This is a genomic window from Aliiroseovarius crassostreae (genome assembly GCF_001307765.1).
Classification (GTDB): domain Bacteria; phylum Pseudomonadota; class Alphaproteobacteria; order Rhodobacterales; family Rhodobacteraceae; genus Aliiroseovarius; species Aliiroseovarius crassostreae.
Window position 1 is genome coordinate 112,167 of sequence record NZ_LKBA01000001.1, and the last position, 56,464, is coordinate 168,630.

Consider the following 56,464-nt stretch of genomic DNA (forward strand, 5'->3'; position numbering starts at 1 on the left):
CCTCGGATTTAGATCGTATGCTCGGTAGCTTTAGTTCTCGTTGTATACGATCCAAAAGAGCGTCCATTTCGAACTTGTTAAATGGCTCCAGTTCTCCCAGCAAAATGTCGAGATGCGGTGAGTGGAATCCAGCGATGACCATGTTTTCGGCCCAACCGACAATAGAACTGTCGGGACCAATGTTAAGAAAACGGCGCGCATAAACTTCTGAAGTGTATCTTTGATTGGCAAGAGAAAGCATGACTTCTAATATCATCTGGAGTTGAGTTGGAAAGATCTGAAGTTTTAACGACGTTTCATTTACCTCCCCAAATAATCCCGCATCGCCTCTGGTGGTTTCGCAAACATCTCCTCCGTCGCGACGGGGGCATGGGCCTGCCCGTTGGTCACAAGCACCACCTGATCGCAGAGCACGCGGGCGTCTTCGGGGTCGTGGCTGACCATCAGAAGGGTGGCGCCGGTCTCGTCCAGAAGCTCTTCCACCAGCGCGAGCATTTCGGATTTCAGCGCTGGACCAAGCGCGCCAAACGGTTCATCCAGCAAAAGCAGGGGCTGGTTGCGCAACAGCACGCGGGCAAGGGCCACACGCGCGATTTGCCCGCCGGAAAGCTGGGCGGGTTTGCGCCCGTCCAGGCCGCTCAGCCCGACCCGGTCCAGCGCCTGTTCAACCCGGTGCCGGTCTTCTGAGGAGAGCTTCAGGTCCGGGCGCAGCCCCAGGCCGACATTCTCGGCCACGCTCAGATGTGGAAACAGGTTATTGTCCTGAAACACCATGCTGATCGGGCGCTCCGAGGGGCGTGTGGGCAGGTTTGTGCCCTGCCAGGTGATCTGTCCGCTGGCGAGGGGCTGAAACCCTGCAAGGGCTGCGAGAAAGGTGGATTTCCCTGCACCTGACGGCCCCAATACGGCGGCGCGCGCCCCTTGGGGCAGGGTCAGGCTTCCGTGCAGCCCGAACCCGTCCATCGAGATTTGCATGTTGTCAACGATCAGCATCAACCCGGCCTCCTTGGTCGAATATCCAAAACAGCAGGAGGGACAGCCCCAACAGCAGCACCGCTGCCGCCGCCGCATCCGCCATGCGATAGGCCCCCATCAGCCGGTAAAGCTGCAGGGGCAGGGTTGCGTTATCCGGAGCGGCGAACATGGCGATCACGCCAAGATCCCCCATGGACAGCGCAGCGGCAAGCCCCAGCGCAAACCCGATTGGACGGCGCAGACGCGGCAACCAGAGCAGCCGCAGCCGGGCCCTGCCGGTCAGGCCCAGCCCATCCGCAAGCGCCCCGTAATCGCGTTCGACGCTGGCCAGCGCCGGGGTCAGAACGCGCAGGGCAAAAGGCAGGCTCATCGCGGCGTTCACCAGGGCGGTGACCGGCAGGGCGAGGTCGGAGGGGCGCAGGAACGGGAAGATCATGATGAACAGCCCGGTGCCGATCACCAGCGGTGACGCGGCAATGGTCAGATAGCCGACCCCCTCAACCAGACGGGATCCGCGGCGCACGGCAAGGGCGGCAATGGGCAGGGCGATGAGAAGGGTGAGCGCGGCAGACCCCAGCGCGACCATGAGCGAGCGGGCTGCGGCCAGCCATACGCTTTGCGGCAGGGACCACAGGCCGGGCAGCCCATTTGCAAGGATCATGGACAGGGGCAGGATCAAAAACAGCGTCGCCAGCGTGATGGCCGCGATATCAAGCAGCTTCTGCGCCGCTCCGTCATCCCAGCGCAGGACCGCCCGATCGAGCCCGGCGCCGCTGTCATGGGGGATGGAAACGCGAAACGCCACAAAGGCAGCGACCGCACCCAGTGCAAACTGCACCAGCGCCAGTTTCGCCGCACGGCCCAGATCAAAGTCAAAGCGAAACGCTTCGTAGATCGCAAGCTCCACCGTGGTCGCTTTGGGGCCGCCGCCCAGCGCCAGCACCACGGCAAATGAGGTCAGGCAGATGAGGAAAATCACGAGGAAAGCGCCCGGCAGCACCTCGCGCAGCATCGGGCGTTCAAGGGTGCGAAAAATGTCCCGCGGCCCCATGCCAAGAGAGGCGGCAAGGCGGAACCGCTCGGCGGGGATCGCGAGCCAGCCCTGCAGGATCAGGCGGGTTGCCAGCGGCAGGTTGAAAAACACATGCGCAAGGATCACGCCATGGTAGCCATAAATGGAAACAGGCTCTAATCCAGCCCAAATCAGGGTTTGTGACAGGATGCCCTTGCGACCGAACACCGAGATCAGCCCCAATACGGCCACCATCACCGGCAGGATGAACGGAGCACCCAAAAGGGTGACAAGAGTTGCGCGGCCGGGAAAACTGCGCCGTGCCAGGGCGCGGGCAACGGGGATGGCGAGGGTGACGGAAATGAGCGCAGAAAGTGCCGCCTGCCAGAGGGTGAAGCGGATGGCGGACCAGTCACGGGAGGCCAGCGCGCTGCTGTCTTCGGCATACAGCGCCACGACGCCCAGCGTGCCAAGCGTCAGGCAAACCACCCCCCCCAGAGCAATCAGCCCGAGGGTGGTGGTGCGATTTATGTGGCTTACTGCGCGGATACCGCCAGCCATTCTTCAAGGGCTGCGTCGCGCACCATTTCAGCTTTGTCCGCCGGGATCAGCAGCGATTTGGCCGGTTTGGCGAGCGTGTCAAACCCGTCGGGCAGGCCAGCTGCCGGGGTCACAGCCGGATACATCCAGTTGGTGGTTGGGATGATTGACTGGAACGCATCCGAGGCCACGAAGGCCAGGAATTTGTCGGCCAGCTCCGGCTGGTCCGTGCCGGCGATTTTGCCCGCCACTTCGACCTGCAGATAGTTGCCTTCGTCAAAAGCGGCGGCGGCTTTGCTGTCGTCTTCTTCCGCGATCAGGTGATAGGCGGGGGAGGTGGTGTAGCTCAGCACCATGTCGGCCTCCCCCTCCAGGAACATGCCGTAAGCTTCGGACCAGCCTTTGGTCACAGTCACGATCTGGTCGTTCAGGCCGGCCCACGCGTCAGGGGCCTTGTCGCCATAGACGTCTTTCACCCACATCAGAAGGCCCAGGCCGGGGGTTGAACTGCGCGGATCCTGAATGACGATTTTCAGCTCGGACGCGGCCAGTTCGTCAAAGGATTTCGGCGGGTTGGTCACTTTGGTCTTGTCATAGACAAAGGCGAAGTAACCCCAGTCATAGGGGATGAAGGTGGTGTCGGTCCATTCCACCGGCACGGACCAGTCCGCCGTGACGCCATGATCGGCGAAAAGCCCGGTGGCTTTTGCGGCGGCGGTCAGGTTGGTATCCAGCCCCAGCACCACGTCGGCCTCGGTGCGTGCGCCTTCGAGTTTGAGGCGCGACAAGAGTTCGGCCCCGTCCCCCACGGCGACAAATTGCAGGTCACAGCCACACTCGGCCTCAAACGCTTTTTCCACCGCCGGGCCGGGGCCCCAGTCGGATGTGAAGCTGTCATAGGTATAGACGGTGAGGGTTTCAGCATGTGCAGCGCCAGCAATCAGCAATGCACCTGCGACAAGGGGAGTTCTTTTCATAATCATCCTCCAATGGCGCCGGACGGGTCTGGGTGGGTTCGGATGGATGACCGACCTTCCCTCCGCCGGTCTTAACCGGTTCAGGTTCTACGGGTCCGCGTATGCGCATCTCAGCCATGGATCATCCAGGGCACCCCGAGGTGGCCCCTGAATGCCCGCAAATGGGGGGGATTGGCAAGGGGGCTGTGCATCCGCCATGGCCGGACCCCCAGGCAGCCGGGGCAGGCCCATTGAAAAATCTCGGTAAATTTCGTATGTCCTGTTTCAATCTAGGAGTAGGTCCAGTGATCATCTGACACGGCACAGCCGGAATTTCATCCAATCCACCCGGTGGGCACCGGGGGGATTGTTGCGGATAGACTGAACACTCCGAGGATTTCATGACACGTTTAAACCAGAAGACATGCGTCGTAACCGGCGCAGGGCGCGGCATTGGGGCCGCCATTGCAACCGCCTTTGCCCGTGAAGGCGCGCGGGTGATTGTCACCGATATGAACCTGAAAGCTGCACAGGAGGTGGCCGCGCAGATCGGCGCCACCGCCCGTCAACTGGATGTGCGGGACGAAGGTGATTGGACAAGTTTTGCGAGGGAGTTCCCCGCAATCGACGTCTTGGTCAACAACGCAGGCATCACCGGGTTTGAGCAAGGTCCCTGCGCCCATGACCCCGAACATGCCACGCTTGCGGATTGGTGCGCGGTACATCGCACCAATCTGGACGGCACATTCCTGGGCTGTCGTTATGCCATCGGGGCCATGCGCAAGAAGGGGGACGGGGCGATCATCAACATCTCGTCCCGGTCCGGTCTGGTTGGCATCCCGGCCGCTGCCGCCTATGCGTCCTCCAAGGCGGCGGTGCGCAATCACAGCAAGACCGTGGCGCTTTACTGTGCTGAACAGGGGCTGGCCATTCGCTGCAATTCCATCCACCCGGCGGCGGTTCTGACCCCGATGTGGGAGCCGATGCTGGGCAATGGAGCGGACCGGGAGGCGCGGATGGCCGCCTTTGTCGCGGACACGCCGTTGCGGCGGTTCGGCACGCCGGAGGAGGTGGCGGCGATCTGCGTTCTGCTCGCGTCAGACGAAGCGACCTACATGACCGGGAGCGAAATCAATCTGGATGGGGGGATGCTGGCGGGCAGCATCGCTGTTCCGGGGCGATCGGGGGCGTGAGCTCCTCTTGCGGCCGTGTCGCCCCCCTTGTCCTCCCCGTGCCCCTCTTGACCTGTCCCGCATATTGCGCGATGTGAGCGATAACATCACGCAATATGGAGAGGGGCATGCCCGCCACCCAACGCTCCCCGCTTGGCGGGCTCGGATACGCTTTTGCCGGTTTTGCCGTCTTTGCCACCCATGACGCGGTGATCAAGGCGCTTGGGATGAGCTATTCCGTGTTCCAGATCATCTTTTTCGCCATGCTGTTTGCCTTTGTGCCGATGGCCATGGTGATGCTGGCGGATCGGCAGGTGGATAATTTTCGTCCCAACCATCCTTGGCTGATCCTGTTGCGGGCGCTGTCTTCGGTGATTGCCATGGCGTCGGCGTTTTATGCGTTTACCGTCCTGCCCCTGGCTGAGGTCTATGCGCTGCTGTTTGCCACGCCGCTGTTGATCACCGCCCTGTCCGCCCTGCTGCTGGGAGAGCCGGTGCGCCTGCAACGCTGGGCGGCGGTTCTGGTGGGGCTTGTGGGGGTGATTGTGGTGCTCCGGCCCGGCGTGACCGAGATATCCACCGGTCACATTGCAGCTTTGACCGCAGCCTGCATGTCGGCGCTGGGGTCGATCATCATGCGCCGGATCGGCGGGCAGGAGCGCACGGCGGTGATGATCCTTTACCCGATGCTGTCCTCAATCCTGTTCATGGGGGCGGCCTTGCCATTTGTCTATGTCCCGATGGGGCTGTCCGATCTCGGGCTGTCGGCGTCGGTGGGGCTGATGTCGGTTGTTGCGCAATTCTGTCTGATTGCGGCCTATCGTGCGGCCCCTGCCGCGGTGGTGGCGCCGACGCAATACAGCCAGATCCTCTGGGCGACGGTGTTCGGTGCGGTCTTTTTTGCCGAGTTCCCGGATATCTGGGTCGGGGTTGGGGCAAGTATCGTGATCGGGTCGGGGGTGTTCATTGTCTGGCGTGAAAGCCGTCCAAAAGTGTCAGCCCGCAATCCGATCCTGCGCAATCCGAATATGCGCTATGATGCCGGGGTCAGCCCGAAGCCCAAACACCGCCGGCCAGAGGCGGAGGGGGAATAGGGGCGCTGCCCCTCGCCGCTGGGCGGCTCACCCCGGGATATTTGCTGCAAGAGGAAGAGGGCGCGCCGCTTTTTGCAACAGGCATCGGGGCCGGATGATCAAGCAATCTTTCCTTTCCCGCCTTGCCCCGCTATCAGGGGAGCAAGCAAAGGAGCGCGCCCATGTCGATGAACAGCTTTGGTCATGTTTTCCGTGTCACCACCTGGGGTGAAAGCCATGGGCCTGCGCTTGGGGCCACGGTGGATGGCTGCCCGCCGGGTGTGCCGCTTGAGGCCGGGATGCTGCAGGTCTGGCTGGACAAACGTCGTCCGGGACAGAACAAACATACGACGCAGCGCAATGAACCTGACCAGGTGCGCATTCTGTCCGGTGTTTATGACGGTAAGACCACCGGCACGCCGATCCAGTTGATGATCGAAAACACCGACCAGCGGTCGAAGGATTATGGCGAGATTGAAAAGACATTCCGCCCCGGCCACGCGGATATCACCTATCATCAGAAATACGGCATTCGTGATCCGCGCGGCGGCGGGCGGTCCTCGGCGCGCGAAACCGCGGCCCGTGTGGCGGCTGGCGGGGTGGCGCGCGAAGTGCTGAAGGCGTTGGTGCCGGGCATTGAGATCAAGGGATACATGACCCAGATGGGGGAGCTGCATCTGGACCGCGACAAGTTCGACTGGGATGCCATCGACGGCAATCCTTTCTGGCTGCCCGATGCGGGCGCGGTGGCGGATTGGGAGAAGTATCTGCTGCAGATTCGCAAGGACAATGACAGCGTCGGCGCCGCGGTTGAAGTGGTCGTGCGGGGCGCTCCTGCCGGGCTGGGCGCACCGGTTTACGGCAAGCTGGACACGGACCTGGCCGCCGCGATGATGTCGATCAATGCGGTGAAAGGTGTTGAGGTCGGTGAAGGCATGGCCGCCGCCGCTCTGCGGGGCACCACCAATGCGGATGAGATCTTCATGGGGCCGGATGGGCCTGAATACAGCTCAAACCACGCGGGGGGCATTCTGGGGGGCATTTCGACCGGGCAGGACATTGTTGTGCGCTTTGCGGTGAAACCCACCAGTTCAATCCTCACTCCGCGCAAGTCGATCACCAAGACGGGGGAGCCGATCGAGGTGATCACCAAGGGCCGCCATGACCCCTGTGTGGGCATCCGTGCCGTGCCGGTTGGCGAAGCCATGGCCGCCTGTGTGGTGCTTGATCACCTGCTGCTCGATCGCGCGCAGACCGGGGGGCTGCGTGGCCCGATCGGCTGAAACCCTGCACGAGGCCCTTCGCGGCATCCTGTCCGACACCCTGACGGCAAATGGCCCAACCGATAGCGGGCATGACCTGGCCCATGCGGACCGGGTCTGGGCCAATGCGCAACAGATCGCTGCAGGAGAGCAACTGGCGCAACACAACCAGCTGATGGCAGCCTGCTATCTGCATGATCTGGTGACCCTTCCCAAAAATGACCCGGAACGCCACCGCGCCTCGCTCCTGTCTGTCGAAGCGGCCGCCCCCCTGCTCATGGGATTGGATTTCTCGCTGCAGGAGGTTGCGGAAATCTGCCACGCCATTGCCGCACACTCCTTTTCCACCGGGATCCCCTGCGAAACAGCGCTGGCCCGCGTGGTGCAGGATGCGGATCGAATAGAAAGCCTGGGCGCCATTGGTCTGGCGCGCTGTTTCGCCGTTTCCGGCGCGCTGGGGCGTCCACTGTTTCACCCGAGCGACCCGTTCGCAACAGATCGCACGCTCAGCGACACCGCGTTTGCCCTGGATCATTTCGCCCAGAAACTTCTGAAACTGCCTGATCAGATGCAAACCGAAACCGGGCGCATCCTTGCCCGTCAACGCGCAGATATATTGCGGCGCTTCTTGCAGGACTTGGCTCAAGAACTCGGACAGCCCGCGCCGACCTGGTAACCGGCGTCCCCTCTTCTTCTTGGCAACAATACTCCGGGGGGAGCACGCAGTGCGAGGGGCAGCGCCCCTTACGCTGTGGCCGCTGCCAGCGCCGTGGCCAGCACAATCGGCAGGACGTAGGGGGTGATCAGGGTCAGCAGCCCCGCAAGATATCCAAAGACCAGTTCCATGGCGCCAGTTTACGCGGCGGGGCGGTTCAGGTCATGTCACGATGAGGCGGCGCTGGATCACGTCCGCGTGGGAGAATGTTGCGAAACTGAGGGGGCCGGGGGCCGTTGCTTTGACAGCTGCACCATCAGGATACCGATTGTGATGATGCTCACGCCAAGAATATCAAGCCAACCCAGCGCCTCGCCCAACAAGACCGCCGCGACCGCAACGCCAAAGAACGGGTTGAGAAAGTGGAACGTGGCGGCCTTGATCGCGCCGATCCGCCCCACCAGGGAAAACCAGACAAAAGTGGCGAGAAGGCCGGGCACCAGCACCGTGTAGCTGAAGGCCGCAAACAGGCGCAGGCTGGGCGTGAAGCTGGGGGTTTCAAGGAAGGCCGCAAAGACAAAAAGCACAGCCGCCCCCACAAACATCTGCAGCCCGACAATCATCATCAGATTGCCCCCCGCACTGGCCTGACGCACCGAAAGCGTGGCCACGGTCAGCCCGGCGGCCGCGATGAAACAGAACCCGACACCCAGCAGATCCACCCCTCCTGACAGGCGTGCCCCCATGATCAGGGCCACCCCTACCACACCGGCCAACAGACCCAATGCCGCCATCGGCCGCAGCCGGTCCCCAAGCAATGTCCAGCCCGCAAAGGCCACCATCAGCGGCATGGTGGAGGCGATGATCGCGGCCAGAGAGGCCTCAACCCATTGCATCGCCACAAAGTTCAGCCCCAGATACAGCGCGTTCTGGCACACCCCAAACACCAGCACCGCTTTCCATTGCGACCGGGACAGGCGCCAGTTCTGCCCCATCGCCTTGGCAATCCCCACACCAATCAGGCCGGATATGAAGAACCTGAGCGCAAGGGAATAGAGCGGGGGGGCGTCCGCCACGATGATCCGGGCAGAGGTGAAGGCCGACGACCACATGAGGGCAAACCCCAGCCCCATGAGAATTGCGCGAATGTCCATCTGCCGCTCCTGACTGCCGCGTTGCATGATGGCACATCCTAGGCGGCGACGGGGGGCGGTGGCAATGCGGGGTGAGGTTGAATTCCCTGCCCTGTCAGGTCAGCTACGCTTAATCGAATGGCTGCGAAAGAGCCGCCCATCCGTGACCGCCAGACCTAGGCCAATCATCGCAAACCCGGCAAAAGCCGAGCCGGGCAGACGCTCGCCCAGAAACGTCGCGCCAAGCCCGATGGCAAAAGGCGGGATCAGAAGCGTGACCAGCATCAGGTTGGCGGCACCCGCCCGCACCAGAATGGCGAAGTAGAGCACATAGGCCAGCGCGGTCGACAGGGCGGCCACTCCTATAAGTGCGCCCCATGTGGCGGGGTGCAAAGACAGGCTGGGCACTCCATCCACAAACAGCACCAGAGGCAGCATCAGCACAACGGACCCGATCAACATGCCCGCGGCATTCATCAGGGGCGGTTGGCCTGCAAGGGTGACCTTGCCCCAGACGCTGGCAAAGGCATAAGAAAGCGCCGCCGCGATAATGGCGAGCTGGGCAAGGTTGCTGGGGTCCAGCCCGCTCAACACCCCCGGTCCCATGATCACCGCAACCCCCGCAAGACCAAGTGCTGCGCCCAGCAGTTTATTGGGGGTCAGCGGCTCATCCTTCAGCAAGATCCCGGCCACCACCGCGCCGAACATCGCCGTGGTCCCGTTGAGGATCGAAGCCAGCCCGCTGTCAATCTGTTGCTGTCCCCAGAAAATCAGCGAAAAGGGAATGGCGTTGTTCAAGGCCCCCATGACCAGATAGGCGCCCCAGATGCGCGGCGCACGCGGCAGGGGAATGTGGCGAAGGCGCAGGACACCCAAAAGGATTGGCACCGCCCAGACCACACGATGCAGGGTGATCGTCAGGGGGGGCAGCTCTCGCAGTGCGATCTCGGCAAAGAAAAACGACCCGCCCCAGACGGCAGCGAGGGTCACCAGCATCACGGCGGCAGGCAGATCAAAACGGTTTGGCATGGCAGGTCCTTTGCAACGGTCACCACCTTCGCAATTCCGCCGCACGGATACGATCCGTTTCTTGCCCTTTCGAAGAGGACGCAAAAAGAAAGGGCCGCCAGATGGCGACCCTTTCCGAATGTCTGGTCCATGAGACCGGTGAAGGCTTAGCCGTTCACGCTGTCTTTCAGAGCCTTGGCGATGGTCATTTTCACCACCTTGTCGGCTTCTTTTTGGATCTGCTCACCGGTGGCGGGGTTGCGCACGGTGCGGGCCGGACGCTCGCGGCAATAGATTTTGCCAACGCCCGGAAGGGTCACAGCGCCGCCGCCCGACACTTCTTTGGTGATGATGCCCACCATGGCGTCCAGAGCGGCGCCTGCGGTTTTCTTGTCAGCGCCCATTTCTTCAGCGAGAGCTGCAACCAGTTGGGTCTTGGTCATCGGTTTCGACATGTATTTACACTCCTCAATTGCCCATTACTTGGGCTTCATTGGGCGCATTTAACTGTATGTGACAGGGCGATACAACGATTTGTTGCAGGAAAAAAAAGGGAAATTCGCGGTTTTTTGGGTTTTTCCAGCTGGTCAAAGCTGAAGTTTTTTGTCTGGGGTCGGGTTTGGCCCTGCGGGTGTCGGATAAGTATGCTGTGCAACCATTGCGGGTTTACGCGAGGGAAGCTGAGCGGGCGGGAGGGCCAATTTGCCAAACCCGCTCCGGCGTCAGGCTGGGTCGGAGGGGTTACAGGAAGGCGGTCTCCTCAAAACTGCGCAGCTTCCGGCTGTGGATCCGTTCCAGCGGCATATCGCGCAGGATTTCCATCGCCCGGATGCCGATCAAAAGGTGTCGTCCGACCTGATCCTTGTAGAAATCCGAGGCCATGCCGGGCAATTTCAACTCGCCATGCAGCGGTTTGTCCGACACACATAAAAGCGTCCCGTAAGGCACCCGGAACCGGAACCCGTTGGCGGCGATCGTGGCGCTTTCCATATCAAGGGCGATGGCGCGCGACTGGCTCAGGCGTTGCACCGGGCCGGTCTGGTCGCGCAATTCCCAGTTGCGATTGTCCAGCGAGGCCACGGTGCCGGTGCGCATGATGCGTTTCAGCTCATACCCTTCCAACTCGGTGATGCCCGCCACCGCCTGTTCCAGCGCAATCTGGATTTCCGCCAGCGGCGGGATCGGCACCCAGATTGGCAGGTCCGCATCCAGCACCTTGTCTTCGCGCAGATAGGCATGGGCCAGCACGAAATCCCCCAACCGCTGCGAGTTGCGCAGCCCTGCGCAATGGCCAACCATCAGCCAGGCATGGGGGCGCAGCACCGCAATATGGTCGGTGGCGGTTTTGGCATTGGAGGGGCCCACGCCGATATTGACCAGCGTGATCCCGGATCCGTCCGGCCGGGTCAGGTGATAGCTGGGCATCTGTGGCAGTTTCGCCGGCACCGGCAGGTCCTCGTCCGGTCCGGTGATCCGGTGATAGCCCGGCCCGACAAACCCGCTATAGCCGCTGTCAGGATCGGCCAGCATCTTGCGCGCATAGGCTTCGAACTCTTCCACGTAGAACTGGTAGTTGGTGAACAGCACATGGTTCTGGAAATCTTCCGGCAGCGTGGCGGTGTAATGGCTGAGCCGGGCCAGGGAATAGTCCACCCGCTGTGCGGTGAAAGGGGCCAGCGGGCCGGGTTGCCCCTCGTCCCGATTTGCGACCCCGTTCACGATGTCATCATTGGTGGTGTTCAGGTCCGGCACGTCAAACACGTCGCGCAGCGGGTATTCCATCGCGCCTTCCTGCGGGACCGAGATGTCGGGGTTGCGGGCCACAGCGAAATGGACCGGGATCGGGGTGTTGGAATAGCCGATTTCCACGGGCTGGCCGTGATTGGTCATGACCAGCCGGATCTGCTGCTCCAGATAATGGGCAAACAGGTCTGGCCGGGTGATTGAGGAGGCATAGGTCCCCGGTGCTGAGACATGGCCGAAACTCAGCCGTGTGTCGCGCTGGGCATGGCTGGTCGTGGTCAGCCGGATCTCGGGATAAAAGGCGCGAAACCGGCTGGCAGGTTTGGTCCCTGTGGCGTTATCCTCAAACGCCTGACACAGAAAGGCGCAGGAGGCATCGTAAAGCTCGGTCAGCCGCTCCACCGCCTTGCTGGCATCGGTGAAGACTTCGTGCTCACCGGTTTCGGGGGTGATGACCGGGATGGTCAGGTCGCTCATCGGCATCTTTTATTCCTCAAACAATCCGGTCAGTTCAAACCGGTTCACATCCACCAGCCCCAGGTCGGATATCCGAAGCTCGGGGATCACCACCAGCGCCAGGAAGGAATGCTGGATTGACGCGTTATTGAGCGTGCAGCCGCACGCCTCCATCGCCTTCACGATGCCCTGCGCCTTGACCGCGACCTCGGGCGCGGGGGCATCCGACATCAGTCCCGCCACCGGAAGTTCAACCAGCGCCAGTTCCTGCCCGTCCTTGTAAACGCACATGCCGCCGCCCACCTGGGCCAACCGATTGGCCGCAAGCGCCATATCGTGGCGCGAGGTGCCGACGACAATCATGTGGTGGCTGTCATGGGCCACGGTTGAGGCCATCGCCATCTGTCCCCGGTATCCGAACCCGTTCACAAACCCGTTTTGCACAGCCCCCGTGCCCTTGTGCCGTTCCACCAGCGCGACCTGCGCCACATCCTGCGCCTCGTCCGGTTCGACACGGCCGTTGATCACCGCAAGATCGCGGGTCAGCGCCTTGGTCGGCGCCTGGTTTTCCACAATCCCGATCACCTTGGCGGTGACCGAGTTCTTGCCCTCGGGGGCGTCCACCACAAAATCCGCTTCGGTGATGTCGCGGCCCAAATGCATTGTCGCTTTCGCATGATCCGGCCAGTCGAGATGCGGACAGTCCACCTTGATCTCTCCTGCCTCCGCCACCACCTGTCCGCGGGCGATCACCCGGTTGATCGGCAGCTGGGTCAGGTCATCGGTGAAAATCACATCCGCGCGCCGTCCGGGTGTAATAGAGCCTAATTCACGCTCCAGCCCGAAATGCGTTGCGGTGTTGATCGTCGCCATCTGCAGCGCCACCAGCGGATCACAGCCATAGCTGATTGCATAGCGCAGCGCGCGGTTCATATGGCCTTCCTCAACCAATGTGCCGGAATGGCAATCATCGGTGCAGAGGATGAAATTGCGTGGATCAAGGCCCTGTTCGGTCACGGCGGTAATCTGCTTTTCCACGTCAAACCACGCGGAGCCCAGCCGCATCATCACCCGCATCCCCTGACGCACACGGGCAATCGCATCCGCCTCACACGTGCCTTCGTGATCGTCGGCGGGACCACCTGCCGCATAGGCGTGGAAATTGGGGCCCAGATCGGGGCTGGCATAATGCCCGCCAATGGTTTTGCCTGCGGCCTGTGTTGCGGCCATTTCCGCCAGCATCTTGGGGTCGCTATTGATCACGCCGGGAAAGTTCATCATCTCCCCCAGCCCGATGATACCGGGCCAGCTCATCGCCTCACGCACATCCTCGGGGGTGATTTCAAACCCGGTGGTCTCAAGCCCGGGGGCTGAGGGCGCACAGCTGGGCATTTGCGTGTAGATATTGACCGGCTGCAACAGGGCCTCGTCATGCATCAAACGCACACCTTCCAGCCCCAGCACATTGGCGATCTCATGCGGGTCGACAAACATGGTGGTGGTGCCGTGGGGAATGACAGCGCGGACAAATTCAGCCGGGGTCAGCATACCGCTTTCGATATGCATATGCCCGTCACACAGACCCGGTATCAGGTATTGGCCATCGGCCTCGATCACCTCGGTGCTGTCGCCAATACAATGTCCTGCATCGGGGCCAATATAGGCAAACCGCCCTGCCTTGATCGCAATGTCCCAGTTGAGCACTTCGCGCGTGTGCACATTCACCACCTGCCCACCGGTGATCACCAGATCTGCAGGCGCCCGGCCTGCGGCCACCGCGATCAGGTCGGGGGCGCAGTCGGCCCAGGGTTTCAATTCAGGATGGCTGGAATTTTTCGTTGTTCTTTTCTCCATGAACCAATTGTCGACAAAAGCGATGTTGGCGCAACCCCAAATTTGGTGAAGCTTTTGTGACAAACGGGGCGGGGGGCTTTAGCGATTGGATCTGATCTGACGCGGTGTGGTGCCGAACTCCGCCTTGAAGGCGCGTGTCATTGCCGATGCATCCTCATACCCGGCACGAATGGCCACTTCTGCAATTGGCAAATTCGTCTCTAACACGGCCTTTCGAGCCGAAATCAGCCGGATCCTGCGATAAATGGATGAGGGGCTTTCCCCCAGCTCCATGCGCATCCTCTGTTCCAACTCCCGTAAGGAGCAGCCAGCGGTTCTGGCAATCACCGGCAGCGAGACAGGCGTTTCGATCGCTGCGCGCATGGCGGACAGTGCCCGGCCAACCACACGTGATTTCGCAAGAGGGGGCGCAACCGACGGGGCGGCCCCCGGTGCCATGAACAGCATCGCGACCTCAAGGCGAAGGGCCTGTCCGTGGCTGTCGCCGATGCGATCCAGCATAAGGTCAAATGCGGCCAATGCGCCTGTGCAGGTCAACCGCCCCCGGTCGCTGACATGACGGGCGCGGATGGCGTCCACGTCGGGAAAGCTTTCCTCGAACGCGGCCAGTTCTTCCCAGTGAATGGTCGCCTGGTAGCCGTTCAGCAGGCCTGCCTGTGCCAACAGCCACGCCCCGGTGTCGAACCCCGCCATCACCGGATAGCGCCGCGCCGCCGCGGCCAATGCGCGTGAGACCTTGGGCGTGGCATGATGGCGAAAATCGTAAGAGGGCAGCGCCACCAACAGGGTGCCGCGCATATCCGCCAGCGCCCCCTGAACGCTGACCTCCATCTCAGAAGAGGAGCGCACCGCCTGCCCATCCATGGACAGAAATCGCCAGGAATAGAGCCTTTTTTCGGCAAGAGTGTTTGCCGCACGCAGCGGCTCAACCGTGTTGGCAAGGCAAAGCGCCGAAAAGCGGTCAAACAAGAGCAGGTCCACAAATTCTACCATTTCGGCATATTTCCATCCAATTCTGCATGATTAACGGGTGAAATATTCCTAACGTCAATCCGAAAAGGCGCAGGATCAGTGGCGGCCGCGCGCCGCTCTCAACAAGGGAACACCCATGCATTTCGGATTGTCGGAAGAACAGGAGATGATCGTCTCCACCGTTCGCAGCTTTGTGGAAAACGAGATTTATCCGCATGAGGCGGAGGTTGAGCGCACCGGGCAGGTGCCCCATGAGCTGGGCGAGGAGATCAAACGGAAATGCATTGATCTGGGGTTTTACGCCTGCAATTTCCCGGAAGAGGTTGGCGGGGCGGGTCTATCCCACCTTGATTTCACCCTGGTGGAACGCGAATTGGGCCGGGGCTCCATGGCTCTGACCCATTTCTTTGGCCGCCCGCAGAACATTCTGATGGCGTGTAACCAGGAGCAGCGTGAACGGTATCTTCTTCCTGCTGTGCGCGGCGAACGCATGGATGCGCTGGCGATGACCGAACCGGATGCGGGGTCGGATGTGCGCGGCATGAAATGCCAGGCCGTGCGTGATGGTGGTGACTGGGTGGTGAACGGGTCGAAACACTTCATCTCAGGGGCGGAACACGCCGATTTCTTCATTGTCTTCATCGCAACCGGCGTGGATGAAACACCAAAAGGCCCGAAAAAGCGGATCACCACCTTCCTTGTGGACCGCGGCACGCCGGGTTTTGAGGTGCGTGATGGTTACAATTCGGTCAGCCACAAGGGCTACAAAAACTACATCCTGACCTTCGATGATTGCCGCCTGCCCGATGCGCAGGTGCTGGGCGAGGTGGATGGCGGTTTCGCGGTGATGAACGAATGGCTCTACGCCACCCGCCTGACGGTTGCGGCCTTCTGTGTGGGGCGTGCGCGGCGCTGCTTTGATCATGCGCTGGCCTACTCGGCGGAGCGCAAGCAATTTGGCCAGCCGATTGGCAAGTTTCAGGGCGTGGGGTTTCAGATCGCCGACATGATCACCGAAATCGACGCTGCGGATTGGCTGACCCTGTCCGCGGCCTGGCGCCTCGATCAGGGCCTGCCGTCGAACCGCGAGATCGCCTCGGCCAAGCTGTATGCGTCCGAGATGTTGGCGCGGGTCACCGACACCACGCTGCAGATCTTTGGCGGTATGGGCCTGATGGATGACTTCCCGATCGAACGGTTCTGGCGCGATGCGCGGGTTGAGCGCATCTGGGACGGGACAAGTGAGATACAGCGGCATATCATTTCCCGAGATCTGCTGCGCCCGCTCGGAGCTTGACGGGCGCCCCAAACAAGGAGACCCGATATGTCCAATCCCGCCAGAAAACCCACCGTGACCATCACCTATTGCACCGGCTGTAACTGGCTGCTGCGTGCCGGGTGGCTGGGGCAGGAGCTTTTACAGACCTTCTCAACCGACCTAGGCGGCGTAACGCTGATCCCCGGTGAGATGGGCGGTGTGTTCGAAGTGACGGTGGATGGCGCTGTGATCTGGGAGCGTAAACGTGATGGGGGCTTTCCCGAAGCGAAAGAGCTGAAGCAACGGGTGCGCGACCACATCGATCCTGAGCGCGACCTTGGACATATCGACCGAAACAGTGACGGCGCCTGACATGTGACCATCTTTCGGTGGCAGCAGCGGCGCAGAATTTTCTTGCCTTCGGCGAGGATATTTTCAGCAAGAGGAAGACACGAATTGTTAACCATGCTCTGCCATTCTGAAGATGCGGCACAGGCGGGGACGCCGATGGCCGTGCAAGGGGAAGAGACATTGATCTCTTCACAGGGGGTTCTGGATAAGTTCCCCCTTTTCCTCTTGCCGATAAATATCCTCGCCGAAGGCAAAAATGCTGAGGGGGGACGGTTGCAATGACACGTAACCTCTCTCGCCTGTTGCAACCAAAATCCATTGTGGTGATCGGCGGTGGAGCCTGGTGTTCGGCCATTTTGGACCAGTGCCACAAAATGGGATTTCCCGGCGAGATCTGGCGGGTTCATCCCAAAGGCGGGGATGGGGTCTATGCGCGGATCGAGGATCTTCCCCATCCACCTGATGCAGCCTTCATTGGCATCAATCGCTTCGCCACGATTGAAGCTGTCGCAGCCTTGTCCGCAATGAAGGCCGGTGGGGCGGTATGTTTCGCCAGTGGGTTTTCCGAAGCCTCGGCTGAGGATGCCGAAGGGGCAGACCTTCAGAAAAAACTGTTATGTGCCGCAGGTGACATGCCGATTCTCGGTCCCAACTGCTATGGGTTTATCAATGCGCTGGATGGGGCGCTGTTGTGGCCAGACCAGCATGGGGCGGCTCGCGTTGAGCGGGGTGTCGCGATCCTGACCCAGAGTTCAAACATTTCGATCAACCTGTCGATGCAGTCCCGTGCCCTGCCGATTGCCTATATGGTCACGTGCGGGAACATGGCGCAGACCAGTCAGGCGCAGATAGCAGCCGTCCTGCTAGATGATCCGCGTGTCACGGCCATCGGGGTGCATGTTGAGGGGTTCGGGGATCTGACCCATTGGGAAAAGTTGGCAACCAAGGCGCGGGCCAGAGGTGTGCGGATTGTTGCCTTGAAGGTCGGGCGCTCTGATCAGGCGCAGGCGGCCACCATCTCTCATACCGCGTCTCTGGCGGGGGGGGATGTGGGGGCGCAGACATTGCTCGATCGGCTGGGAATCGCCCGGCTGAACAGCCTGCCCGCGTTTCTTGAGACGCTGAAGCTTTTGCATGTTTGCGGTGGATTAGAGAATAATACCATTGCGTCGATCAGTTGTTCCGGGGGGGAGGCGAGCCTGGCCGCAGATACGGCGTTTGGGCGGGAAGTGGTCTTCCCGCCGCTCAATCCCCGCCAGCATCAGGATCTGGCCGAGGCGCTGGGGCCGATGGTGGCTCTTGCCAACCCGCTGGATTATCACACTTACATCTGGCGGGATCTTGAAAAAATGATCCAGGCCTGGTCGGCGCTGGTGGATCCGCAGATCGCGTTGACAATGGTGATACTGGATATTCCACGGGCAGATCGTTGTGATCCATCTGATTGGGATGTCGCCCTGAACGCTGCAATAGAGACGCATAGGCGGACTGGTGGCAGGGTGGCCGTTGTCGCGACCCTGCCGGAGTTGCTGCCTGAAGCGGCCTCGCATTGGTTGCTGAAAGAAGGGGTGGTTCCGATGCATGGCCTGGAAGAGGCGATGCTTGCAGTTGAGGCGGCTTCACGACCGCTGCCGTCGGTCGCGGCCCCTCTGTTGTTGCCGGGGGCAGAGCGGGCGGGGGAGGTTCTGAGTGAGGCCGAAGCCAAAGCCCGCCTGTCTGCCCATGGTGTGGCTGTTCCCAAATCTGCACGTGGCCGTGACACGGACGCGCTTGCGGAGGTGGTTGGGTTTCCACTGGTCCTCAAGGGGGAAGGCATCGCCCATAAAACCGAAGCCGGTGCGGTGGCACTGGGGCTGAATTCTGCAAAAGAAGTCTCTAATGCAGCCAAAAGCATGCCTTGTGATACATTCCTCGCGGAAGAGATGATCGAAGGGACGGTTGTGGAGATCCTGGTTGGTGTGACCCGAGATCCCGCGCATGGTTTTGTGCTGACGCTTGCGGCTGGCGGTGTCCTGACCGAGGTGATGCAGGACAGTTGCAGCGTATTGATCCCGGTGGCCCGCGAGAGTGTAGAACAGGCTCTAAACCGGCTGAAAATAGCCAAAGTGATTGCTGGATATCGTGGCAAACCCGGTGCCAGCCTGCCCGCAATACTCGATGCGGTGATGGCGGTTCAGGAGTATGTGGTCGCACATTCCGACCAGATCGAAGAAGTGGAAATCAATCCGCTCCTCTGTACGCCTGACAGGGCGGTGGCGGCGGATGCGCTTATCAAGGAGGTGCGTGTAGATGGCACAGTTTGAAGATTTAACCGAAGGGCCGATCAGGACACGGCAAGAGGGGGCGGTGCTTGAGGTGACATTGGATCGCCCCAAGGCCAATGCGATCGACCTTGCGACCTCGCGTATCATGGGGGATGTGTTTGCAGGTTTTCGCGATGACCCGGATCTGCGGGTGGCGATTTTGCGGGCAGAGGGTGAGAAGTTCTTTTGCCCTGGTTGGGATCTGAAGGCTGCCGCCGAAGGTGATGCGGTTGATGGCGATTACGGCGTCGGTGGCTTTGGCGGGCTGCAGGAGCTGCGTGACATGAACAAGCCGGTGATCGTCGCGGTGAATGGGATCTGTTGCGGGGGGGGGCTCGAACTGGCCATATCGGGTGATATGATCCTGGCTGCCGAGAGCGCGACCTTTGCCCTGCCGGAAATCAGGTCCGGCACGGTGGCGGATGCCGCGTCGGTGAAACTTCCCAAACGCATCCCTTACCATATCGCGATGGAGCTTTTGTTGACTGGCCGGTGGTTCGACGCGGATGAAGGGCATCGTTGGGGTTTGATCAATGAAGTTCTGCCAGCGGATCAATTGCTGGACCGCGCCTGGGAGCTGGCCCGGCTGCTCGCCTCTGGCCCACCGCTGGTTTACGCCGCAATCAAGGAAGTTGTGCGGGATGCGGAGGACAGCAAGTTTCAGGATGCCATGAACCGGATCACTCAGCGCCAGCTTCGCACGGTGGATGTGCTTTACGGCAGTGAGGATCAGCTGGAGGGCGCGCGGGCTTTTGCGGAAAAACGGGATCCGGTCTGGAAGGGAAAATAGTCTCTAACCTGAATGTTAGAGACTGATATGAGGCGTATCTGGGCATGTTTGCAGCGCCGGGTGTAAAGCGTCAGGTCATCGTATCTGGCGCGCGCCCCCTTTCCCTTGCGCTTTCGCCTCGTTAAAGCGTAACCAAATTACGTTGAAGCAACGTGATGCGGAAACGCCGCGCAATATGTAGGGAGGGTGGGCGTTTCCAGTTATTGCTGTGATCCAACAATAACCGGAGACGCTTTCGATACAGGGCATGGAAAACGCATTGTTCATTTTCGGACATGGCTATTCGGCGCGGGCCTTGGCGCGTGTGCTGGAGCCGCAGGGATGGCGCGTGACGGGCACGTCGCGGGACGGGCAGGGGGGAACGATCCGCTGGCCCGGAGAAGACATTTCGGATGCGCTTGCCAGTGCGACACATTTGTTGATTTCCGCAGGCCCGGATGCGGAGGGGGACCCGGCGCTGCGCGGCGCTGGGGCTGAGATTATTGCCAATGCGTCGCGGCTGAAATGGGTGGGCTACCTGTCGACCACGGGGGTGTATGGCGACCATCAGGGCGGATGGGTGGACGAGGCGACGCCGCTGACTCCTGCAACCAGACGTGGGCAGATGCGGGTTGAGGCGGAAAGCGCCTGGCAAGAGGTGGCGCGGGAACATGGTCTGCCGCTGCACATCTTCCGGCTGGCGGGGATCTATGGCCCCGGTCGCGGACCGTTTGCCAAGGTGCGCAATGGCACGGCCCGGCGGATCGTTAAGAAAAACCAGGTGTTTTCGCGCATCCATGTTGAGGATATCGCGCAGGTTCTGGCGGCGTCTATTGCCCGTCCTAATCCGGGGGCAATCTATAATGTCTGTGATGATCTCGCGGCCCCACCTGAGGATGTTCTGGCCTATGCGGCAGAGTTGCTGGGCCTGCCCGTGCCAGCCCCGGAGGATTTTGAGACTGCTGACATGACCCCGATGGCGCGCAGTTTTTATGCGGAATCAAAACGGGTGCGCAATGATCGCATCAAAGAGGAGCTGGGGGTTGAGCTGCTTTACCCGGATTATCAGACGGGTCTGGCCGCGCTTTTGAAAGCGGAGGGGTCAGAGGGGGCGCTGTAAGGCACCGGTTTGTCAGGGGGGCGACAGGGTTTCGACGGAGGTTAGACAGAGGTTAGACGGGGGTTAGACAGGGGCGCTGCTTCGGTTTCAGTGGCGCTGCCCCCCGGCCTGACGACCCCATTCAGGGCTGTCTGGCCAATGGGGTTTTGTGGGGGGTATCACGCGCGTTTTGCGTCGATCCGCGCGATGCCCAGCACGTCAAGCACTTTGGCTTCGATATTCTGTGCGGACAGGCCTGCTTCTTCATACATGCGGGCCGGGGAGGCGTGGTCGATGAACGTGTCGGGCAGCACCATGGACCGGAATTTGAGGCCGGTGTCGAAGACCCCTTCTTCGGCGAGAAGCTGGGCCACATGGCTGCCAAAACCGCCCACGGCCCCTTCTTCGATGGTGATCAGCGCCTCGTGATCTGTGGCCAGTTGCAAGATCAGATCATGGTCCAGCGGTTTGGCAAAACGTGCATCCGCGATGGTGGGGGTGATGCCTTTGGCGGACAGGGATTCGGCGGCTTTGCGCACCTCCTCCAGCCGGGCTCCAAAGGACAGGAGCGCCACGCGGGCGCCTTGTTGGATCAACCGGCCTTTCCCGATTTCCAGCACCTCACCTTTCTCGGGCAGTTCCACCCCGACACCTTCACCGCGCGGATAGCGGAATGCGGAGGGGCGGTCGTTGATGGCATGGGCGGTGGCGACCATGTGCATCAGCTCGGCCTCGTCGGCGGCGGCCATCACCACCATATCGGGCAGGTTGGCCATGAAGGCGATGTCGAAGCTGCCGGCATGGGTGGCGCCATCGGCGCCCACCAGACCGGCGCGGTCGATGGCAAAGCGCACAGGCAGGCGTTGCACCGCCACATCATGCACGACCTGATCATAACCGCGTTGCAGGAAGGTGGAATACATCGCGCAGAACGGTTTCAACCCGCCCGCCGCCAGCGCGGCTGAAAAGGTGACCCCGTGCTGTTCGGCAATGCCCACGTCAAATGTGCGCGAGGGGTAGCGTTCGGCCATCAGGTTGAGCCCGGTCCCATCCGGCATTGCGGCGGTCACGGCGCAGACCTTGTCGTCCTCTCCTGCGAGATCCACCAGCGCCTTGCCAAAAACCGAAGTGTAGCTGGGCGCATTTGAAGGCGCCTTGTGCTGTTTGCCGGTGGGCACGTCAAACTTGGCGGTGGCATGTCCCCGGTCGCGGGCGGCCTCAGCCGGGCCATAGCCCTTGCCCTTCTTGGTGATCACATGGATCAGCATCGGCCCGGTGGCGCGGTCATGCACGGTGCGCAGGATCGACAGCAGGCTGTCCATGTCATGGCCATCAATTGGCCCGACATAGGAAAAGCCCAGCTCTTCAAACAGGGTGCCGCCCACGGTCATGGTCTTGACCATTTCCTTGGCGCGACGTGCCCCTTCCTGGAAAGGTTCGGGCAGCAGGCTGACCGCACCTTTGGCGGCGGCGCGCAGCTCCTGGAACGGCTCCCCCGCGTAAAGGCGTGAGAGGTAGGAGGACAGCGCGCCCACCGGTGGGGCAATCGACATTTCATTGTCGTTGAGGATCACGAACATGCGCCGGTCCAGATGGCCCGCATTGTTCATCGCCTCAAACGCCATGCCGGCCGACATCGACCCGTCACCGATCACCGCAATTGCGTCACCGATCCCGTGTTCGGGAGCCCCCCCCAGATCACGGGCCACCGCAAAACCGAGTGCGGCAGAGATCGAGGTGGAGCTGTGCCCGGCGCCAAACGGGTCAAACGGGCTTTCCGACCGTTTGGTAAAGCCAGACAAACCGCCTTCGCTGCGCAAGGTGCGGATCCGGTCGCGCCGTCCGGTCAGGATCTTGTGCGGGTAACATTGATGCCCCACATCCCAGATCAGCCGGTCACGGGGCGTATCAAAGACCGCATGCAGCGCGACGGAGAGTTCAACCACCCCCAGACCGGCCCCCAGATGCCCCCCGGTTTGCGAGACCGCGGAAATGGTTTCCGCCCGCACCTCGTCCGCCAGTTGGCACAGCTCGCGATCCGACAGGGATTTCATGTCGGCGGGCCGCGCGATGCGGTCGAGGATCGGGGTCTGCGGGCGCTGGGTCATGGTGCTGCCTTGGGCCTTGCGTGTAAATTCGAGCGGCGTATTGCCTACCTGTCGCGTTGGATAACGAAACGGGCGGCTTCTCGCAAGGTATCCGCCTTGTCACCATAGGGTAACAGCGCGTCACAGGCATCGTTGATAAGCGAGGTTGCGCGGGTCTTTGCCGCCTCAAGCCCGAGAAGGGACACAAACGTGGCCTTGCCCGCATCCGCGTCCTTGCCCACGGCCTTGCCGACGGCGGTGGCGCAGCCTTCGACATCCAGCACATCATCCCAGATCTGAAAGGCCAAACCCAAGGCGGTGGCGTAATCGGTCATTGGCTTGGTGTCGGCACCCGCCAAAATGGCCCCTGCCTCGGCGGACCAGCAAATGAGCGCGCCTGTTTTTCCGGCCTGCAGATGGGTGATTTCATCCAGCGTGAGCGGCGCCGGAGCGGTTTCCGCCGCAATATCCAACGCCTGACCATGCACCATTCCCAATTGTCCGGCGGCAACCGAGAGCGAGCGGATCAGCGCAATGCGCGCATCGCCATTGTCGCCTGCGACGGCCCCATGGGTCAAAAGCTCAAACGCGAGGGTCTGAAGCGCGTCGCCCACCAGAACCGCCGTCGCGTCGTCCCATTTCCTGTGCACCGTGGGAAGGCCCCGGCGCAGATCATCGTCATCCATGCAGGGCATGTCATCATGGACCAGAGAATAGGCATGCACCGCCTCGATCGCGGCGGCCGCCCAGACCGAACGGTCATCCGGCACCCCATGCAGATGGGCGCTTTCCATCACCAGAAAACCGCGCAACCCTTTGCCGCCGCCGGTGGCGTATTTCATCGGCTCGGCCAGTGCGCCCTTGTTGCTGATCTCGCCGTGCAGACAGCTCCGCGCGGCCCGCGACGTGGCCTCTAGACGGGAGAGAAACATTTACGCCCCTTCAACCGGGGTCAGCCCGGCAGGGGCACCATTGGCATCCAGCGTGATCGCGGCCACTTTTTCTTCGGCTTCCTTAAGCTTGGTTTCGCAACGCGCCTTCAGCTCAGCCCCGCGTTCATAAAGCGCAATGGAGGCGTCCAGCGCCACATCCCCGCGTTCAAGCTGGCTGACCACGCCTTCCAGCTCGCGCATCGCTTCTTCGAAACTCATCTCTGCCACAGGTTTCATTCCCGAGGTGTCGCTCATCTGCCGCGCTCCATCATCACGTCAATATAGGCGCTGACACTTTCACCCAGCGCGTCGAGATCATAGCCCCCTTCCAGCGAAGACACCACCCGGCCCGCGCAGGTTTCATCCGCCAGATCGCAGATCCGGCGCGCAAGCCAGGCAAAGTCATCAGTGGACCAGTTCAGCCCGGCCAGCGGATCGGCCCGGTGGGCGTCAAACCCCGCTGAGACAAGGATCAGCTCGGGCTGATAACGGCGAAGGGCGGTGTCGATCACCCGGTCCCATGTGGCGCGCATTTTCACGCCGCCAGACCCGCTTTCAAGTGGCTTGTTCAGGATCTGGCCGTGCGCCCCCTGTTCGTTGCGGCCCCCGGATCCGGGGTAAAGAGGCATCTGGTGGCTGGATACGAACAGCACCCGGTCTTCGTTCCACAAGACATCCTGTGTGCCATTGCCGTGATGCACGTCGAAATCCAGAACGGCGATGCGCGAAAGCCCGTATGTGACCGCCGCATAGCGTGCTGCGATGCCGATGGTCGAGAACAGGCAGAACCCCATCGGTGTTTCGGTTTCTGCGTGGTGGCCGGGCGGGCGGCAGGCAACAAAGGCGTTTTGAGCCTCGCCCCCGATCACCGCATCAACCGCCGCCAGATTGCCACCAATCGCGCGCATTGCAGCCTCCAGCGAACCGGGGGCCAGAAAGGTATCGCCGTCAAGCTGCGCCCACCCCTCCTGCGGTTCCGCCGCCGCGATCCGCTCATAATGCGCGCGCGGGTGGCACAGCTCGACCTTGTCCGGTGTCGCCATCGGGGCTTCGCGCCGGTCAAGCATGTCATATTGCGGGGCCGACAGGGCGCTCTCAATGGCCGCAAGTCGCGCCACCTGCTCCGGATGGCCGGGGGGTGTGACATGATCATGGCATCGGGGGTGGGTGTAGAAAACTGTTGTCATAATTAAGACGCTAAAGCGTTTTGGGCTAAACTGGAAACACATGTTTGTTTCGAAATGCCCATGACATTGATATCTCTTTTGACGCTTTCCTACCTCTGGTTGACGCCCCCGCCTTTGCCGAAGATCCGTTTCCGCTCCATATCAAGGGGGATTTCACCGGGGATGGCGTGGCTGACAGTGCCGAGATCACCGAGCCTGAAATGGGGGGAGGGACACTTCACCTGACCCTTAGCAATGGTGCGCCGGTTGTTCGGCCAAATCTGGTCTGGATCGGTGGGTTCGGGCAGGAACCATGGCTGGATATCACCCCGGTGGGGTCGCTGCAGGTCATCTCCCAAAACAGCTCGATCGGTCGCAATCGGTGGGAACAGACACTGACGCTTGCGTTTCGAAATGGGCAGATGCGGGTGGCTGGCTATTCCTTTTTCTGGCGGGACACATTGAACCCCGACGATATCGGGTTTTGTGACCTGAACCTGTTGGCCGGAAAGGGAATGATCCATCTTGGTCAGGACGAAAACCCCACGGCCATTCGCGTGACAACCAAAGCGGTGCCGATTGCGGACTGGCCCGAGGAGATGCTCGCCGAATGTGCGGCGTATTACAACTGATCCCGCTTTTTTCTTGCTCTAAATACCTTGCGGGGGTCTGGGGGTGCAAAACCCCCAGCCTCACGGGGTCAGTCAGGCTCGCAGGCTTAGTCTGGCGCCAGCATATAGCCTGCGCCGCGCACGGTCTGAAGGTAGCGTGGCTGTTTCGGGTCCGCTTCCAGCTTGCGGCGCAAGCGGGTGATCTGCACATCCACCGCACGTTCCTGTGCCTGCCCTTCATCCCGCCCCAGTTTCACCACCAGATCCCCACGCGAGACGGGCTCTCCCGGTTGGGCTGAAAAGATCTTCATCAACTGGTTTTCCGTGGCCGTCAGGCGGATCAGCTCCTCACCTTCCCACAGCTCGCCACGTTCGATGTCATACCGCAGCCCGCCCAGCCCAAGCGAGGTCGGTGCGACCTCTTCTGCCGCGGGCATCCGGCGCAGGATCGCGTTGATCCGCAGCAAAAGCTCTTTCGGTTCAAACGGTTTTGCCAGATAGTCATCCGCCCCGGCCTCCAACCCCCGGATCCGGTCGTCGGTTTCGCCCTTGGCGGTCAGCAACAGGATCGGGGTGGTCATGTTGGCGCGCAGGCTGCGGGTCAGGGAAATCCCGTCTTCCCCCGGCATCATCACGTCACAGACGATCAGGTCGAAATCCAGCCCGGATAGGATTTTGCGGGCGTGCTGTGCATCGCGCGCCGCGGACACCCAGAACCCGTTTCGAACCAGAAATTTGCGCAACAAAGTGCGGATCCGTTCATCGTCGTCGATGATCAGCAGGTGGGCATCCGCTAGATCAGCCATTCTGAACCTCCTTCAACCGATTAAAATGGCGGCGCAATTCGGGGTCCATCATGGCCTCCAGAACAGTCCGAAATCCCTGCACGGCCTCGGGGCCGGCTTCGCGATAGGCCGCCCGCATCCGGTCGCGCTGGGCATCAGATAATTCCCGCTCCAGCTCTTCCCCGGCTTGGGTCAGAAACAGGTGGCGTTCGCGCTTGTCCCGTGTGCCGACCCGGCTTTCCACCAACCCATCTTCGATCAGCGTTCTCAGCACACGATTGAGCGATTGCTTGGTCACGCCAAGGATGGAAAGAAGGTTGTTCACCGTGGTGCCGGGGCTGCGGGAAATGAAATGGATCGCCCGGTGATGCGCGCGCCCATAGGCCTTTTCCTCGAGGATACGATCAGGATCTGCCGTAAACCCACGATAGGCAAAGAACATCGCCTCGATCCCTTTGCGCAGCTGTTCATCGGTGAGAAACAGCAGGGATTGCCCGCCGGGCGCGGGGGCCGGTCGACTTTCTCTCATGGCAAGATCCCTTTCTCCGCCTGTTGCGGGTTGGGGTTCACGAAATTTGTTACAGTTTTGGATTTTATGTCAGTGTTGTTGACTTTCCAAGAATCAATTGTTAGCGATATCCAGTTTTTGCGTAATATTGTGTCCGAAACGGTCTTAACTTGCGCAACAATCGAAAAACTGACAGGGGGTGGCCTGTTTGCCAGCCCCATAAGACAAAGGAACGGAACATGAGCGGATATGACGACCGCGACGGCAAAATCTGGATGGATGGCCAGCTGATCGACTGGCGTGACGCAAATGTCCACATCCTGACCCATGCACTTCACTATGCAAGCTCGGTGTTTGAGGGCGAGCGCCTTTATGACGGCAAGATCTTCCTGTCGCGCAAACATTCCGAACGGCTGTTGAAGTCCGGTGAGATGATGGACATGCCCATCCCCTACACTGTTGATGAGATCGAGGCCGCCAAACAGGCGGTGGTTGAGGCCAACAACCTCACCAATGCCTATATCCGCGTTGTGGCCTGGCGTGGCGCTGGCGAGGATATGGGTGTCAGCTCTGCCCGCAACCCGGTGCGCATGGCGGTCGCGGCCTGGGCCTGGGGGGACTATTACGGGGACGCCAAGATGAAGGGCGCCAAGCTTGATATCGCCAAGTGGAAACGCCCGAGCCCGGAAACCATCCCGACCGCCGCCAAGGCCGCGGGCCTTTACATGATCTGCACCATGTCGAAACATGCGGCCGAAGCCAAAGGCTGCTCGGACGCGCTTTTCATGGATTATCGCGGTTACGTGGCCGAAGCGACCGGCGCGAACGTGTTCTTCGTGAAAGACGGCGAAGTGCACACGCCGATCCCGGATGCCATCCTGAACGGCCTGACCCGCCAGACCGTGATCGGCATGTTGAAAGAAAAAGGTATCACCGTGCATGAGCGCCGCATCATGCCAGAAGAACTGGCTGAGTTTGAACAATGCTGGCTGACCGGGTCTGCCGCCGAAGTGACCCCCGTTGGTCAGATCGGGGAGTATACGTTTGAGGTGGGCGCACTGACCCGTGAGATCGCAGAAGACTACGAAAAGCTCGTGCGCAGCTGATCCCTAAAGCGTTACGACTTTCCCCTGTCTCAGGTTAAAGACGAAACGCTTTAGCTCACAAGTGAATGCAAGGAACCCGGCGCTGGTTGCGTCGGGTTTTTTCATATCTTCTGGGCCCTTAACTAATTTTGAACAGGATAGGGCTATCCTGCTGATCGACTTCGGTTTGTCGGGATAAGGGCGACATGTGATGGGGGTGAACAATATGGCAAAGATCAGGGTGCTGGCGGTTTTGATACTCGTCCTGGTATTGCCAACCTTTATGTCACTGCTCTGGCACCGTCTGTCCGGGGATCCGATGATGCGGCCGCTCGGCCTCACGAAAGAGGCGTTGCAGGATGAGGGGGAGGGGTTGATCATCTATGCGGATCTGCAGCTTGATCCTGATGATCCGAGCATTCCCAATCCCGCCGCGTTCCGGAAAGCCGTGCAAGACGGGTTTTTGGCCAAGGGGGTGCAGGTCACGATCCGCCCCGGCGTATCTGATAATGGCAGCGTAATCACCTATCGGATCGGGCCCTCCACCATTGGCCCCCTGCCTGCTGTGCAGGCGGTCAAAGGCATTAATGCTGCGGTTGCAGCCTACCGTATGAATGTCCCTGTCAATAAATAATTGGATCGGATTTAGAATGTATACCAAACTCCAGTATCTCTTCGCCGTGATTGCCGTCGTGGTGGCACCTACAGTGTCGATGTTGGCCTATTCCGCGGCAACCGGGGATCCGTCTCTGCGCCCGCTGGCGGCGTCCTTTGACAGGATGCGCTCCTACTTTGTGCGTTCGGGGGATATTGTGGTTGAGGTGTCGTGGGGGGAGTTTGCCCGTTCGGGTATGTCGCAGGATCAGGTGAAATCCATGCTGCGCTCCGCGTTTCTGTCCAAGGGAATTGAGGTCCATGTCGTTATCCGGGCGCAGCCGCGCTCGGAGCATATCCGCGTGACTTATCGCGTGGGGGCGTCCGAGTTCGGGCCGATGCACCTGTCAGAGACCCCCCGCGCGGTGCGCAGCGTGGCTGCCGCCTACCGGATGGGAAAAAAATCCTGAGAAAGGGCTGGCCTCAAGTGGCCGACCCGTTTGGGACGCAAGGTCGCCGGGGTTCAGTTTTCCGCGGGCAGGATCTCGGCTGTTGGGCGGGGCGTGGCCTTGGTTTCAGCCGGCAGGATTGGGGCGACCTGCGGTGGCAAAGTGCCGGTCAGGCTGTCAAGGAAGGCCACGATCTGATGCACTTCCGTATCTGACAATTCTTCGCCCAGCTGGCTTTCCGCCATGATCTGCACGGCCATATCCAGATCCCAGACCTTGCCGGAATGGAAATAAGGGGCCGTCAGCGCAATGTTGCGCAAGGGGGACGCGCGGAAGACATATTCGTCATCGGCAGTTTCGGTCACCGCAAAGCGCCCCTTATCCCCTTCTGGCAGCACTTCGGAGCCTGGTTTTTCGATCAGGCCGAACGGGTAGTAGCCATGGCCCCCCACATTCACGCCGGAATGGCAGGAGGAACAACCCTTGTCCATGAACAGTTCCAACCCGGCAAGCTGGTCGCTGTTCAGGGCGGCGTCATCTCCGTTCAGCCAGGCGTCAAACGGGGCAGGGGTCAGTAAAGTGGCCTCATAGACCTCTATCGCCTTGGCCATATTGTCAAAGCTCACCCCATCCTCACAGCTGGCATTGAACCGATTTACGTAGTCGGTATCGAGTTCAGTGTGGCCACCACATTGTCCGGCGTATTGGCCATCTCAACACCGACCTGAATCGGGCCTTTGGCCTGTGCGGCAAGATCTTCTGCGCGCCCATCCCAGAACTGGGCTGCATTCAGAACCGAGTTCAGAACGGTGGGCGCATTGCGCGGGCCTTTTTGCCAGCCATGGCCGATCGAGGTTTCAAGATTGTCATCCCCTCCGGTTGCAAGATTGTGGCGGGAATAACAGCTGAACACGCCCGATGCTGAGAGGCGCGGGTCGAAATAGAGCATTTTGCCCAGCTCGACTTTTTCTTCGGTGCTGGGGTTGTCTGCAACGGCCGGAACGGTTGAGGGCAGTGGTTTGAACGTGTCCAGAGCGGTTGCGCGCAGGTCTGTCTGTGCCATTGCGGGCAGGGCCGGAACAGGCAGGGTCAGCGCGGTTGTCAGGAAAAACGGGATTGAGAAACGTGTCATCGGAATCTTCTACAATTGGAATTGATCTAAATCATCTTTGATTTAGATCAATTCAAAATAGGGAAATTCTTCCTTAGCGGCTTGTTTTTGTTAACATATTCAGGGCCCACTGCGCCGCATCCCGTATGCAGGGATCCTCCGAGCCGATATGTCGTTTTGCTGAAGAGCGAAGATCAGCGCGCCCGGAATTGCCAATGGCATACAGCACGTTGCGCATGAAGCGCCCCCATCCCACCCGTTTGATCGGGCTGCCGGAAAACTTGGTGCGAAACGCCGTATCATCCAGCAGTGCCAGTTCTGCGAGGTCCGGGGCCAGCAAGTCCGCCCGCGCCGCATAGCGCAGTTCCTGCGCCTGCACCGCAAACTTGTTCCAGGGGCAGGCGGCCAGACAATCGTCGCACCCATAGATATGATTGCCCAGCTTGCCGCGCAGCTCTTCCTCCACCGGGCCTTTATGCTCGATGGTCAGATACGAGATGCAGCGCCGTGCATCGACCTGAAACGGGGCGGGAAAAGCATCGGTCGGGCAGGCATCCAGACAGGCCCGGCAGGACCCGCAATTCTCTGTGCCCGGCGGATCAGCCGGCAGTTCCAGCGTGGTGAAAATTGCCCCCAGAAAGAACCAGTTGCCCAGCTCGCGGGACAAAAGGTTCGAATGCTTTCCCTGCCACCCCAACCCTGCCGCCGCGGCCAGGGGTTTTTCCATCACCGGGGCCGTGTCGACGAATACTTTGATTTCACAGCTGAACTGCTCCACCATCCAGCGCCCGACCCGTTTCAGGCGTTTCTTCACGATGTCATGATAGTCGCGGTTTTGCGCATAGACGGAAATGGCGCCCTTGTCGGGCATGTTCAGCACGTCACGCGGATCATGTTCCGGTGTGTAAGGTTCGGCCAGCATGATGACCGAACGCGCCTCGGGCCACAGCGCAGCGGCAGATCCGCGCCAGTGCATCCGCTCTTCCATCCACCCCATATCGCCATGTCGCCCCTCGGCCACATATTGGGCCAGACGCGCCGCGGTGTCCGGTGTGGCATCCGGGCGGCAGACCCCAAAGGCGGCAAAGCCCTCGTCGCGGGCCTTTGCCTCAATGCGCGCCTTGAACGTGGCCGGATCGCCGGGGGAAGCCGTCAAAAATCCAGGTCCGCGTAATGGGCCGGGGGCGGAAAGCCGGGCACCTGATCGGCGAGGATCGACCGGAAGGCAGGGCGCGATTTGATCTTGGCATACCATTCGCGCACATTGTCATTCCGGTTCCAATCCACATCCGAGATGTAATCCAGCGCCGACAGATGCGCAGCCGCGGCAAAATCCGCCAGCGTCATGCTGTTGCCTGCCAGCCAGCGGCGCTGATCCAGCAGCCAGCCCAGATAATCCAGATGGTATTTGATCGCCTTTGCGCCCGCTTTCACCCGCGCACTTTCCGGATAACCCGACCCCATCACCTTCTTGTTCACCCGTTCGTAAAGCAGGTTCGACGTCACTTCGTTGTGGAACTTGTCGTCAAACCAACTGACCAGGCGGCGCACCTCATAACGGCCATCCACATCAGATGGCATCAGGGGAGGTGTCGGGTGCAGCTCTTCAAGATACTCGCAGATCGCAGCACTTTCGGTCAGGATCTTGCCGTCGATTTTCAAAACCGGCACCTTGCCTGCGGGGTTGCGGCGCAGGAAGTCGGTGGACCTCTCCCAATACTTCTCTTCTACCAGTTCGACCTCAAGTTTCTTTTCCGCCAGCGACAGGCGCACTTTGCGGCAAAACGGGGACAGGGGGACGTGGAAAAGTCGGATCATGTTGGGTCGTGTTCCAGTGGCAAGGGGGTTTTCCCCGTTCTGCCCGCTTTGGCGCGGGGGATCAATCCTCGAAACATTCCGCCCGCCCATCCCGGCGGATCGTGGCAGCCCCATCCACGATACGGGCCGCACGTTTGCGAAGCGCAGTTGAGGGTCTTGCGGCGGAACGTTCCTTTGGGTTGGGCAGGACTGCCGCCAGACGGGCTGCCTGTGTGGCTGTCAGCTGATCGGGTCCGACACCAAAATAGTGGCGGCTTGCGGCCTCCACGCCAAAGACACCTTCATCGAATTCCGCCACGTTCAGATAGACCTCAAGAATGCGCCGTTTGGTCCAGACCAGCTCCACCAAAGGCGTCAGCACCGCCTCCAGCACCTTGCGTGGCCATGATCGCCCCTGCCACAGATAGGTGTTTTTCACCACCTGTTGCGAGATTGTCGAGGCCCCCCGGTTGCCACCGTCATCAATCGCCGCCCGGATGGCGCGCATGTCAAACCCCCAATGGGCGCAATAATTCGCATCTTCCGCAGCCACGACCGAGCGCGCCATGACCGGGGCAATCTCGTCCATCGACACCCATTGCTGGTCCAGCCATCCCAGCCGCATCTTTTCCGAAATCATGTAGGGGGTCGTGGGTGGGTTCAGAATGGCATAACTGCCTACAGTCAGCGCAATCACCGCAAGGACACCCAGGGCCACACGCCGCCCCCACCGACGCGCGAAGCGGATCGGGTGAAAGCCGGGCTTTTCCTTGGCCTTGCCTGTTTTGCCCTTTTTGCCGGGCGCGCGTTGTTTTGTCTTGCTCTTTGCCACGCTGAATTTTCCCACAGTAGGGCGGGGGGGTCAACGTGTTGTGACCGACTGGAAAAAGCATGGCATCAGGCGCACACTATTTCCAACCGGAGGACGCGCCATGACCCAGACAAAACTGATTTCCGCCACGCCGTTCGGAGCCCTCACCGCAGATGCTGTCGCAATGGGGGCACTGGGGTTATGATGCGCGCGGTTGGAAGAGATCGTCGCGGCCCATGATGACGTGGCCTTTCTCTCGCCCGACCCCGATCATTATAAAAATGTGCCTTCATTTTTTGCCCATGAGGGAAAAGAGGTCGAGACCCTTTCACATTGCGGTGCGGCGCTCTGGCTGCTCCTGTAACAGGTCACGCATGATAATCTGCTGGCCAGAGATGCCGGTCTTCTGGTGGCCGGGATCTTGCGAGAGGTGCAGGCCGGAGGGGACTTGCACCATGTGCTTTCGGAGGCCGCCACACATGCCCCCGACCCTTTCGGTGCCCCGCTTCGACAGGCCCTGACCACTGATGTCTATGACAGTGTCGCTTATGGAGAGGTTACCGGCCGCGCCTGTGCCCTGATACGGGGCCTGCCGCTGGCCTTTCATATTTTGCACCAGGCAGAAGATTTTGCCGATGCCATTTGACGGAATATTCTGGCAGGCGGCGACAGCTGCGGCCGCGCCCTTGTGATTGGGCGGTCATGGGCGCCGCCCATGGGGTGGAGCATATCCCGTTGGACTGGGCCTTGCGGCTTGAAAATGGCCACGATTTTTGGTGCCTCAGCAAAACCCTTGCCTCGTGTTAAACTTCCGGGAGGGTGCAAGGCAGGGGATTGGTTCAGGCCGCCCGGCGCTGCTCATTTTCTTGTCTCAAATATCCTGGGGTGAGGCCGTCAGGCCGAGGGGCAAAGCCCCTGCTTTGTTTCCCCCCTTGCCACGGCCCCCACATCTTTCCCCCCGTGGTCCACGCGCGAAGAAAAAAAGCAAAACGCCCGCGGCTTGCGCGGGCGTTTCATATCTGTTGTCGTGATCCGACAATAAGTCGAAACGCTTTAAAGGTTTACTCTGCCGGAACAGCTTCGCTTTCCAGCGACAGAGGCGCCGGGATCTTGTTGAGCATTTCTTTCGGGCAAACTTGCAGGAAGTTGCCTTTTTCAAAATCCCAGTGACGCAGGATCTCGGTGCCCTTGGCTGATCCGGTCTCGGCGACGTGGCGTTCGACCAGAGATTTCAGCTCAGCTTCCCAGTGATCCACGGTGACCGGGCAGGTGACCAGGCTTTCCATGTTCATCAGGTCGCCAGACTTGCCCTCGGGATCATAAAGATAAGCCATGCCACCGGTCATCCCTGCGCCGAAGTTCGAACCGATCGACCCCAGGATCACCGCGATGCCGCCGGTCATGTATTCACAACCGTTTGACCCGCAGCCTTCGATCACCACCTTGGCGCCCGAGTTGCGCACGGCGAAACGCTCACCCGCGCGACCCGCCGCAAAGAGATACCCGTCGGTCGCGCCGTAAAGCACCGTGTTGCCGATGATCGTGTTCTCAGCCGCCACCAGTGGGCTGGCCATCGGCGGGCGCACCACAACGGTGCCACCAGACAGACCCTTGCCCACATAGTCGTTGGCATCCCCCGACACTTCAATCTTCAGGCCGGGTGCTGCAAAGGCCCCCAGCGCCTGACCGGCCGACCCCGTCAGCTTCACCGTCAGGTGATCGGGCTGCAGGTTGTTGCGCATGCCGAACTTCTGCACGATATGCGACGAGGTGCGGGTGCCGACGGTGCGGTGGGTGTTCTGCACCGCATAGCTCAGCTGCATCTTCTCGCCATCTTTCAGGAACCGCGCCGCGTCGCGCACGATTTCAGCGTCCAGCGTGTCCGGCACCGGGTTGCGCGGACGGTCCCGGTCATAGGAAATCCGGTCTGCCCCATCCACGGTCAGAAGCAGCGGGTTTAGGTCGAGGTCGTCAAGGTGAGCGGACCCGCGCGACACCTGGCTGAGCAGGTCGGCGCGACCGATCACCTCATCCAGCGACCGGGCCCCGATCGAGGCGAGGATCTCGCGCACTTCCTGGGCGTAGAAGGTGATCAGGTTCACCACCTTGTCGGCCGAGCCGGAGAATTTGGCGCGCAGGTCGTCATCCTGGGTGCAGACGCCCACCGGGCAGGTGTTCGACTGGCACTGACGCACCATGATACAGCCCATCGCAATCAGGGCCGCGGTGCCGATGCCGTATTCCTCGGCGCCCATCATTGCCGCCATGACAATGTCACGTCCGGTGCGCAGGCCCCCATCGGTGCGCAGCGTGATCCGGTCGCGCAGGTTGTTCATCGCAAGCACCTGATGCGCTTCGGTCAGGCCCATTTCCCACGGCAGACCTGCGAATTTGATCGAGGTCGCAGGCGAGGCCCCGGTGCCACCATTGTGGCCGGAAATCAGGATGATATCGGCTTCGGCCTTGGCCACGCCGGCAGCAATCGTGCCAACACCGCTTGATGCCACCAGTTTCACTGTCACCTTACAGCGCGGGTTGATCTGCTTGAGGTCGTAGATCAGCTGCGCCAGATCCTCGATCGAGTAGATATCGTGGTGCGGCGGCGGCGAAATCAGCGTCACGCCTTTGGTCGAATGGCGCAGTTTGGCAATCAGGTCGGTCACCTTCATGCCGGGCAGCTGGCCACCTTCGCCGGGTTTTGCACCCTGCGCCACTTTGATCTCAAGCTCTTCACAATGCAGCAGGTATTCGGCGGTCACACCAAAACGGCCTGATGCCACCTGTTTGATCTTAGCGGAGGCGTTGTCGCCATTGGGTTCCGGGGTGAAATCCTCGGGGCTTTCGCCGCCTTCACCCGAATCCGACTTGGCGCCGATGCGGTTCATGGCAATCGACAGGGTGCGGTGTGCTTCGGGGCTGAGGGCGCCCAGCGACATGCCGGGGGTGACGAAACGTTTGCGGATCGCGGTGATGCTTTCCACTTCTTCGATCGGCACCGGATTGCCCAGCGGCTTGATTGCCAAGAGGTCACGCAGGTGGATCGGCGGCATGGATTGCAGGCGTTTTGAATACTGCTGCCACATCGCATAGGACGCGCGGTCGCAGGCGTTTTGCAGAAGGTGCATCGACTGGGCTTCCCAAGCGTGGGTCTCGCCCGATTTGCGGGCTTTGTAAAACCCGCCAACTGGCAGAACCATGTTGCCCGTGCCAAAGCCCGCGGCATGCACTTCTTCGAGCTTTTTCTGAATGCCTGAGATCCCGATACCCGAGATCCGGCTGATCATGCCGGGGAAATATTCGGCCACCATGGCGCGCGAGAGGCCAACGGCCTCGAAATTCAAACCGCCACGGTAGGAGGAAATCACCGAGATCCCCATTTTCGCCATGATCTTCAACAGACCCTGGTCGATCGCATTGCGATAGCGGCTCACCGCTTCGGTCAGCGAACAGTCCAGCAATCCGCGTTCAATACGGTCCGCAAGGCTGTCTTCGGCCAGATAGGCGTTGACCGTGGTGGCACCGGAGCCCACCAGAACCGCAAAGTAATGCGGATCAAGGCATTCGGCGGACCGCACGTTGAGTGAGGTGAAGGTGCGCAGACCTTTGCGCACCAGCCAGCTGTGCACCGCCGAGGTGGCAAGGATCATCGGCATCGCGATACGGTCTTCGCCCTGTGCCTGATCGGTCAGCACCAGATGCCCGGCGCCAGACTGGATTGCCTCTTCGGCCTTGGCGCGGATCTCGCTCAGTGCGGTTTGCAACGCGCCATTGCCGCCCCCGGCGGGGAAGGTGCAGTCGATCTCGACCATCGGGGCTTCAAAAGCCTTGGTCATGGCAATGAACTGCTCATTGCCGACAAACGGGCTTTCCAGGCTGATAATCTCGGTCTGGCCGCCGTTTTCATCCAGCACGTTCTTGAGGTTGCCAAACCGGGTCTTCAGCGACATCACGCGGAATTCGCGCAAGCTGTCGATCGGCGGGTTGGTCACCTGGCTGAAATTCTGACGGAAGAAATGCGACAGCGGGCGGTATTGGGTCGACAGAACCGCAGAGGGGGTGTCGTCCCCCATCGAGGCCAGCGCCTCTTTGCCGTCCTCGGCCATCGGCGCCAGGATCTGTTCCAGCTCTTCCAGCGTGTAACCGGCGGCCACCTGACGGCGGCGCAGCTCATCGCCGGAAAACAGCGGTTTTTCCTCGATACCGGCCAGATCCTCTTCCAGATCGTGGATCTTGCCGACCCAGTCGCCAAAGGGTTGGGCGGCGGCCAGCTTGTCCTTGATTTCCGTGTCGTGGTAGAGCTTGCCCTCTTTCATATCGACAGCAAGCAACTGCCCCGGACCAAGTGCGCCTTTTTCAACGACGGTGGCTTCTTCAATGGGCACCATGCCCGCCTCGGAGCCTGCGATCAGCAGCCCGTCCCCGGTTACCACGTAACGCATCGGACGCAAGCCGTTGCGGTCAAGACCGGCGCAGACCCAGCGACCATCGGTCATGGCAAGGGCGGCGGGGCCATCCCAGGGTTCCATCACCGAGTTGCAGTAGGAATACATGTCTTTCCACGCATCCGGCAGGTCAATCGCCTGTTTTGACCAGCTTTCCGGCACCAGCATGGTTTTTGCCATCGGGGCCGAGCGGCCTGCGCGCACCAGCACTTCGAACACCGCGTCAAGGGCAGCGGAGTCAGAAGAACCGCCGGGCACAATCGGTTTGATGTCTTCGGCCAGATCCCCGAAGGCCGAAGAGGCCATGCGGATCTCGTGCGATTTCATCCAGTTCAGGTTGCCCTTGAGCGTATTGATCTCACCGTTATGGGCCAGCATGCGGAAGGGCTGTGCCAGCCACCATTGCGGGAAGGTGTTGGTCGAATAGCGCTGGTGATAGATGGCGAAAGACGATTTGAAACGCTCGTCCATCAGGTCCGGATAGAACACGGCCACCTGTTCGGCCAGCATCATGCCTTTGTAGATGATCGAGCGGCAGGACAGGGAGGCGATATAAAGCCCGGAAATATGCGCGTTGGCTGCGGCTTTCTCGATCCGGCGGCGGATCACGTAAAGCTCACGCTCAAAGGTTTCCTCATCCACACCTTTCGAGTTCGAGATCATGATCTGTTCGATCTCGGGGCGGGTGGCGTTGGCCTTGTCGCCAAGGCAGGAGATGTCGACGGGCACGTGGCGCCAGCCATAGATGTAATAACCCATCCGCAGAATTTCGGTTTCCACGATGGTCCGGCAGGCTTCCTGAGCGCCGAAATCGGTGCGTGGCAGGAACACCTGACCCACGGCCATCAGCTGGTTGGGGCGCGGCTCGTGTCCGGTGCGTTTGATCTGGTCGTAAAAGAACGGAACCGGGATCTGCACGTGAATACCGGCGCCATCCCCGGTCTTGCCGTCCGCATCCACCGCGCCGCGGTGCCAGATCGCTTTCAGGGCGTTGATGCCGGCCTCAACCACCTGGCGCGAGGGTTTGCCATTGGTGGACACCACAAGACCGACCCCACAGGAGCTGTGCTCGTCCTCTTCGCGATAGAGGCTGTGTTCCGACATATAGGCGCGTTTCGCTTCTTCGTGGCGGGCCCAGTTTTCATCATATTTCGTCATGATGCTCTCCTTCAGTGGTGGCAAGGCCGAGGTGCGCTCGGGCCGGGCTGTTCGGTGGTGGCTGCGGAGGCTGTTTCCTGCGGCAGGCGCCGCACGGCGTGGATCTTCTTCAGCAGCGTGTTCGTGGTTTGGGTGTCGTCATTCCAGACACTGTCGATGACCGGATACAGAATTCCGGCATTGCGCAGCGGGTCGATGACGTCATGGGTTTCGATATCTGCAAGATAGTGGTCGATGTGCGAACCTTGCGAAAAGGACTGCCAATGCAGCATATCTTCGCGATTCCGGCGACCATGCAGCAAGGTGAACTGCGGGCCGCCCCGCATGGAACTGTCCAGCGAGGGGCGGCTGAAATGTGCGATGCGCCGACGGGCCGCCAGCCAACGCTGGTCCGACGGAAAACGGTCCGGGCGCGGGCAATATTGCGGCGCAAATGCCAGGGCCCGTCCGGCCCCCAGATCCCGCGCATAAGACAGCGCGCCATATCCGCCCATCGACACCCCAACGGTCATCGTTTTTGCAATCCGGTTCCGGGTCAAATAATCGGCAACGACCCTGATGATCGTGGCCGACTTTTTCTCGCCCTGAAACCAGCCCTGCGTCCGGTCCGTGATGAACAGACAGTGGCGCAGACCCTGCTGCGAGGCGCTGGCGGCGAACTCCAGCAATCCCCGCTTGGCGACATTGTTGTGATAGCTGGTAAAGACGATCATTGCCCCATCGCCACGACCTTCCAGCGCACGCATCTCCAACTCCGCATCCTGATACAGGGTGCGGGACTTCAGGCGAAAGAGCACCTGACGAAGTGATTTGCGAAGTCCAGATCTCATGTGTTTGATGGGGCCAGATTGGGGTCAGTTATTCAGCGGCGACCGCGGCGCGGGCGTTCAGGCTTTCAACAATGTTGGCAGCCGCTTCGCGCCCGTCACGGATCGCCCAGACGACCAATGACGCGCCACGCACGATGTCGCCCACGGCCCAGACATCTTCCATGTCGGTCCGGTGGGTGCCAAACGCGGCTTTCACAGTGCCCCAGCGGGTGACCGGCAGGTCCGGCTGATCCCAGAGCGTCGGCAGGTCTTCCGGTTCAAAGCCAAGCGCCTTGATCACCAGATCGGCCTCTTCGACATAATCCGCCCCTTCGATCACTTCGGGGCTGCGACGGCCAGAGGCGTCCGGGGCGCCAAGGCGCATTTGCTGCACCATCACGCCGTTGACCGGTTCACCGGTGAAACCTTTGGGGGCGGCCAGCCAGACGAATTCCACGCCTTCCTCTTCGGCGTTCTGCGTTTCGCGCTGCGAGCCGGGCATGTTGGCGCGGTCGCGGCGATACAGGCATTTGACCGAGGTGGCCCCCTGACGAATCGCGGTGCGCACGCAGTCCATGGCGGTGTCGCCGCCGCCAATCACGACAACTTTCTTGCCCTTGGCATTCAGTTCGCCGCTTTCAAATTCCGGCACGGTGTCGCCAAAATCGGTTTTGTTCGAACAGGTGAGATAGTCGATCGCCCGCACGATGCCCGTGGCCCCTGCGCCGGGACCGGACAGGTCGCGGGTCTTGTAAACACCGGTGGCGATGAGCACGGCATCATGGCTGTCACGAATGTCGGCAAAGGTGACGTCCTCGCCCACATTGCTGTTCAGTTTGAAGGTGACGCCGGCGCGTTCGAGCAGTTGGACCCGGCGCATCACCACGTCTTTTTCCAGCTTGAAGCCGGGGATGCCATAGGTCAGCAACCCACCCGCCCGGTCGTGACGGTCATAGATGGTGACCGCGTGGCCTGCGCGCACCAGCACGTCAGCCGCCGCCAGACCGCCCGGACCCGCGCCAATGATGGCAACGCTTTGGCCGGTGGCTGGGCCCGCGGTGATCTCTTCCACCCAGCCCTGTTCCCATGCGGTGTCGGTGATGTATTTCTCAACCGCGCCAATGGTGACGGTGCCATGGCCGGATTGTTCAATCACGCAATTGCCTTCGCACAGACGGTCCTGCGGGCAGATGCGACCGCAGATTTCCGGGAAGGTATTGGTGGCCTGACTGAGAGCGTAGGCCTCTTTCAACCGACCGGTGGCGGTCATGCGCAGCCAGTCGGGGATGTTGTTGTGCAATGGGCAATGGGCCTGACAGTAGGGCACGCCACATTGGCTGCAGCGGCTGGCCTGTTCTTCTGCCTTGGCGGCCGCGAACTCGGCATAGATTTCCTGAAAGTCCTCTTTGCGAGTTTCTGCCGACCGCTTTTCGGGCATATCGCGGTTGACGCTCACAAATTTCAACATCGGCTGTTTGGCCATTCCTTGCTCTCCGTCACATCTGCGTGTCCGCTGGGAACACATGGCTGGGTACGCCCTTGTAAATAAGGCTGGAGCAAATGAAAAGTCAGCAATATTGACCTATATGTCGATTTTTTACGGTTCCGATGTGAGTTTCTTCGCAAGCTCATGAAAAATAAGTAAGCTGTACTTACCTTTATTTCCCCTTCCCTTTCGCTCACAAGCAGGTAGCTTGCCAAAATCTTACGAATACAGGCTTTTACCACAGGTGTCCCAATGACGCTCGCGCATCTTTTCCTAGTCGCAATTCTGCAGGGAATCACCGAATTCCTGCCGGTCTCGTCATCCGGACACCTGGTTCTGGTGCCGGTGGTGACGGGGTATCCCGATCAGGGGCAGGCGATTGATGTGGCGGTGCATCTTGGCACTTTGCTGGCGGTGGTGATCTATTTCTGGCGGGATGTGCGGATGGGGCTGGCCGGGATTCCGCGCATGTTGACGGGGCGTATCGATACGCCCGGCGCAAGGCTGGCGTTTCTGTTGATGATGGCCACGCTCCCTGCTGTTCTGTTTGGGCTGATGCTGAAACTGACCGGGCTGGATGATGCGATGCGGTCGGTCAAGGTGATCGCCTGGACCATGCTGGGATTTGGCATCGTGCTTTACATTGTCGACCGAAACGGGGGCGAGGCGAAGCGCGAAGGCGACTGGACCTTGCGGGATGCTTTGATCATGGGGCTTTGGCAGGCGGTCGCGCTGATCCCCGGAGCGTCGCGTTCGGGCATCACCATCACCGGGGCGCGGGCGCTGGGATATGCGCGTTCGGACGGGGCAAAGCTTGCCATGTTGATGTCGATCCCGACCATCTTTGCCTCCGGTGTCCTGTTGGGGGCAGAGGTGGCCGCCGAGGCCAATTGGCAACTGGCAAAAGATGGGGCAATTGCTGCGGTGCTGTCATTCGGCGCGGCCCTTCTCGCGCTGAGTTTGATGATGCGCCTTCTGCGGTCGGTCAGCTTTACGCCTTATGTGATCTATCGCGTGGCGCTTGGGCTGGTGCTGTTGGTCTATGCGTATAGCTAAAGCGTTCCGCCGCTTGGCAACATAACCCCGTATGTAAAAAAGGCGCGGTCCCTGCCGCGCCTTTTTGCATTTCAGATACCGTGACCTCAGGCTTTGAGGTTCTTGGCGGACGCCGTGATGGCTGCATATTGTCCGTTTTCGCGGAAGCGCCACAGGTAATCGGGCAGCATCGCGTCCATGGTCTTCGGCTGAATGCCCAGATCGGCAAAGCCTTTCGCATCGTCCCTGACCACGTGGTCCACGCGCAGGTTGCGCACCTGGTCGCGGCTCAGAAGCGACGGCACCAGATCAAAGCTGAGCTTCTGCACCATGTCGAACGCAAAAGCATTGATGCGGGCAATGCCGAACGGGATGTTCACGATGCCACGGCGACGCTGCACATGGCGCAGCATACGCTTGAGTAGATCGCGGAAGCTCTCCACATCTGGGCCGCCAAGTTCGTAAATGCCAGCCTCGGCCTGACCGAGAACAGCTTTCTCGGCAGCTGCGGCCACGTCATCCACATGCACCGGCTGGAATTTGGTGTCAGCGCCGACCACGGGAATCACCGGGCTCATCCGGGTCATGTTTGCGAAGCGGTTGAAGAACGCATCTTCCTGCCCAAAGATGATCGACGGGCGCAGGATGACGGCAGAGGGGAACGCCTCCTGCACGGCGGCATCACCACGCGCTTTGGTGCGGCCATATTGGCTGGGGGCGTCCGGGTCCGAGGCCAGTGACGACACATGCACAAGGCGCTCAACGCCTTCTTCGGCTGCAATTCGGGCGATCCGGCCGGCGGCGATGTCGTGCACCTGATGGAAGGTGTTCTTGCCGCGCGGCAGCAGGATGCCGACACAATTCACAACAGCATCAGCGCCTTGCATGACCTCGCGCACCGAATTGTCATCGCGGATATTGCACAGCATCGGCTCAACCTGGCCAACTGCACCATAGGGTTTGACGAAAAGGGCCTCGTTCGGGCGGCGCACCGCCACGCGAACACGCCAGCCCTGCTTTGCCATGCGGCGCGCAACATAGCGCCCTACAAAACCGGACCCGCCGTAAATGGTCACTAGCTTGGACATCCATGTCCTCCTTGCAAATCTCGCGCAAATGCTTTCGCATATCTCGCGCAAATTCATAGCTTTCCAGACCGGTTTGGGCAAGGTGGAAAGGTTTTTTCAAAAAACCCACATTTCCCGCTTGACCCCCCCCGGCATACCCATTACATCGCCCCTCACCAACCGTGCCCAGATGGCGGAATTGGTAGACGCGCTAGCTTCAGGTGCTAGTGTCCGTATGGACGTGGAGGTTCGAGTCCTCTTCTGGGCACCATTTATCTCGCTTTAAGTGGTTGAATTATATGGGGAATTAGTTCCCTTGCATTCGATTTGCATACACGCTTACCTACACAAATGGGCAAAGCGATGCGGAATGTGACCGTGAAATACCTCAAGCAAGACAAACGAACCGGCAGCTATGTTTATCGACGTAGGGTCCCAAAGATTCTCGAAGAAGTCGTTCGGAAACGTGAATTCATAACCGTCATCGGTAAATCCATGAACGAAGCCATGATGCGGTACGGTGCCGTGCATGAGCGGATTGAGCATATGGTGAGCTTGGCAAAGAATGGGGTCTCAGGACTTTCTCCCTCCGAACAGTCAACCCGATTGGCAGCCCTGTTGGAAAGCTGGGGGGCTGGCCGTGCCATTGTGAGGAACAGAATGCCCATGTAGCTGCATAGTTCGACGAGCTGATCATGTTCTTGCGTGGCGTGACCTGCTTTTAGTGCTGCTGCTTGCTTCTCTCGACCAGACAATCCCTCAAGGCTAATGATCTGCCGCACGGGCGGATTGAACACATGCCATGCAATCTCTTTCACCTGTTCTGGCGTGTAGTCGCGCCTCCCTTTTGTGATCTTCCTTTTTTGAATGGGATCACAAGGGTTGCGCATGTCCAGAATCTGCATGCGTATTGCCCAGTTAAATAACGACTTGAGGTGCTGAAGAGTTTTGTTGGCTAACTAACACATAGATTTCACTCGCAATGAGAGAAAGCGCGACAGGCCCACTTCCGCAAGAACGGGAGCGTGCCGTATTGGCCAACTTTCTCCCCTCAGCGCTCGGTCCCTTGCCTCTTTCCGCCTGCCTGGCTATTCCGCCCGACATGACTGATGCCTACGCCCCTCCGCAGGATCCTTTGGTGATTCTCCACCAGGACCATGAAATCCTCGTGGTGGATAAACCCTCCGGATTGCTGTCTGTCCCCGGAAAAGGGGAGCATCTTGCGGATTGCCTGATCTCACGTATTCAGAACGTGTTCCCCGAGGCTCTCCTGGTGCATCGCCTGGATCGCGATACGTCCGGCGTGATGGTTTTTGCCATGACCCCTCATGCGCAACGCCACCTGGGACTGCAATTTGAAAAGCGTCAGACCAAAAAGACCTATGTTGCGCGGGTTTGGGGGGAATTGGCGCAGAAAGAAGGCACCGTCGACCTGCCGCTTATTGTTGACTGGCCCAACCGGCCAAAACAGCATGTGGATCATGAAAACGGCAAACAGGCCATCACCGACTGGAAAGTGATGCGGTATGAGGCGGGCAATACACGGGTGCGGCTCTTTCCCAAAACCGGGCGCAGCCACCAGCTCCGCGTGCATATGCTGGAACTTGGCCACCCGATCCTGGGCGATCCGTTCTACGCAACCGGTGACGCCCTGAACGCACCGCGCCTGATGCTGCATGCCGAACAGCTCCGCCTGCGCCACCCGGATGGGGGCAAAGGCATGAGTTTTCGCGCAAAAACCCCGTTCTGATCCGATGTGCTTTTTCTTGCCCTAACAGGTCGCTGAAATAGTCGCTGAGCCGGAACGCTTTCCCGTCGTCAGGTCCGGTTCGACTGAAGTGTCATGTCTGTCGGCGCGCCCACGGCTCGCTTCTGGGGCCATCTTTCCCTTCATACCGCCAGCAACCTCGGCAGCGGGGCAAGGTTGTTGGCGGCCATGGTCAGGATGAAGCGGGACCGGATGCGTTCGACGCCCCGATACATGGTCTGCGCCATGCCGCCGACGGTTTTGGCCCATCCGAACGGCTCTTCGATCTTCTTTCGGTGCTGCTGGGATAGAGCGTAGCCCTCGTGCCGGGTGGTTCGGCCATCGATTGCTGAAAATCTCGTTTTCTGGGCGACATGGGGCGTGACGCAGGCTTGGCGCAGGTCGGACACGAACCCGGCCGCGTCATATCCCTTGTCGGCACCCAGCGTCAGCTGCCGCGTCGATCCGGGGGAATGTCGATGGATCATGTCCAGTGCCGCCTTGCGCTCGGCATGACCGTCCATTGCCCGGCAGGCGATTGCGCAGCAATCTGCCGAGAGGGGCCTGGGTCAGATCACCCTGCACGACCAGCCCGTTGCGGTTCTCCATCAGAGTATGCCCCATGAAGCACAGCATGGCACCCGTGCCGGGGGATTTCTTGTAAAGGCGCGCATCCGGATCGGTGGTCGAGGCATGCGTCGCGTTCGAGCGCTTCTCGCCCTTGAAGTCGACCTCGGCATTGCGGTGGTGGCGTTTGTTGCGGGGCATCGGGTCTGTCTCGGCTGGGGTCTCGGAAGGCGCGGTCTCAAGGGGGCCAACAGGCGCGGGCGGATCATCGGGTCCTTCATCGTCAGGCGGAGCGGCTTCAGCCTTGGGCTGGAAACTTTTCATCGATGCCCAAGCCTTGATGAGCGTTCCATCGACCGAGAAATGTTCGTCCGACAGCAGCGGCGCGACCTCGCGGTGCGCCAGGATCGCCGCCATTACCTTGCGCGACATTTCCGTGGTCAGAAGCCGGTCGCGGTTCTTGGTGAATACCGTGGGGACCCATACCGGATCGTCGATCCCGAGGCCCACAAACCAGCGAAACATCAGGTTGTAATCCATCTGTTCCATCAACTGCCGTTCGGAGCGGATCGAGAACAGGATCTGGAGCAAGCTCGCCCGGATCAGCCGTTCCGGCGGGATCGAGGGGCGGCCGAAATCCGTGTAAAGCACTTCGAATTCGCCATCGAGGCTGGCAAGCGCGTCATTCACCACCTGCCGGATCTTGCGCAGCGGGTGTCGCGGCGGGATGCGCTCCTCAAGATCGACATAGCTGAACAGCGACCCGCTCGTCTCGTCCGTTCCGCGCATCATCCCCCCCCCCCGCCGTAACCATCCCGGATGGTGAATCATGTTCTCAAACCGCTGTCGAGGCAGGACTATTTCAGCAGCCTGTTAGAAACCTCGGGGTCTGGGGCAGCGCCCCAGCCATGCCCCGAAGATGGCGTAAGACCCTGCTGACCATGCGTCACCTATCTTGCCCTTGCCCCCCTTATTTGCTTGAGTGAGCGGACCTATCAGGAGGTCCCCATGTTCCAACCCGTCATCACCGGCACCGGTGTCTTCACCCCCAGCGACATCATCACCAATGAAGAATTGGTTGTGGCCTTCAACGCCTATGCCGACCGGGTCAATGCGGAAAACGCCGATGCGATTGCGGCGGGCGACGCAGAACCAATTGGGCATTCCAGCGAAGACTTCATCGTCAATGCGTCAGGTATTTATCAGCGCTATGTGATGGATAAATCCGGTGTGCTCGACCCGATGGAGATGTGCCCGAAACTGCGTAAACGGGCGGATGATGAACTGGGTATTATGGCCGAAATGGCGGTGGAGGCCTGTGGCCTGGCACTGCTCAAGGCCGGGGTCCTCGCCGATGAGATTGACCTGGTGATCTGTGCGGCCTCAAACCACGAACGCGCCTATCCGGCGATTGCGATTGAGATCCAGCAGGCACTGGGGGCGCAGGGCTTTGCATTTGACATGAACGTCGCCTGTTCCTCGGCCACGTTCGGCATTCAGGCGGCGGCAGACATGATCCGCTCGGGGTCTGTGCGCCGTGCGCTGGTGGTCAACCCCGAGATCTGTTCGGCCCATCTGGAATGGCGCGACCGGGATTGCCATTTCATCTTCGGCGATGTCTGCACGGCGACCGTTCTGGAACGGAAAGAGGACGCAAAAGGCGCGCATTTCGAGATCCTCGGCACCAAATGCCTGACGCAGTTTTCCAACAATATCCGCAACAATAACGGCTTCCTGCGCCGCACCCGCGAAGAGGGCGGCGCGCTGCCTGACCGCCGTGACATGCAGTTCATGCAAAACGGCCGCAAAGTGTTCAAAGAAGTGCTGCCGATTGTGTCGAAACACATCCTTGGCCACATGGACGAACTGGGCATCGGGCAGGATGATCTGAAACGGATCTGGCTGCATCAGGCCAACAAGACGATGAATGATTTCATCGGGAAAAAGGTGCTGGGCCGCGTGCCGGAAGAGGGCGAACAGCCCAACATCCTGCAAGACTACGCCAACACCTCCTCAGCAGGGTCGATCATTGCGTTCTCAAAATACTCCGACGATCTGGCAGCAGGGGATACCGGCGTGATCTGTTCGTTTGGGGCCGGCTATTCTGTGGGGTCGGTTGTGGTGCGACGGGGGTAAAGGGGCGCTGCCCCTCGGCTAGCGCCTCACCCCGAGGTATTTTCGGCAAGAAAAAGGGCGCAGAGAAACCTCCGCGCCCTTTGCTGTTTCAGAGGGTGAGGTTTATCCGTTGAACCAGCCCGACACGGCTTTCACTTCGAGGAAATCCTCGATGCCCAATTCGCCGCCTTCACGGCCGATGCCGGATTGTTTGTAACCCCCAAAGGGCGAGCCTGCGGCGCGCGAGGTGCCGTTGGCTTCAACCATGCCAGAGCGCATCTGGCGGATCACGCGGTTCAGACGCTCGCCGTTTTGGGTCTGCACATAGTTTGTCAGGCCATAGACCGTGTCATTGGCGATCTCGATCGCCTCTTCCTCGGTGTCAAACGGGATCATGGTCAGGACCGGGCCAAAGATTTCCTCGCGCGCGATGGTCATCTGGTTGTTGGCGTCGGCAAAGACGGTGGGTTTCACAAAATAGCCTTTGTTCAGACCTTCCGGGCGGCCAAGGCCACCGGCGACAAGGCGCGCGCCTTCGTCGATACCTTTCTGGATCAGGTCCTGGATCTTGCCCCATTGCAGCTCGCTCACCACCGGGCCAATGTGGCGACCTTCTTTATGCGCCACGTCCACGGCGGTCTTCTCGGCAGTTTCGCGTGCAATCTCAACAGCTTGGTCATAGATCCCGCGCTGCACCAGCATCCGCGAGGGGGCGTTACAGCTTTGCCCGGTGTTCTGCATCATGTGACGCACTCCGCGCACCACGGCCTTGTCATCAGCGTCATCAAAGATGATATTGGCACCCTTGCCGCCCAGTTCCAGCGCCACGCGTTTGATCGTGTCGGCGGCGGATTTGGAAATCGCGATGCCCGCGCGGGTGGAGCCCGTGAAGCTGACCATGTCCACATCCGGGTGCGAGGTGAGCTGTGACCCAACCCCCATCCCGTCACCATTGACCATGTTGTAGACGCCAGCGGGAACCCCGGCTTCGTCCATGATCTCGGTCCAGACAATCGACGAGAGCGGCGCCACTTCGGACGGTTTCAACACCATGGTGCAGCCCGCGGCAAGCGCGGCCACCACTTTCAGCGCCACCTGGTTCATCGGCCAGTTCCATGGCGTGATCAGCGCGGTCACGCCAACCGGTTCATAGAGCAGCCGGTCATTCGGGGCGTGATCCCCCAGCATCCGATCAAATTCGAACTCTTTGAAAGCCTCGATGAAATTTGCAATATGCCAGCTGCCGGCCCCCACCTGAGAACTGCGCGACAGGTCAAGAGGGGCTCCCATTTCCAGGGTCATCGCCTGTGCCAGATCCTCGGCCCGGGCGGCATAGATCTGATGGATCTTTTCGATCAAGGCCAGCCGCTCCTCTTTTGAGGTCACGCTCCAGCTTTTGAAGGCGTCTTTGGCGGCGGCCACGGCGGCGTCTGTGTCAGCCTGATCACCGAGCGAGATCACCGCGCAGACCTCTTCGGTCGACGGGTCGATCACCTCGCAATCATGTGCCTTGGCCGGGGCGACCCATTGGCCGTTGATGTAAAAGTCGCGTTTCTCGATCATATTCCTGACTCCCTGGACGGATTTGGTGGCACTCTTGCATTCAAAAAATCTGGGCGCAAGCCCTGCAGGTCTTGCCTTGAATTAATTTGATCAAATTTTTGAGGAAATGGCAACAGCGAAGAAAAGGCGGGGAGATCAGGTGTTGTAAGGACCGGGAATGATCACGGTTGAAACCAAAGAATGAGGCGGTGTTCAGCGCGTTGAGAAAATGCAGGGATGCTCGGTTTGCCAAACGCAATGTTCCCTCCTGAAAGGCGGATCATCGCGCACAGCCAGAGAGATGCCAAAGCCGCGAACCCTCTGTCTGAAAGGGATATTTCAGCGGGATGGGCGGGGCGCCTGACGCGCCCCGCGGTTTTTTTATTTCAAGGCAGATTTGGCCGCGTTGATTGCTGCCGACAGCACATTGCGGTCCCCGACATGGTTGGCCAGGACCAGAACAATCCGCGCATTCAGCGCGTCGCTATCCTCTTTCGACAGCCCTTCATGAGCGGTCAGAAGCTCGGCATAAAAATCGTCTGCGCCGTCGATATTCGGGGTCAGGATCAGTTGATTCTCGGTCATGTCACTTACTCCTTGCCAGTGGCGCGGCGAATGGCGGCGCGGAACAGATTGTCGTCATAGCTGGGGCGACGGGCGGCCACGTGTTGGTCCGGACGGATCAGGTAGACGCCGCTGGGCGCATCGCCCAGATAGCGGGCTTTGAGGGCCCCGGATTTGTCATCCCTGACCGACAGGGCCAGCCGGGTGACTTCAATCCCGTCTTCCTCGATCACATCCGGCGCATCTGCGTCGATGGTCAGCAGGGTGAACTTGCCACCCAGTTTCGGCAGCAAAAAAGCCTCCCCCAGCGGCACATCCGGGCAAGGAGAGCCGGGGCGGGTGCGCTCCGGGCCATCCAGCGCATCGGACGAGTTCAGCGGCGAGCCATCATAGGTGCAGGGCACCGAGAGGCGCCCGGAATTGACCAGCGGACGGGCAAATTCAAACTGTTCCGACAGGTCCAGCACCGCATCCCGCAGAATGCGGCTCATCTCGGATTTCGGTGTGATGAAATCGGTGGAGCGGGAGGAATTCAGGATGTTCTCATCCGCCCCATGCACCCGTTCCATGTCATAGCTGTCAAGCAGGCTTTCGGGGGCTTTGCCCTCCATCACCAGTTTCAGTTTCCAGCCCAGGTTGTCAGTGTCCTGCAGGCCGGAATTTGCCCCGCGCGCACCAAAGGGCGAGACCTGGTGGGCGGCGTCCCCGGCAAACAGCACGCGGCCGTGGCGGAATTTTTCCATCCGGCGGCATTGGAACGTGTAGATCGACACCCATTCCAGCTCAAACTTCACATCCTCGCCCAGCATCGCCTTGAGGCGCGGGATGACGTTTTCCGGTTTCTTCTCTTCTTCCTTGTCGATGTCCCAGCCCAGTTGCAGGTCAATGCGCCAGACATTGTCGGGCTGTTTGTGCAGAAGGGCGGATTGACCTCGGTTGAAGGGCGGGTCGAACCAGAACCAGCGTTCGGTCGGGAACCCGGCTTCCATGATCACATCGGCAATCAGGAAGTTGTCTTCAAAGACGCGGCCCACAAAGTCGAGCCCCAGCATCTTGCGCGCAGGCGATCCGGCCCCGTCACAGGGCACCAGCCATTCCGCTTCGAGGTTATACGGCCCGTCCGGCGTGTCGATTTCCAGCGTGACATGATCGTCATGCGTGCCGATCGCGGTGACCTTGTTGTTGCCGCGAATTTCGATTGGCGCGCCGGCGGCTTCCAGCTCGCGCACGCGGTTTACCAGATATTCTTCGAAGTAATATTGCTGCAGGTTGATGAAGGCCGGGCGTTCGTGGCCTTCTTCCGGCAACAGGTTGAACTGATACACCTCGCGGTCGTCAAAAAACACCTTGCCGATGTTCCATTCGACGCCCTTGTCGACCATCGGCTGGCCACATCCCAGACGGTCGAGGATTTCCAGCGGACGCTTGGCGTAGCACACCGCGCGCGACCCGAAAGAGACCTTGTCATTGTCATCAAGGATCACCACCTCGATGCCTTCCTGGGCCATTTCGATGCCCATGGCGAGGCCGATGGGGCCGGCGCCGATCACCACGACCTTGCGGCGCACCTGCGTGTCGGCGTCCTGATCGGGGCTCCGCTTATAGGCATAAAGCGGGGTTTCAAAGATTTTTGTCATGTCGTTCCTCCTCCGACAAGAGACCGGCCAGGAGCGCTGGTGCGGCCATGGGTTCGGCGCGTTTCTTGCGGACCAGCGCCCCCTCCCGGGCGCGGGTCCATGTTGTGATGTCGGGTGCCTCCGGCGGGGATATTTTCAACCAGAAAATAAGGGGCCGGGGCGGCCGATCAGCCCTGCAGCGCCTCCCACATTTCCAGATCGCGCTGGGCGGTCCAGATGCGGGGGGTGTCGATGCCGCGGGCCTCGTCATAGGCGCGGGCGACGTTGAAGGGCAGGCAGTGTTCGTAGATCGCGTAGTCGGCGAATTTCGGGTCACATTCGGCGCGCACCGCATCCCAGGCTTCTTTGAGCGTGCCATTGCGCGCGGCAACCTTGGCGGCGGGGCGGTAGGTGCTTTCGACGAAATCGCGGGTGTTCTCAATCGCGGCGTTGACCATGTCTTTGCCGACGAGGGCATCCCCCCGACCCGGCGCAATCGCGTCCACGTCGAAGGCGGCGATATTATCGAGCGTGTCGCCCCAATCGCTGAAATGCCCGTCCCCGCAATAGCAGGCCGAGTGGTATTCGACGATGTCGCCGGTGAACATCACGTTTTCATCCGGCACATGGATCACGATGTCACCCGCCGTGTGGGCGCGGCCCAGATGCATCAGGTCAATGCGGCGGTTGCCGAGATAGACGGTCATGTCGTCCGAGAAGGTGGTGGTGGGCCAGGTCAGGCCGGGAATGCTCTCATGCCCTTCAAACAGGCGCGGGAAGCGTTGAAACTCGCTGTCCCAGTCTTCCTGACCGCGTTCCACGACCATCGCGCGGGCCGTGTCGCCCATGATGATCTGATCGGCGCCAAAGGCCGATGCGCCCAGCACGCGAACGGCGTGATAGTGGGTCAGCACCACGTGGGAGATCGGCTTGTCCGTCACCGAACGCACGCATTCGATCACCTTGTTTGCAAGGCGCGGTGTGGCCTGCGCCTCAACGATCATCACGCTGTCATCGCCGATGATCACGCCGGAGTTCGGGTCGCCTTCGGCGGTGAAGGCATAGATGTCGCGCCCCACCTCTTCAAAGGTGATCTTCTTCTCAGTCATGTCCCCTTGGGACGCAAAAGCTTTTGCCATGGTTGGGTTTTCCTTCCTAGACGCAGACAGAATAACGTGATTCTGTTCCTGCATGTTTGATCGACGTCATATGCCCTACTGGGCCGTTTTCTTTGTGTTTGTCGCCACATTGGCGGCGCTTCTGTGGATGGGGCGCAATTTGTATTGCCCCTGCGGGTATGTGCTGTTGTGGTATTCCGGCGATGACAGCGGGCAGGGCTCGCAGCATTTTTTGGACTGGTACGCGCCCAGCCACCTGATCCACGGCTTTCTGTTTTACGGCCTGACCTTCCTGACCATGCGCCGCTTTGCGCTGGGCTGGCGGCTGTTGGTGGCAACCCTGATCGAAGGCGCGTGGGAGGTGGCCGAGAACACCGAGGCGGTGATCAACCGATATCGCGAGTTCACCGTGTCCGGCGAGTATTGGGGCGATGCGGTGATCAACTCGGGCGCGGATATGTTGGTGATGTTTCTTGGCTTCTGGCTGGCGCTGCGCCTGCCGATTTGGGCCTCGGTTGCCATTATAGTCGGCTTCGAGCTGCTGACCACCTGGCTTATTCGCGATGGGTTGGCGCTCAATATCATCATGCTTTTGATGCCCTCCGAGGCAATCCTCGAATGGCAATCGGCCGCAGGATGATCTGAGCGCCAGCGCCATTATTTCGGCCAGCTTTTCGCGGGCAGGATCTGGCCTGTGCAATCGCCAAAGCCGATCTGGAACCCGTCACCTTTCGCGGCGCCGCGCAGGGTGAGCGTATCGCCGTCCTCGATGAAGGTGCGGGTCTCGCCGGTATCGAGCGTGAAGGGTTCGCGCCCGGCCCAGCTCATTTCCATCAATGATCCGTATTCGGTTTTGGTCGGACCAGAGATGGTGCCGGAGCCCAGCAGGTCACCCACATTCATCCCGCAGCCACCGATAGCGTGGTGGCAAAGCTGTTCGGCCGCCGAATAATACATGCGGGTATAGTTGGTTTCGCCCACGACGCTCACTTTCTCCGCACCTTCGGGCTGCATCAGAACCTGAAGCTCAATGTCGTAAAGACCGTCTTTTGATCCATCGAGATAGGGCAGCAGTTCCTTTTCACGTTCGGGCGTGGGCGCGCGGAACTCTTCCAATGCGCTCGCGGTCACAATCCACGGGCTGATCGAGGTGCCGAAGGCTTTGCCCTGGAACGGCCCAAGCGGTTGGTATTCCCAGCCTTGGATGTCGCGGGCGGACCAGTCGTTCAGCAGCACATAGCCAAAGATCATGTCATCGGCTTCATCCACGGTGATCGGCTGGCCAAACGCAGAGGGTTTGCCGACGATGGCACCCATTTCCAGCTCGATATCCAGACGCATTGACGGACCAAAGCTGGGCATTTCCGCGTCGGGCGCTTTGCGCTGGCCGTTGGGGCGGTGGATCGGCGTGCCGGACACCACAACCGAGGAGGCGCGGCCATTATAACCGATCGGGATATGCAACCAGTTGGCCGGAAGATCGGGTGAGCCCCGCAGGATCGCGCCCATGTTCGCAGCGTGCTGACGCCCGGCATAGAAATCGGTGTATTCCGAGACAAGGAACGGCATGTGCAGCTCGGCATCCGCTTGCGCCACGAGGAAAGGCTCCACCGCGCCACGTTCACCAGAGTGTTCCCCGAGCAGCTGTTCCAGACGCGCGCGCAACGCAGCCCAGGCATCAGACCCCAGTTCCATCAGCTCGTTCCAGAACGGCACGTCAAAGACGGGATCATCGCTGATTTCGATCAGCCCGGCCTCTTCGGCCCCGGCCATATCGAGGATCATGTCCCCGATCGCCACCCCACAGCGTGGTGCGCTGTCAGCGGTCGAGAACACGCCGTAAGGCAGGTTGTTCAGGGGAAAGGGCGTCTCGGCGGAGTTGGCGCTGTCCACCCAGGATTTTTTCAGTTGGCTCATGATGTCCTCATTCAGCGTCTGGTTGGGCCTCTGGCCGGGCCTTGGCAAAGGCGGGCAGAGCCAGACAGGTTTCTTCAATTTCGGTCAGGCGGGCAAAAGGTGCCATGTCGACGCCCCAGCGATGCCCATTATAAAGTTGCGACACAAGGCAGATATCCGCGAGCGTCGGCCGGTCGCCAAAGGCAAATTTCGCGCCTTTGGGCAGTGTCGCCTGAAAAGCGGTCAGGCCTTCGGTCATCCAGTGCACCATCCAGTCAACACTGTCGGCCTTGCTGTGCCCCATCTTGTCCAGATGCTGCACCACGCGCAGGTTGTTCACCGGATGGATGTCGAGCGCGATTATATGGGCGCTCGCCATGACACGGGCGCGCTCAACTGGATCGCCGGGCAGAAGCGCCGGGTCAGGATAGGCATGATCCAGATAGTCGAGGATCGCCAGCGATTGGGTCAGCACCGTGCCGTCTGCCAATTCTAATACCGGAACGCCTTTGCCAGGGTTCATCGCCTGAAACTCCGCGCTGCGCTGCTCACCCTTCACAAGGTTCACCGGGTGGCTTTCATAGGCCACAGCTTTCAGGTTCAATGCAATCCGCACCCGGTAAGAGGTGGTCGACCGCCAGTAGGTGTAGAGCTTCAACCCCATCACGTCTCTCCCCTTATTTCTCACCCGATGTGCCGTCGAATTTCTTCTCAAGGCTGTCCCAGCAGTCGATATAATCGTCCTGCAACGGGGCCTCTTTGGCGGCAAATTCGGTCAGGTGTTGCGGGAAGCGGGTTTCGAACATGAACGACATGGTGTTGTCGAGCTTTTCGGGTTTCAGATCCGCATTGGACGCGCCTTCAAACGCATCCCGATCCGGCCCGTGCGGCAGCATCATGTTGTGAAGGCTGATCCCGCCCGGCACAAAGCCCTGCGGTTTGGCGTCATACTGGCCGTAAATATTGCCCATCAGCTCGGACATGATGTTCTTGTGATACCAGGGCGGACGGAAGGTGTTTTCGGCCACCATCCAGCGTTCACGGAACAGGACAAAGTCGATATTGGCGGTGCCCGGGTGGCCTGACGGGGCGGTCAGGACCGTAAAGATCGACGGATCCGGGTGGTCAAACAGGATCGCCCCAACCGGGCAATAGGTGCGCAGGTCGTATTTGTAAGGGGCATAGTTGCCATGCCACGCCACCACGTCCAGCGGCGATTGGCCGATCTCGGTCCTGTGGAACTGGCCACACCATTTTACGGTGATGGTGGACGGCACCTCACGGTCTTCAAATGCCGCCACCGGCGCCTTGAAATCACGCGGATTGGCCATGCAGTTTGCCCCGATAGGCCCGCGTCCCGGCAGTTCAAACTTCTGACCATAGTTCTCGCAGACAAAGCCGCGCGCTGGCCCCTCGACCAGTTCCACCCGATAGACCAGCCCGCGTGGAATGATCCCGATCTCTTTCGGTTCCAGATCAATCACGCCAAGTTCGGTGTAAAAGCGCAGGCGGCCTTCCTGCGGAACCACCAGCAACTCGCTGTCGGCCGAGAAGAAGTAATCATCCACCATCGATTCGGTGACCAGATAGATATGCGAGGCCATGCCAACCTGCGTGTTCACATCCCCTGCCGTGGTCATGGTGCGCATGCCGGTGATCCAGTTCAGCCCCTCTGTCGCCTCAACCGGGTTCCAGCGATATTGGCCCAGTGAGATCACATCCGGGTCAATGCAGGGGGCGGATTTCCAATATGGCATGTCCACTTTGGTATAGCGGGCAGAATGCTTCACCGACGGGCGGATCCGGTAACACCACGTGCGTTCCGGCGGGTTGGCGGTAAAGGCTGTGCCCGAAAGCTGCTCGCCATAAAGACCGTAATTGCATTTCTGCGGAGAGTTCATGCCCTGCGGCAACGCGCCGGGCAGGGCCTCCGTTTCAAAGTCATTGGCCCAGCCGGGCATGTATTCGACATTGGTGCCGGTATTCGACACTGCGCGCTGCATGTCACGCTGGCCATTGTGATTGGTCATTCCGTTTCCCTGTTGCTGCCGGTCGTCGCGAACCGGTCGATCCTTTCGCTCGTTAATTAATATTGTTGCAAATGCAATGATGTCAAGAAAAACACCCCGTCACAAAATGCTGGACCAGACCGTCGCCCGGCAGCGACCGGAAAATCCCGACAATTTGACAGGTTAAGCGGGGATAAACACCTCTTTGCTATTCCTGTTTTCGGGTAAAAAATGAGGTGGTGGTATGAGCGCAAATGGACAAGCGCCAATAATCATCAAGAAGGTGAAGAAGGGCGGTGGTGATGGACACCACGGCGGCGCATGGAAAGTGGCTTATGCCGACTTCGTGACCGCGATGATGGCCTTCTTTCTCTTGATGTGGCTGTTGAATGCAACAACGGAAAAACAACGCAAGGGGATCGCGGATTATTTCAGCCCGACCATCCCGATCAATCGGGTGTCTGGCGGCGGTTCCGGCTCTTTCGGGGGGGATTCGATCTTTTCCGAGGAAACGCTGGCCCAATCCGGTAATGGGGGGCTACCGCGCAACCCAACCGAGAAACGGGCGGGAGAGAGTTCCGGCAGGAGTGAGGTGGATGATTCGGTCCACGACAGCAAAGAAATCGAAAAGATCGAGGAACTTCTCAGCGGGAAATCCGGTGAAAGCATGGTCAGTGAGGCAACCCGGCGTCATATCCTGACCCGCGTGACAGATGAGGGCCTGCTGATTGAGCTGTTTGATATCGAAGGCGACCCCCTGTTTGAG

The 56,464-nt window shown here is 60.3% G+C and carries 52 protein-coding genes, 1 tRNA gene, 2 pseudogenes and 1 riboswitch (2 of these 56 only partly in view); of the genes and pseudogenes, 22 read left to right on the forward strand and 33 right to left on the reverse strand.

Annotated elements, in window-relative coordinates:
- The 4 genes in view from AKJ29_RS00670 to thiB are tightly spaced (at most 59 nt apart) and all read right to left on the reverse strand, a layout consistent with a single transcriptional unit that may run on beyond the window.
- Window positions 1-241: the start of a hypothetical protein gene (locus tag AKJ29_RS00670; RefSeq protein ID WP_139231433.1), read on the reverse strand. It extends 296 nt beyond the left edge of the window; 241 of the gene's 537 nt are visible here — the first part of the coding sequence; the start codon lies at window positions 239-241; the stop codon falls past the left edge of the window.
- A 59-nt stretch (window positions 242-300) separates the two neighbouring features.
- Entirely contained in the window at window positions 301-993 is a 693-nt protein-coding gene (locus AKJ29_RS00675; RefSeq protein ID WP_055187265.1) for a thiamine ABC transporter ATP-binding protein, read from the reverse strand.
- On the reverse strand, window positions 980-2,548 hold the full coding sequence (locus AKJ29_RS00680) for a thiamine/thiamine pyrophosphate ABC transporter permease ThiP (protein WP_055187266.1): 1,569 nt from the start codon (window positions 2,546-2,548) through the stop codon (window positions 980-982). Before AKJ29_RS00680 ends, AKJ29_RS00675 begins: the two co-directional genes overlap by 14 nt.
- On the reverse strand, window positions 2,524-3,504 hold the full coding sequence (thiB, locus tag AKJ29_RS00685) for a thiamine ABC transporter substrate binding subunit (RefSeq protein ID WP_055187267.1): 981 nt from the start codon (window positions 3,502-3,504) through the stop codon (window positions 2,524-2,526). The genes AKJ29_RS00680 and thiB overlap by 25 nt, the downstream gene beginning before the upstream one ends.
- 40 nt (window positions 3,505-3,544) lie before the next feature.
- A riboswitch (TPP riboswitch) is annotated at window positions 3,545-3,652 on the reverse strand.
- 232 nt (window positions 3,653-3,884) lie between these two features.
- Here thiB and AKJ29_RS00690 point away from each other — a divergent pair.
- From AKJ29_RS00690 to AKJ29_RS00705, 4 genes are all read left to right on the forward strand, one after another.
- The gene (locus AKJ29_RS00690) at window positions 3,885-4,676 is read left to right on the forward strand and encodes an SDR family NAD(P)-dependent oxidoreductase (RefSeq protein ID WP_055187268.1); all 792 of its coding nucleotides are present in this window, start codon (window positions 3,885-3,887) and stop codon (window positions 4,674-4,676) included.
- A 107-nt stretch (window positions 4,677-4,783) separates the two neighbouring features.
- Window positions 4,784-5,749: a DMT family transporter gene (locus AKJ29_RS00695; protein ID WP_055187269.1), complete on the forward strand. Its 966-nt coding sequence runs from the start codon at window positions 4,784-4,786 to the stop codon at window positions 5,747-5,749.
- 161 nt (window positions 5,750-5,910) lie between these two features.
- Window positions 5,911-7,011: a chorismate synthase gene (gene aroC / locus AKJ29_RS00700; RefSeq protein ID WP_055187270.1), complete on the forward strand. Its 1,101-nt coding sequence runs from the start codon at window positions 5,911-5,913 to the stop codon at window positions 7,009-7,011.
- Complete coding sequence (locus AKJ29_RS00705) at window positions 6,995-7,666, forward strand: HD domain-containing protein (protein WP_235477217.1); 672 nt, start codon at window positions 6,995-6,997, stop codon at window positions 7,664-7,666. The genes aroC and AKJ29_RS00705 overlap by 17 nt, the downstream gene beginning before the upstream one ends.
- Window positions 7,667-7,893: 227 nt before the next feature.
- Here the strand turns inward: AKJ29_RS00705 and AKJ29_RS00710 are convergent, their stop codons facing one another.
- The 6 genes from AKJ29_RS00710 to AKJ29_RS00735 all read right to left on the reverse strand — a co-directional run bounded on the left by AKJ29_RS00710 (window position 7,894) and on the right by AKJ29_RS00735 (window position 14,832).
- The gene (locus AKJ29_RS00710) at window positions 7,894-8,799 is read right to left on the reverse strand and encodes a DMT family transporter (protein ID WP_055187271.1); all 906 of its coding nucleotides are present in this window, start codon (window positions 8,797-8,799) and stop codon (window positions 7,894-7,896) included.
- Between the two features lie 99 nt (window positions 8,800-8,898).
- Complete coding sequence (locus AKJ29_RS00715; RefSeq protein WP_074963748.1) at window positions 8,899-9,807, reverse strand: DMT family transporter; 909 nt, start codon at window positions 9,805-9,807, stop codon at window positions 8,899-8,901.
- Between the two features lie 146 nt (window positions 9,808-9,953).
- A complete protein-coding gene (locus AKJ29_RS00720; RefSeq protein WP_055187272.1) occupies window positions 9,954-10,241 on the reverse strand; it encodes an HU family DNA-binding protein in 288 nt (95 codons plus the stop codon).
- A 286-nt stretch (window positions 10,242-10,527) separates the two neighbouring features.
- Window positions 10,528-12,006, reverse strand: coding sequence for an AMP nucleosidase (locus tag AKJ29_RS00725; RefSeq protein WP_139231435.1), 1,479 nt, complete (start codon window positions 12,004-12,006; stop codon window positions 10,528-10,530).
- A 9-nt stretch (window positions 12,007-12,015) separates the two neighbouring features.
- Entirely contained in the window at window positions 12,016-13,839 is a 1,824-nt protein-coding gene (ade, locus tag AKJ29_RS00730) for an adenine deaminase (protein ID WP_055187485.1), read from the reverse strand.
- Window positions 13,840-13,917: 78 nt separating this feature from the next.
- Complete coding sequence (locus AKJ29_RS00735; protein ID WP_055187274.1) at window positions 13,918-14,832, reverse strand: GlxA family transcriptional regulator; 915 nt, start codon at window positions 14,830-14,832, stop codon at window positions 13,918-13,920.
- A 115-nt stretch (window positions 14,833-14,947) separates the two neighbouring features.
- Here AKJ29_RS00735 and AKJ29_RS00740 point away from each other — a divergent pair, with 115 nt between their 5' ends.
- The 6 genes from AKJ29_RS00740 to AKJ29_RS00760 all read left to right on the forward strand — a co-directional run bounded on the left by AKJ29_RS00740 (window position 14,948) and on the right by AKJ29_RS00760 (window position 20,612).
- Window positions 14,948-16,108, forward strand: coding sequence for an acyl-CoA dehydrogenase family protein (locus tag AKJ29_RS00740; protein ID WP_055187275.1), 1,161 nt, complete (start codon window positions 14,948-14,950; stop codon window positions 16,106-16,108).
- A gap of 27 nt (window positions 16,109-16,135) precedes the next feature.
- Window positions 16,136-16,441 carry an Rdx family protein gene (locus AKJ29_RS00745; RefSeq protein ID WP_055187276.1) on the forward strand — a complete coding sequence of 102 codons (306 nt, stop codon included), beginning with the start codon at window positions 16,136-16,138 and terminating at the stop codon, window positions 16,439-16,441.
- Between the two features lie 3 nt (window positions 16,442-16,444).
- Window positions 16,445-16,702, forward strand: a complete 258-nt coding sequence (locus AKJ29_RS19105; protein WP_139231432.1) for a hypothetical protein — start codon at window positions 16,445-16,447, stop codon at window positions 16,700-16,702.
- On the forward strand, window positions 16,699-18,723 hold the full coding sequence (locus AKJ29_RS00750) for an acetate--CoA ligase family protein (protein ID WP_055187277.1): 2,025 nt from the start codon (window positions 16,699-16,701) through the stop codon (window positions 18,721-18,723). The genes AKJ29_RS19105 and AKJ29_RS00750 overlap by 4 nt, the downstream gene beginning before the upstream one ends.
- The gene (locus tag AKJ29_RS00755) at window positions 18,710-19,513 is read left to right on the forward strand and encodes a carnitinyl-CoA dehydratase (RefSeq protein ID WP_055187278.1); all 804 of its coding nucleotides are present in this window, start codon (window positions 18,710-18,712) and stop codon (window positions 19,511-19,513) included. Before AKJ29_RS00750 ends, AKJ29_RS00755 begins: the two co-directional genes overlap by 14 nt.
- Before the next feature lie 247 nt (window positions 19,514-19,760).
- Window positions 19,761-20,612, forward strand: coding sequence for an SDR family oxidoreductase (locus AKJ29_RS00760; protein ID WP_055187279.1), 852 nt, complete (start codon window positions 19,761-19,763; stop codon window positions 20,610-20,612).
- A gap of 158 nt (window positions 20,613-20,770) precedes the next feature.
- On the opposite strand, the gene dxs is transcribed toward AKJ29_RS00760, so the two are convergent.
- The 4 genes from dxs to AKJ29_RS00780 are packed head-to-tail and all read right to left on the reverse strand — an operon-like array spanning window position 20,771 to window position 24,797.
- Entirely contained in the window at window positions 20,771-22,699 is a 1,929-nt protein-coding gene (gene dxs, locus AKJ29_RS00765) for a 1-deoxy-D-xylulose-5-phosphate synthase (protein WP_055187280.1), read from the reverse strand.
- Window positions 22,700-22,743: 44 nt separating this feature from the next.
- Window positions 22,744-23,610, reverse strand: coding sequence for a polyprenyl synthetase family protein (locus AKJ29_RS00770; protein WP_055187281.1), 867 nt, complete (start codon window positions 23,608-23,610; stop codon window positions 22,744-22,746).
- The gene (locus AKJ29_RS00775) at window positions 23,611-23,865 is read right to left on the reverse strand and encodes an exodeoxyribonuclease VII small subunit (protein ID WP_055187282.1); all 255 of its coding nucleotides are present in this window, start codon (window positions 23,863-23,865) and stop codon (window positions 23,611-23,613) included.
- Window positions 23,862-24,797 carry a histone deacetylase family protein gene (locus AKJ29_RS00780; protein WP_055187283.1) on the reverse strand — a complete coding sequence of 312 codons (936 nt, stop codon included), beginning with the start codon at window positions 24,795-24,797 and terminating at the stop codon, window positions 23,862-23,864. The genes AKJ29_RS00775 and AKJ29_RS00780 overlap by 4 nt, the downstream gene beginning before the upstream one ends.
- Window positions 24,798-24,841: 44 nt before the next feature.
- On the opposite strand from AKJ29_RS00780, the gene AKJ29_RS00785 reads away from it, so the two are divergent.
- Window positions 24,842-25,408 carry a hypothetical protein gene (locus AKJ29_RS00785; RefSeq protein WP_055187284.1) on the forward strand — a complete coding sequence of 189 codons (567 nt, stop codon included), beginning with the start codon at window positions 24,842-24,844 and terminating at the stop codon, window positions 25,406-25,408.
- A gap of 86 nt (window positions 25,409-25,494) precedes the next feature.
- On the opposite strand, the gene AKJ29_RS00790 is transcribed toward AKJ29_RS00785, so the two are convergent.
- Together AKJ29_RS00790 and AKJ29_RS00795 are read right to left on the reverse strand one after the other, a co-directional pair.
- Entirely contained in the window at window positions 25,495-26,193 is a 699-nt protein-coding gene (locus tag AKJ29_RS00790; RefSeq protein WP_055187285.1) for a response regulator, read from the reverse strand.
- Window positions 26,186-26,701 (reverse strand): MarR family winged helix-turn-helix transcriptional regulator, encoded by a 516-nt coding sequence (locus AKJ29_RS00795; protein ID WP_055187286.1) that lies wholly within the window; start codon window positions 26,699-26,701, stop codon window positions 26,186-26,188. The genes AKJ29_RS00790 and AKJ29_RS00795 overlap by 8 nt, the downstream gene beginning before the upstream one ends.
- 218 nt (window positions 26,702-26,919) lie before the next feature.
- Here AKJ29_RS00795 and AKJ29_RS00800 point away from each other — a divergent pair, with 218 nt between their 5' ends.
- The 3 genes from AKJ29_RS00800 to AKJ29_RS00810 all read left to right on the forward strand — a co-directional run bounded on the left by AKJ29_RS00800 (window position 26,920) and on the right by AKJ29_RS00810 (window position 28,829).
- Entirely contained in the window at window positions 26,920-27,786 is an 867-nt protein-coding gene (locus AKJ29_RS00800) for a branched-chain amino acid aminotransferase (protein ID WP_055187287.1), read from the forward strand.
- Window positions 27,787-28,048: 262 nt separating this feature from the next.
- Window positions 28,049-28,399, forward strand: a complete 351-nt coding sequence (locus AKJ29_RS00805; RefSeq protein WP_235477218.1) for a hypothetical protein — start codon at window positions 28,049-28,051, stop codon at window positions 28,397-28,399.
- Between the two features lie 16 nt (window positions 28,400-28,415).
- A complete protein-coding gene (locus AKJ29_RS00810) occupies window positions 28,416-28,829 on the forward strand; it encodes a hypothetical protein (RefSeq protein ID WP_055187289.1) in 414 nt (137 codons plus the stop codon).
- Window positions 28,830-28,882: 53 nt separating this feature from the next.
- Here AKJ29_RS00810 and AKJ29_RS00815 read toward each other — a convergent pair.
- The 4 genes and pseudogenes from AKJ29_RS00815 to mtgA form a co-directional block, all read right to left on the reverse strand.
- Window positions 28,883-29,871, reverse strand: a pseudogene (locus tag AKJ29_RS00815) (cytochrome-c peroxidase).
- Between the two features lie 142 nt (window positions 29,872-30,013).
- Window positions 30,014-31,075 carry a tRNA epoxyqueuosine(34) reductase QueG gene (gene queG / locus AKJ29_RS00820; protein WP_055187290.1) on the reverse strand — a complete coding sequence of 354 codons (1,062 nt, stop codon included), beginning with the start codon at window positions 31,073-31,075 and terminating at the stop codon, window positions 30,014-30,016.
- On the reverse strand, window positions 31,072-31,737 hold the full coding sequence (fzlA, locus tag AKJ29_RS00825; protein WP_055187291.1) for an FtsZ-binding protein FzlA: 666 nt from the start codon (window positions 31,735-31,737) through the stop codon (window positions 31,072-31,074). Before fzlA ends, queG begins: the two co-directional genes overlap by 4 nt.
- Window positions 31,738-31,798: 61 nt before the next feature.
- A complete protein-coding gene (mtgA, locus tag AKJ29_RS00830; protein WP_055187292.1) occupies window positions 31,799-32,548 on the reverse strand; it encodes a monofunctional biosynthetic peptidoglycan transglycosylase in 750 nt (249 codons plus the stop codon).
- A 193-nt stretch (window positions 32,549-32,741) separates the two neighbouring features.
- Between mtgA and AKJ29_RS19575 the strand changes: the two genes are divergently transcribed.
- Together AKJ29_RS19575 and AKJ29_RS00835 are read left to right on the forward strand one after the other, a co-directional pair.
- A complete protein-coding gene (locus AKJ29_RS19575) occupies window positions 32,742-32,891 on the forward strand; it encodes a hypothetical protein (RefSeq protein ID WP_161805357.1) in 150 nt (49 codons plus the stop codon).
- Window positions 32,892-32,936: 45 nt separating this feature from the next.
- A complete protein-coding gene (locus AKJ29_RS00835) occupies window positions 32,937-33,173 on the forward strand; it encodes a hypothetical protein (protein WP_055187293.1) in 237 nt (78 codons plus the stop codon).
- A 415-nt stretch (window positions 33,174-33,588) separates the two neighbouring features.
- On the opposite strand, the gene gltB is transcribed toward AKJ29_RS00835, so the two are convergent.
- The 3 genes from gltB to AKJ29_RS00850 are packed head-to-tail and all read right to left on the reverse strand — an operon-like array spanning window position 33,589 to window position 40,419.
- Window positions 33,589-38,127, reverse strand: coding sequence for a glutamate synthase large subunit (gltB, locus tag AKJ29_RS00840; protein WP_055187294.1), 4,539 nt, complete (start codon window positions 38,125-38,127; stop codon window positions 33,589-33,591).
- Between the two features lie 11 nt (window positions 38,128-38,138).
- Entirely contained in the window at window positions 38,139-38,957 is an 819-nt protein-coding gene (locus AKJ29_RS00845) for an alpha/beta hydrolase family protein (RefSeq protein ID WP_139231430.1), read from the reverse strand.
- Window positions 38,958-38,985: 28 nt separating this feature from the next.
- On the reverse strand, window positions 38,986-40,419 hold the full coding sequence (locus tag AKJ29_RS00850) for an NAD(P)-dependent oxidoreductase (protein ID WP_055187296.1): 1,434 nt from the start codon (window positions 40,417-40,419) through the stop codon (window positions 38,986-38,988).
- Window positions 40,420-40,674: 255 nt separating this feature from the next.
- On the opposite strand from AKJ29_RS00850, the gene AKJ29_RS00855 reads away from it, so the two are divergent.
- Window positions 40,675-41,478, forward strand: coding sequence for an undecaprenyl-diphosphate phosphatase (locus AKJ29_RS00855; RefSeq protein WP_055187297.1), 804 nt, complete (start codon window positions 40,675-40,677; stop codon window positions 41,476-41,478).
- 86 nt (window positions 41,479-41,564) lie between these two features.
- Here the strand turns inward: AKJ29_RS00855 and AKJ29_RS00860 are convergent, their stop codons facing one another.
- A complete protein-coding gene (locus tag AKJ29_RS00860) occupies window positions 41,565-42,545 on the reverse strand; it encodes a complex I NDUFA9 subunit family protein (RefSeq protein WP_055187298.1) in 981 nt (326 codons plus the stop codon).
- A gap of 163 nt (window positions 42,546-42,708) precedes the next feature.
- On the opposite strand from AKJ29_RS00860, the gene AKJ29_RS00865 reads away from it, so the two are divergent.
- Window positions 42,709-42,795: transfer RNA gene (locus AKJ29_RS00865), tRNA-Leu, on the forward strand.
- A gap of 148 nt (window positions 42,796-42,943) precedes the next feature.
- Here AKJ29_RS00865 and AKJ29_RS19110 read toward each other — a convergent pair.
- Window positions 42,944-43,429 (reverse strand): hypothetical protein, encoded by a 486-nt coding sequence (locus AKJ29_RS19110; RefSeq protein ID WP_139231429.1) that lies wholly within the window; start codon window positions 43,427-43,429, stop codon window positions 42,944-42,946.
- A 197-nt stretch (window positions 43,430-43,626) separates the two neighbouring features.
- Here AKJ29_RS19110 and AKJ29_RS00875 point away from each other — a divergent pair, with 197 nt between their 5' ends.
- A complete protein-coding gene (locus AKJ29_RS00875) occupies window positions 43,627-44,274 on the forward strand; it encodes an RluA family pseudouridine synthase (RefSeq protein WP_055187300.1) in 648 nt (215 codons plus the stop codon).
- A gap of 140 nt (window positions 44,275-44,414) precedes the next feature.
- Here the strand turns inward: AKJ29_RS00875 and AKJ29_RS00880 are convergent.
- Window positions 44,415-45,627 (reverse strand): annotated as a pseudogene (locus tag AKJ29_RS00880) (IS5 family transposase).
- 219 nt (window positions 45,628-45,846) lie between these two features.
- Between AKJ29_RS00880 and AKJ29_RS00885 the strand changes: the two are divergent.
- Window positions 45,847-46,974 (forward strand): beta-ketoacyl-ACP synthase III, encoded by a 1,128-nt coding sequence (locus AKJ29_RS00885; protein ID WP_055187301.1) that lies wholly within the window; start codon window positions 45,847-45,849, stop codon window positions 46,972-46,974.
- A 102-nt stretch (window positions 46,975-47,076) separates the two neighbouring features.
- On the opposite strand, the gene AKJ29_RS00890 is transcribed toward AKJ29_RS00885, so the two are convergent.
- The 4 genes from AKJ29_RS00890 to AKJ29_RS00905 all read right to left on the reverse strand — a co-directional run bounded on the left by AKJ29_RS00890 (window position 47,077) and on the right by AKJ29_RS00905 (window position 51,814).
- Window positions 47,077-48,516: an aldehyde dehydrogenase family protein gene (locus AKJ29_RS00890; protein WP_055187302.1), complete on the reverse strand. Its 1,440-nt coding sequence runs from the start codon at window positions 48,514-48,516 to the stop codon at window positions 47,077-47,079.
- Between the two features lie 360 nt (window positions 48,517-48,876).
- On the reverse strand, window positions 48,877-49,080 hold the full coding sequence (locus AKJ29_RS00895) for a DUF2783 domain-containing protein (protein ID WP_055187303.1): 204 nt from the start codon (window positions 49,078-49,080) through the stop codon (window positions 48,877-48,879).
- Window positions 49,081-49,085: 5 nt separating this feature from the next.
- Complete coding sequence (locus tag AKJ29_RS00900) at window positions 49,086-50,696, reverse strand: FAD-dependent oxidoreductase (RefSeq protein ID WP_055187304.1); 1,611 nt, start codon at window positions 50,694-50,696, stop codon at window positions 49,086-49,088.
- Between the two features lie 167 nt (window positions 50,697-50,863).
- Window positions 50,864-51,814: an MBL fold metallo-hydrolase gene (locus AKJ29_RS00905; RefSeq protein WP_055187305.1), complete on the reverse strand. Its 951-nt coding sequence runs from the start codon at window positions 51,812-51,814 to the stop codon at window positions 50,864-50,866.
- 52 nt (window positions 51,815-51,866) lie between these two features.
- Here AKJ29_RS00905 and AKJ29_RS00910 point away from each other — a divergent pair, with 52 nt between their 5' ends.
- Complete coding sequence (locus tag AKJ29_RS00910) at window positions 51,867-52,433, forward strand: DUF2585 family protein (RefSeq protein ID WP_055187306.1); 567 nt, start codon at window positions 51,867-51,869, stop codon at window positions 52,431-52,433.
- A 17-nt stretch (window positions 52,434-52,450) separates the two neighbouring features.
- Here AKJ29_RS00910 and fahA read toward each other — a convergent pair whose 3' ends face one another.
- Genes fahA through hmgA form a run of 3 tightly spaced genes read right to left on the reverse strand, consistent with a single transcriptional unit; the run spans window position 52,451 to window position 55,719 of the window.
- Window positions 52,451-53,710 carry a fumarylacetoacetase gene (fahA, locus tag AKJ29_RS00915; RefSeq protein WP_055187307.1) on the reverse strand — a complete coding sequence of 420 codons (1,260 nt, stop codon included), beginning with the start codon at window positions 53,708-53,710 and terminating at the stop codon, window positions 52,451-52,453.
- A gap of 7 nt (window positions 53,711-53,717) precedes the next feature.
- Window positions 53,718-54,353, reverse strand: a complete 636-nt coding sequence (gene maiA, locus AKJ29_RS00920; protein ID WP_055187308.1) for a maleylacetoacetate isomerase — start codon at window positions 54,351-54,353, stop codon at window positions 53,718-53,720.
- A 13-nt stretch (window positions 54,354-54,366) separates the two neighbouring features.
- Window positions 54,367-55,719, reverse strand: coding sequence for a homogentisate 1,2-dioxygenase (hmgA, locus tag AKJ29_RS00925; RefSeq protein ID WP_055187309.1), 1,353 nt, complete (start codon window positions 55,717-55,719; stop codon window positions 54,367-54,369).
- Between the two features lie 223 nt (window positions 55,720-55,942).
- Here hmgA and AKJ29_RS00930 point away from each other — a divergent pair, with 223 nt between their 5' ends.
- Window positions 55,943-56,464, forward strand: partial view of an OmpA/MotB family protein gene (locus AKJ29_RS00930; protein WP_055187310.1) — the 5' portion only. 318 nt of this gene lie beyond the right edge of the window; the window shows 522 of its 840 coding nt (coding positions 1-522); it begins with the start codon at window positions 55,943-55,945; the stop codon falls past the right edge of the window.

Bases quoted from the DNA above. Each gene is read 5' to 3' on its own strand.
- AKJ29_RS00780 (WP_055187283.1), bottom strand. From the start codon at position 24,797: ATGACAACAGTTTTCTACACCCACCCCCGATGCCATGATCATGTCACA.
- AKJ29_RS00855 (WP_055187297.1), top strand. From the start codon at position 40,675: ATGACGCTCGCGCATCTTTTCCTAGTCGCAATTCTGCAGGGAATCACC.
- AKJ29_RS00790 (WP_055187285.1), bottom strand. From the start codon at position 26,193: ATGGCTGATCTAGCGGATGCCCACCTGCTGATCATCGACGACGATGAA.
- AKJ29_RS00725 (WP_139231435.1), bottom strand. From the start codon at position 12,006: ATGAGCGACCTGACCATCCCGGTCATCACCCCCGAAACCGGTGAGCAC.
- AKJ29_RS00805 (WP_235477218.1), top strand. From the start codon at position 28,049: ATGTCACTGCTCTGGCACCGTCTGTCCGGGGATCCGATGATGCGGCCG.
- AKJ29_RS00735 (WP_055187274.1), bottom strand. From the start codon at position 14,832: ATGGTAGAATTTGTGGACCTGCTCTTGTTTGACCGCTTTTCGGCGCTT.
- AKJ29_RS00715 (WP_074963748.1), bottom strand. From the start codon at position 9,807: ATGCCAAACCGTTTTGATCTGCCTGCCGCCGTGATGCTGGTGACCCTC.
- ade (WP_055187485.1), bottom strand. From the start codon at position 13,839: ATGGAGAAAAGAACAACGAAAAATTCCAGCCATCCTGAATTGAAACCC.
- AKJ29_RS00770 (WP_055187281.1), bottom strand. From the start codon at position 23,610: ATGTTTCTCTCCCGTCTAGAGGCCACGTCGCGGGCCGCGCGGAGCTGT.
- AKJ29_RS00695 (WP_055187269.1), top strand. From the start codon at position 4,784: ATGCCCGCCACCCAACGCTCCCCGCTTGGCGGGCTCGGATACGCTTTT.
- AKJ29_RS19110 (WP_139231429.1), bottom strand. From the start codon at position 43,429: ATGCAGATTCTGGACATGCGCAACCCTTGTGATCCCATTCAAAAAAGG.
- fahA (WP_055187307.1), bottom strand. From the start codon at position 53,710: ATGAGCCAACTGAAAAAATCCTGGGTGGACAGCGCCAACTCCGCCGAG.
- AKJ29_RS00905 (WP_055187305.1), bottom strand. From the start codon at position 51,814: ATGGCAAAAGCTTTTGCGTCCCAAGGGGACATGACTGAGAAGAAGATC.
- AKJ29_RS00900 (WP_055187304.1), bottom strand. From the start codon at position 50,696: ATGACAAAAATCTTTGAAACCCCGCTTTATGCCTATAAGCGGAGCCCC.
- AKJ29_RS00775 (WP_055187282.1), bottom strand. From the start codon at position 23,865: ATGAGCGACACCTCGGGAATGAAACCTGTGGCAGAGATGAGTTTCGAA.
- AKJ29_RS00895 (WP_055187303.1), bottom strand. From the start codon at position 49,080: ATGACCGAGAATCAACTGATCCTGACCCCGAATATCGACGGCGCAGAC.
- AKJ29_RS00885 (WP_055187301.1), top strand. From the start codon at position 45,847: ATGTTCCAACCCGTCATCACCGGCACCGGTGTCTTCACCCCCAGCGAC.
- AKJ29_RS00910 (WP_055187306.1), top strand. From the start codon at position 51,867: ATGTTTGATCGACGTCATATGCCCTACTGGGCCGTTTTCTTTGTGTTT.
- AKJ29_RS00710 (WP_055187271.1), bottom strand. From the start codon at position 8,799: ATGGACATTCGCGCAATTCTCATGGGGCTGGGGTTTGCCCTCATGTGG.
- AKJ29_RS00680 (WP_055187266.1), bottom strand. From the start codon at position 2,548: ATGGCTGGCGGTATCCGCGCAGTAAGCCACATAAATCGCACCACCACC.
- AKJ29_RS00675 (WP_055187265.1), bottom strand. From the start codon at position 993: ATGCTGATCGTTGACAACATGCAAATCTCGATGGACGGGTTCGGGCTG.
- AKJ29_RS00845 (WP_139231430.1), bottom strand. From the start codon at position 38,957: ATGAGATCTGGACTTCGCAAATCACTTCGTCAGGTGCTCTTTCGCCTG.
- AKJ29_RS00800 (WP_055187287.1), top strand. From the start codon at position 26,920: ATGAGCGGATATGACGACCGCGACGGCAAAATCTGGATGGATGGCCAG.
- hmgA (WP_055187309.1), bottom strand. From the start codon at position 55,719: ATGACCAATCACAATGGCCAGCGTGACATGCAGCGCGCAGTGTCGAAT.
- AKJ29_RS00890 (WP_055187302.1), bottom strand. From the start codon at position 48,516: ATGATCGAGAAACGCGACTTTTACATCAACGGCCAATGGGTCGCCCCG.
- dxs (WP_055187280.1), bottom strand. From the start codon at position 22,699: ATGACCCAGCGCCCGCAGACCCCGATCCTCGACCGCATCGCGCGGCCC.
- AKJ29_RS00810 (WP_055187289.1), top strand. From the start codon at position 28,416: ATGTATACCAAACTCCAGTATCTCTTCGCCGTGATTGCCGTCGTGGTG.
- AKJ29_RS00720 (WP_055187272.1), bottom strand. From the start codon at position 10,241: ATGTCGAAACCGATGACCAAGACCCAACTGGTTGCAGCTCTCGCTGAA.
- AKJ29_RS00740 (WP_055187275.1), top strand. From the start codon at position 14,948: ATGCATTTCGGATTGTCGGAAGAACAGGAGATGATCGTCTCCACCGTT.
- AKJ29_RS00690 (WP_055187268.1), top strand. From the start codon at position 3,885: ATGACACGTTTAAACCAGAAGACATGCGTCGTAACCGGCGCAGGGCGC.
- aroC (WP_055187270.1), top strand. From the start codon at position 5,911: ATGTCGATGAACAGCTTTGGTCATGTTTTCCGTGTCACCACCTGGGGT.
- AKJ29_RS00745 (WP_055187276.1), top strand. From the start codon at position 16,136: ATGTCCAATCCCGCCAGAAAACCCACCGTGACCATCACCTATTGCACC.
- AKJ29_RS00755 (WP_055187278.1), top strand. From the start codon at position 18,710: ATGGCACAGTTTGAAGATTTAACCGAAGGGCCGATCAGGACACGGCAA.
- maiA (WP_055187308.1), bottom strand. From the start codon at position 54,353: ATGGGGTTGAAGCTCTACACCTACTGGCGGTCGACCACCTCTTACCGG.
- AKJ29_RS00760 (WP_055187279.1), top strand. From the start codon at position 19,761: ATGGAAAACGCATTGTTCATTTTCGGACATGGCTATTCGGCGCGGGCC.
- AKJ29_RS00750 (WP_055187277.1), top strand. From the start codon at position 16,699: ATGACACGTAACCTCTCTCGCCTGTTGCAACCAAAATCCATTGTGGTG.
- AKJ29_RS00875 (WP_055187300.1), top strand. From the start codon at position 43,627: ATGACTGATGCCTACGCCCCTCCGCAGGATCCTTTGGTGATTCTCCAC.
- thiB (WP_055187267.1), bottom strand. From the start codon at position 3,504: ATGAAAAGAACTCCCCTTGTCGCAGGTGCATTGCTGATTGCTGGCGCT.
- fzlA (WP_055187291.1), bottom strand. From the start codon at position 31,737: ATGATCCGACTTTTCCACGTCCCCCTGTCCCCGTTTTGCCGCAAAGTG.
- AKJ29_RS00795 (WP_055187286.1), bottom strand. From the start codon at position 26,701: ATGAGAGAAAGTCGACCGGCCCCCGCGCCCGGCGGGCAATCCCTGCTG.
- AKJ29_RS00860 (WP_055187298.1), bottom strand. From the start codon at position 42,545: ATGTCCAAGCTAGTGACCATTTACGGCGGGTCCGGTTTTGTAGGGCGC.
- gltB (WP_055187294.1), bottom strand. From the start codon at position 38,127: ATGACGAAATATGATGAAAACTGGGCCCGCCACGAAGAAGCGAAACGC.
- AKJ29_RS00850 (WP_055187296.1), bottom strand. From the start codon at position 40,419: ATGGCCAAACAGCCGATGTTGAAATTTGTGAGCGTCAACCGCGATATG.